We start from the raw sequence: 57,671 nt of genomic DNA, 5'->3' as shown, positions 1-57,671 counted from the left end.
GACGACTCGCACAACTTTGCAGATTCGCAACAATCCGTTACCTTATCGTAAGACGTCAGACATCCTTCGTCGGCGTTCCCCACCCAGAGAGGCAAGGCCGCCTCGTCACCCCGAACGGAACCCATATGAGAAAACCCCACCCCTCCGCCCTGAGGCGCCTCTCGGCTCTCCTGAGCTCGATGGCCCTCGCCGTCACCGGCATGATCGCCGCCGCGCCCCCGGCGCACGCCACTCCCACAGCCGACGGCCTGATGGACGTCACCATCACTCAGGTGAACGCTCCCGAGGACAGCCTCTACGCCATCGGCGACGTCATGACCTTCAACATCACCCTTACCAACACCAGCAGTGAGGCCCACTCCTTCGCCCCGGCCTCGACGAACCTGTCCGGCAACGTCACCAAGTGCCGCTGGCGCAACGTCCCCGCCGGGGTGACCAAGACCGACTGCGCTGGCCTGGCCACACACACGGTGACCGCCGAGGACCTCAAGGCCGGCGGCTTCACCCCGCAGATCGCCTATGAGGTCAAGGCAGTTGAGTACGCCGGCCAGGCCCTCAACACCCCGGAGACGATCAGCGGCGACACGAGCCCGATCAAGCCTGCCTCACTGCGGGTCGAGTCCTTCACGCCGTCGGCGAGCCAGGAGACCTACAAGCTGGGAGACACCGTCAGCTACACGGTGCGCGTGCGCTCGGTCGCCGATAAGACGATCAACGTCGCCGCCACCGACTCCTCCTTCGACGACCTGGACCGCCAGTGCCACTGGGACAATCTCAAGCCGGGCAAGGGCGCTGTCTACAACTGCAAGCCGCTCACCCACACGATCACGCAGGCCGACGTCGACGCCGGCCGGTGGACGCCGTCGATCACGCTGACTGCAACCGGCACCGACGGCGCCGCCCTCCAGACACTCACCGCCGCCGGTGATCCGATCAGCGTCGTCGGCCAGCACCCGCAGGCGGAGCCGGCCCCGGCGCCCGACGCCAGCACCGAGCTTCCCGCCTCGATGAGCCAGGCCCAGCACCTGGCCGCCAACACGGCGAGCGACAACTACCGCATCCCGGCGATCACCACCGCTCCCAACGGGGACCTGCTGGTCTCCTACGACGAGCGACCCAAGGACAACGGCAACAAGGGCGGGGACGCCCCCAACCCGAACCACATCGTCCAGCGCCGCTCCACCGACGGCGGCAAGACCTGGTCGGCGCCCACATACATCCACCAGGGCACGGAAACGGGCCAGAAGGTCGGCTACTCCGACCCGAGCTACGTCGTCGACAACCAGACGGGTACGATCTTCAACTTCCACGTCAAGTCCTTCGATCAGGGCTGGAGCGGCTCGAGGGCCGGCACCGACCCGGAGGACCGCAACGTCATCCAGGCCGAGGTCTCCTCCTCCACCGACAACGGCTGGACCTGGACGCACCGCACCATCACCGCGGACATCACGAAGGACAACCCCTGGGTCTCGCGCTTCGCGGCCTCGGGCCAGGGGATCCAGATCCGCCAGGGCGCCCACGCCGGACGCCTGGTGCAGCAGTACACGATCAAGACCTCCGCAGAAGCGGTACAGGCGGTCTCCGTCTACTCCGACGACCACGGACAGACCTGGCAGGCCGGTAAGCCGACCGGCACCGGGATGGATGAGAACAAGGTCGTCGAGCTCTCCGACGGCTCCCTCATGCTCAACTCGCGCGCCTCTGACGGCACGGGCTTCCGCAAGGTGGCCACCTCCACCGACGGCGGGCAGACCTGGAGCGAACCGGCCAGCGACAAGAACCTGCCCGACTCGGTGGACAACGCCCAGATCATTCGGGCCTTCCCGAACGCCGCTCCCGGCGACTCGCGCGCCAAGGTGCTGCTGCTGAGCCACTCGCCGAACCCGACGCCGTGGTCGCGCGACCGCGGCACCATCTCGATGTCCTGCGACGACGGCGCCTCCTGGGTGACCGGCAAAGTCTTCCACGAGCCCTTCGTCGGCTACACGACGATCGCAGTGCAGTCCGACGGCAGCATCGGGCTGCTCAGCGAGGACGCCAGCGAAGGCGCGAACTACGGCGGCATCTGGTACCGCAACTTCACCATGGCTTGGGTCGGCGACCAGTGCACGCAGGCCCCGAGCCCGTCGCCGAGCCCCTCACTGTCTGCCGAGCCGACCACAGCCCCGAGTGCTGAGCCGACGTCTACGCCGAGCAGTGCGCCCACCGCGGGGCCGACCACCGAGCCCGCACCGGAACCGAGCAGCGCGCCGACTGCTCCTACCACCGAGCCCTCTGCAGGGCCGGAGCCGTCTGCCGAACCCTCGCAGGGGCCGACGGCGGAGCCTTCAACCGCGCCCTCCCAGCAGCCCAGCGCCACGCCGTCGGGACAGCCGAGTGGACACCCGAGCTCTGCTCCCGCGCCGAGCCGGACGCAGCAAGCTCCATCGACGGCGAGCTCGCGGGCGACCTCCCTGCCAACGCCGTCCAGTCAGCCATCGTCGAGCGCGAGCCCGGCGCCGAGCCAGACTCCGGGGACGACGTCTGCGCCCAGTACGCAGCCCGACGAGATCGACCGGCCGACTGACGGCGCCATGGCGCAGCCGACCAACGGGGCCAATGCTCCGGGCGCCTCGGCAACGGGGGCTACAACGAAGCCGGGGCATGGCCTGTCCCAGACGGGCGCCAACGCGCTGCTGGTCCTGGGCCTTGCGACCGCCGGGATCATGGGCGGCTACCTGATTCTGCGGGTGCGTCGCACGAAGAACTGAACACGCGATGAGCCGGCTCGATCCGGCTCTGAGCACTGACTGAGGGGTGGGATGCCGGCGCGTCCCACCCCTCAGTGCTGTCCTCCTCAGCGGCACGGCCCAACCGTGGACCGGGCTCGCCACCGATGCCGGATGCCGGCTGGCGGCTGCAGGCCGGCCCCGGGCCGGAGGCTGTTGTCCTTCAGCCGCAGGCCGCAGGGTAGAGAGATTCGCGTGAGTGACCTCTCTGCTCACATCCGGCGAGCTGGCATGGCACGGATCGAGCACAGGTGGACCCGGCGCTGCTGAAGGACCCCAGCGGCCCTCCGTTCTCACCAACGAGACGTCCGATAGTGTCCAAATCGGTGACAAAGGCCTGGAACAGAGCAGAACGGGCGAGAAGAAACCGCATGATTCCAACGTCTATTCGCCTGCGTCAGCGATACCGGGGCTCCTTTGTCACCGATTTGGACACTGAACCACTCGCATGACACAGGAGGACCAACAGTGAACCCCATGGATCAAGCCTCTCAGTCGTCACTGACGACGATCTCGATGGCATCAACGCTCGCCAGCGCATTCACGCGCCCGGCACAACATCGCCGCCCTGCTCTCCTCCAGTTAACGCCTAGCGTTATTAGCGACCTCCGTTATGCTCTGTTGTCGTGATCAGGTCCTTCGCGGACAAGGGGACCCAGCGAGTGTGGCACGAGGAGTACGTTCGCTCCCTCGACAAGTCGCTCTAGCGCGCTGTGCTACGCAAACTGGAGCTTCTATACGCAGCAGCCGATGTCGAAGACCTGCGCATCCCACCGGGCAACCGGCTCGAGCGACTGACTGGCGATCGACGCGGCCAGTACAGCATTCGGGTCAACGCCCAGTGGAGACTCTGCTTCACCTGGCATGAAGGAGGTGCGGATGATGTCGAGCTCGTCGACTACCACTGATGCGAACCGGATCGATCCAATCCACCCGGGTGAGATTCTCATGGAGGACTTCATCGAAGGGTTCGGGATCACCCAGAACAAGCTCGCTACGGCCATCGGCGTACCCCCGCGCCGCATCAACGAGATCGTGCACGGCAAACGCGGCATCACTGCGGACACCGCAGTAAGACTGGCAAAGTACTTCGGCACATCTGCAGAACTCTGGATGACCCTGCAGAGCCACTACGAACTCAGGCTTGAGCGCCGGGCGCTGCGCGAGCAGCTCGAGAACATCGTGCCGCTACACTCGGTGGCATAAACAACGCCAGCGACGTACGTGACCCTCTCATGTCCAGCGGGGTCACCTGGCACGAATCAAGCACAGGTGGACGCGGCGGCCCCCGGAGCCGACGAGCCGTTAGACGATGCCAACAGAGTTTAGTCCGATGGTGTCTTACAGCGACCCTGCAATGCGATCAGGTTCGAGCGCGAAACTCGGTGAGAGTCCGTTTGCTCGTCGGCATTCATGCTTCATCGACGGAACCTTCCCGAGCGCATCTTGGTGAGGCGTTCCGGTGGCGATGCGCCGGTTGTCTTGAATAAGTCCACCCATGCCTCGACAGGCAAGTCCTTCGGCAGCCTGGCAGCAGTCACGCCGTGGAGACTCAGCCATGCCTGTGCAGCCCGCGCTGAGCCCAGTGCGGTGTTACGTGCAAGGATCTGAGCAAGCCCACACCCAGGACCCGTATAGACGCGGTAAACCAGTGCGTGGAACTGACGTCGCTGCTCCGAGGGCAGCAGCGGGTGCTTACGGCGGTAGATGGAGAGGATTCCACCGTCGACTCCCGGACGTGGGGTGAACGCGCGGGATGGAACGCGGGCATGCAGTGTGAACTCGAACCAGGGCGCCCATTGCGCCGTCATCATCGTTGCTCCGCCAACGCCAGCTCTTCGCCGTGCGACCTCCCATTGTACGAGCAAGATTGCATTTGTCCATGCGGGGGCATGCAGCATGCGTCGAAGCATGGCTGTGGTCTGGTGGAACGGTAAGTTGCCGACGAGCACATAGGGATACGTCGGAAGCCGATAGATCAGGAAGTCGTCGGAAACGACGTCCACGTGCGACGGAAGTCGTTCGGACAAGCGTCGGGCAAGTCGCGCGTCGATTTCAATCGCGGTGACTGGTCGTCCAAGACGAGCCAGTGGGGTGGTGAGTGCTCCGTCGCCGGGGCCGATCTCTATGATCGGCCCCTCTGTGGCAACCGCCAGCCGTGTGATCGCGGCGATGATGGATTGGTCAGTCAGGAAGTTCTGGCCGTACTCGTGACGGCCATGTCGATAGGTAGACACTGTTTGCTCCGTGGTTGTTGCGGAGCCGGGTACGCCAAAAGAGCCGCCCAGCCGTGATTACCGGGGCGGGAGCAACAACGTGGAGTACGCTCGCCGCCGTCAGCGGGAGCGCAGACGCAGTGAGGCAGTGCCAAGAACCAACATGCCAACCAGTCTAGCCGATCACACTGTGCATCGTTCCGGGTTTTGCCCGAGGTGGTGATGCGGGGGTGCTCCTGGGTGGTGTGTCGAACGGCTGTGGGTAGTTTTGTGGTCGACTGTGGGTCGTAGAGGTGCTGTTGCGGGTCGAGGCGTGCAGGGGCGGGATGCGGCGGTGGGCCAGGGTGAGGACGGCTTGGCCCAAGGCGCTTTGCCTTGGGTTACGTTTGTGCTGGTAGTAGGCCTGGTTGACGGGGTCGGAGCGCAGGGAGGTGAAGGCAGAGGGGAACATGGCGCGCTTGAGCCTCTTGTTGCCGCCGCGGGAGACGCACCTCACCGCGGATCGATGAGCCCGATCTTCTGGTTACTGGTGCCAGTGCGGCGTAGAACGCCGGCTGGGCTCTGGTAACTGGAGGTCTTGCCCAGGGGGCTGGCCAGCAAGGACGGCGGCGGCCGGGACCCCGATAGCGGGCGCGCGTGGTCAGGGACCTGGCGCATGAGGGTGGACTGCCCGCCAGGGTCTCGACCTGGGTGGCGACAGCGTCTCGCTGGGAGTGCAGGGCGATGAGCTGGCGGACCAGCGGTCAGGCGCGCTTTCCGGCGAGGTGGCCGACATCGCTGGCGAACGCCTCGACACAAGGACTCGCTCGCCTTCGAGAGATTCTCAACCAAAGAACGTGCACCTTGAAAACGAACAACGCGAACACCCGAGCCATTCTACAAACGCCTGCAAGAACACCTCATTGCACTCTTGATGATTTCTTTTCAGCAACATTGATGACGTTCTGATAACACCCTTGAGATTGCTGACAAATACACCACAGAAGTTGTTCCCGATTTCCTCTTCGCGATACTCTTCACCAGTTACTCACGGTCATCCCCAGACCGCCGATCCCTAGTGAAGAGGATGTATACATGCAGGTTCCTGCCGATCTCAGGCGCGTCGCGCCACGGGGGCAGTCGCCGGCCACCTGGCTCGCCCTCCTGACACTGCTGCTGAGCACGATCGTTCCCTTGCAGGCCCAGGCCGCCGTCAACACCGACGTCGCACTATCCGATCTCGCTCTGATCAAGTCGGATCGAGACGGCAACGACGCCCCAGGAGAGGCCCTCACGACGCAGGACGTGGCCAAACTGTCCTACACGTGGGACGCCACTAAGACCACCGTGACCCCGGGAGACTCCTTCTCCATCGACCTCGGCGCCCATTTCAAGAACCTGGAGAACCCAAAAACCGTCCCCCTCAACATTCCCTTCAACGGCATTTCCACCGAGGTGGGCGCATGCAGGCTGACGGAGAGAACCATGGAGTGCACCTTCAACGAAAAAGTTGAAGAGCTCAAAGCGGCGGGATTCAAGGAATTCAAGGGCTCGGGTCAGGCACTGCTCCTCATTACACAGCCCACCACGGCCGCGTCAGTGGATATGACTGTCAACGGCAACCAGAAAGTGAGCGTCCGTCTGCCCGGTAGCGGCGGTATCAAGGGTCCCGCTGCGCGGGGATACACGGCCCTCAAGTTCAGCAAGGTCTCCTCGGTCATCACGTCGGCCTCCTCAGCCATGACGTGGGAGGTCAACTTCGGCTCGGATTACATCAAGGAGCAGCTGGCCAAGGGAGGCACCCCCATCACTTCGGACGGTCAGACTCGGGGGACCATCACCATCACGGACACGCTCGGCTCGGGCATGATCTTCAACAACGACAAGAGCAGGTGGTACCTCGGACTGCGCAACAGCGCCGCCGAGCCCAGCATCTCCGGGGTGTCGCTGACTAACGCGGCGGGCAAGGACCTGAGCGCGAAGTACGGAGACTTCGACCTGGACGTGGACATCCAGGGGCAGGTCGCCACGATCAAGGTGACGGGCCCCTTCGCCCCTGAGTCCAACTACCGGATCTCCTACCCGGTGACGTTCACCTCCCAGAACGGCAAGGCCATCGCCGGCGTGCGGTACACCAATGCCGCCTCGCTCGACCACTCCGACGCCCGCGGCGAGTTCACGCGCAGCTACACCGATTCCTTCAAGGTGACCGTGGACATGGCCCCCGGTTTCGGCGGTTTCGAGGTCTCCAAGACCCTGGACGGCGCGGCCCTGGACGCCGTCGACGTCGCGAACACGACCCTGCCGGTCAAGGTCGACTACGTCCTGCCCGGCCCTGCCAGCGGCTACACCGGCTGGCAGGCCCCCGGTACGCTCAACGCCGATGGTCTCTCCGGTACGGCCGTCCTCAACATCAGTATCGGCAAGACCAGCACATTCCAGGGCACTTTCCCCAAAGGTACCGTCGTCACCCTGTCCGAGGACACCGGCCAGGCATCTCCCGCTCCTTCGGGGTATGCCTGGGGCAAGCCGGTCTTCGCGGTCGGCAGGACAGAGACCAACACTCTGACCATCGGCGACCGGGTGTCGACCAAGGTGACCCTCAACAACACGGCCGACGTCGCCAAGGCGCCCGGCACCTTCCAGGTCACGAAGACCGTCGTCGGCCCTGAGGCCGCTGCGGGCGCTCGCGACAAGGACTTCGCCTTCACCTACACCTGCTCCGACGGCCAGTCCGGACAGGTGAGCGCCAAGGGCGACGGGGCGGCCGCCCAGGCAGGCGCGACCTTCCCGCAGGGCACCACGTGCACGGTGAAGGAGGACGCCGAGTCCGCCCGTCTCGACGGCTACACGCTCACCGCTCCCGCGGAGCAGACCGTCACGGTCAAGGACCCCGCCGAACCGATCGCGACGGCGGCCTTCACGAACTCCTACACCCGCGACACGGGCGCCTTCTCCATCGCCAAGTCGGTCCAAGGAGGCCCGCAGGGGGCAGCCAACGGCTCATACTCCTTCACCTACACCTGCGACGGCGGCGTGCAGGGAACCCTGACAGTCCCCGGAGACGGGACGGCCGTGAGCTCCCCGCAAATCCCGACCGGAGTCTCCTGCGCGCTGGCGGAGGACACCGCCGCGGCCGCCAAGAGCGGGTACTCGGTGACCTCGAGCCTGTCGCAGGACACGGTGACCATCACCAAGGACCAGACCGTGGCCGTCACCGCCGCCAACACCTACACCCGTGACACAGGCACCTTCTCGGTCACCAAGAGTGCCAAGGGCGACTACGCCCCGCAGGCGGGCGAGGCCGTCAAGGTCGGCTACACCTGCAACGACCCCGAGGCCACTCAGGGCACGCTCGATGTCCCGATGGACGGCACCGCCGTGGGTGGCCCAACCCTTCCCACGGGGACGGTGTGCACCCTGAGCGAGGACGCTGCCTCGGCCCAGCGTGAGGGCTACGCGGTCTCCACCGCCTACTCCGCAACGACGGCGACGATCGTGAAGGACCAGGTTGCGGAGGTGTCGGTGACGAACACCTACACGCGGCAGACCGGGGGCTTCTCGGTGTCCAAGACGGTGGAGGGCGACGGCGCGCAGCTAGCGCCGGCGGAGTTCACCTTCGAGTACACCTGCACCGACAAGGTCACCGGCAAGGCCGGCTCCCCCAGGCAGGTGATGGTCAAGGCCGGTGAGACAGCGCATGTGGGCGACGTGCCGACCGGTTCGTGCACACTCACGGAGAAGGACGCCTCCGCCAAGGGCACGAGCCTGTCGACCACCCTGGCCGTGGGCGGCGAGCCCGTGCGGGACGGCAAGGCGACCTTCGATGTGCTCGGCGGGGACGCCGCCGCCGTCAGCGTCTCGGCCGTCAACACCTACACCCTGGACCGCGGCACTTTCACCGTGTCGAAGAAGGTGGAGGGCGATAGCGCCGAGACTCACAAGAACGCGGCCTTCACCTTCGAGTACAGCTGCTCCTCCGACGTCGAGGGCGAGGTGAGCGGCGAGCTGACGGCTCGCGGCGACGGCGCTACCGCCTCCGGCCCGGCGCTGCCCGTTGGGGCGACGTGCTCGGTGTCGGAGAAGACGTCGTCGGCCCAAGTCAACGGCTACGACGTGAAGACTCCTGAAGCGCAGAGCGCGACGATCACGGAGAAGGACGCCGCCCTGTCCTTCACCAACACCTACACGCGCCAGACCGGTTCCTTCTCAGTGCTCAAGACGGTGACGGGTGCGCAGGCCGGCGACAAACAGTTCGCCTTCTCCTACACCTGCACCGACGGGACCGAGGGCACGCTCAAGGCCAAGGCCGACGGCGAAGCGGTCACCGGGCCACGGGTGCCCACGGGGACGCAGTGCACCGTGACCGAGAACAGCCAGTCGGCTGCAATCGACGGCTACACCCTGGCGGCTCCGCAGGCCCAGACGGTGACGGTCTCGGAGAAGGACCAGGTGGCGAGCACCTCCTTCGTCAACGCCTACACCGAGGTGTCAAACACGCCCTCGCCGTCGGCGAGCCCTGAGACTTCTGCGTCCGGTGAGCCGACGCCGAGCGACCCGGCACAGGAGGACTCCGGATCGTCTCTGGCCCGGACCGGGGCGTATGTGGGGATCCCGCTCGCTCTGGCACTGGCTGCGATCGCAGGAGGTGTGCTTCTGGCCTACCGCCGCAGGGCCTGAGCCGAGGCGCTGACAGCCGGCGGCGCAACGCTGCTGAGTGTCGAGTGGGGATCCCTACCCGATTGGGTAGGGATCCCCATTGCGTCGTGAGTTGTGCCCGCCGACGCCATCCAGTCTGTAGCCTGAAGTCGACAGACTCCCGTCACCGTCCCAACCCTTGGAACAGAGGTACCCTCCGTGCGCAGTCCCCTCTTCGAACAAGCCAACCGCGAGCAGGAAACCGGCCAACGCTGGACCGTCCAGTCCTCCAAGATGCTTCGCGTCGCCCTGGGCCCGGAGGTACTCGCCGCTCAGGGGGCGATGGTCGCGTACCAGGGGAACATCGATTTCTCCTACCAGGGATCAAAGAGCCTGGGCGGCATGGTCAAGAAGGCCGTCACCGGTGAGGGCGGCAACCTCATGCGCGTCACCGGGCAGGGAGAGGTGTTCTTCGCCCGCAGCGCGCACAACGTGTTCCTGCTCCAGCTCGAGGGTGATGCCATCACGGTGAACACCCACTCCCTCCTAGCCTTCGACGCCCACCTCAGCTACGACATCCGGATGCTGGGCAACGCCGGGATCCTCGCCGGCGGACTGTTCAACCTCATGGTGCAGGGGCAGGGCGTGGTGGCGGTGTCCTCCGACGGGCCGCCGCTGCTCCTGGACTGCTCGCAGCAGCCGACTTTCGTGGACCCGCAGGCCGCGATCTGCTGGTCGGCGAACCTTCAGCCGCAGATCAAGAGCACCTTCAAGGTGAGCTCCCTCATCGGCCGGGGCTCGGGCGAGTCCTTCCAGCTGGCCTTCCACGGGCCGGGCTTCGTCGTGGTCCAGCCCAGCGAGGGCCAGCCGATCGTCGCGGCGTCCTGAGCGGGCGGCCGCCGGGCACCACCAGACTGTCTTGTCAGTGGTGCCCGGGCTCCCGGAAGATCACGCCGGCGTTGGTGAGTAACGTGCGCACGCGCGTAATGGTGTATCCGGTCTGCGCGCAGAGGTCGCGGATGCTGGCGCCATTGTCGTACTCTGCGCGCAGCCTGCTGCCGATGACGGCCTGATCCTTGGCGCTGAGCCGTCCATGCGGCTGAACCGCGGGGACGAGCAGCGGTCCACCGGCGTACCCCTTGTGAGTGCGCCCCCGAGGAACGACGTCCTCCGCGGACTCATCCCCCCACGTGACCCACTCCTCACGTGAGTGACGGGCGAACATTTCCAGGAACGGTCCCGGAGAGCACTGCTCGATGAGATCGTATTGTTCATCCGGCTTGCGCGAGTGCTCTCGTTTGCGCGTTTCAATCATGTTCACCTGGCTTCTCGCCGGCGCAAGCGTCCTCATGGAGCCTCGAACACCGAAAAGAATGAGCTCGGTGACATTTCGGAAGTAGAATCCCACACCCCTGCCGTCCGGACCGCCGTCTTTGCGGCGCTTGGCCCAGACGATGTTGGAGACATATCGGAACCCCCAGGCCTCCATGACTTGCAATCCCTCGGGCAGAAGGGCGTTGGGAACCCAGAGATACAGGTGCGCATTATCTGACACCACCTCCGACACGGGAAGGCTCTTGATCTCCTCCAGGCTCATGGTCGAGTAGCGGTCGAGACGACGATGCTCAGGGGCCACCTTGCCGGTACGGTTCTGAAAACGCCACGGAGGATCAGCCAGAACAGTTTTAAATCCTCCATCAACGCGCGGAAGTGGGGCAATATCAAGATTCTCGCGCAGTGGCGCAACTTTCGGTGTCACACGCACAGTTTAGCACAAGTAGATCTCACGTGAGATCTACTTGTGGCTGTCACCACTCTCGTCGGGAAGGGGCAAAGTTTCCCCGTCCGAGAATCTGAAATCTCGAAGGACATCGGCGGGAAGCCCTCGTACTCGCTCCGGTTCGATGCCGATGCAGAGCAGAGGGCATTCTCCACCGCCACCCATGTCGATCATGGGAACGAGCTTATCCCAGTGAGTGGTCGCCTTGCCGTACTTGGTGTTGGGGTATTCGCCATGAGCTCCGAGGTATTCGAGAACCTCCTGGAGCCGCGGCCCCCGGGTGATAATGATGCCGACAGCTATGACGCCTTCACGATGCAGCGCCTGAAAATTGTTGAGATCGCGATGGAAGAATGGATCCTTATTATTCCACTCCATCTCGTCGGCTATGCCCGGGTAGGTGCCGTCGTCGCCCATGGTGAAGACATCGATCTCATGGTTCCGAACTCGGTACACCGGTTCGCCATCAACGAGTTTTTCGATGGTGACGTTGTGCTTGCTCCAGCCGCGCCTTGTGAGACCGGCGTCGTGTCGAGCAGTGTGCCGCGCGCGGGAACCGCCGCCCTGCTTAATATCCTCGGCGTAATCTATGAAGAACTCATCGAGGTTGCCCGTAACGTCTGCGAACTTCCTGGGGAAGGCGTATTTGAGGATGAGATCGGCATATCTAGTCACACCATAGCGGTATCCGGATGGCAGTTCCACCCGGGGTTTCCGAACCGTCCCCGGGAGCTCGGCCTTAGACGCGCTCACACCATTCTCCCATCAGACGCCACTGCCAGCAGTCAGACGTTGAACCTGAACTCGACCACGTCCCCATCGGCCATGACGTAGTCCTTTCCCTCCATGCGCACTCGGCCGTGGGCGCGGGCTTCGGCAACGCTGCCGTAGCGGACCAGGTCGTCATAACTCACGATCTCCGCCTTGATGAAGCCCCGTTCGAAGTCGGTGTGGATCACGCCCGCGGCCTGGGGCGCCGTCGCGCCCTTGCGGATCGTCCACGCCCGGGACTCCTTCTCCCCCGCCGTCAGGTAGGTCTGCAGGCCCAGGGTGTCGAAACCGACCCGGGCCAGCTTGTCCAGGCCGGACTCCTCCTGCCCGTTCTCGTGCAGCATCTCCGCCGCCTCCGCCGGCTCGAGCTCCACGAGCTCGGCCTCGAACTGGGCATCCAGGAAGATCGCCTCCGCCGGCGCCACCAGCTCGCGCAGTTCGGCCTGACGGGCCTCGTCATTCATTCCGGCGTCGTCCATGTTGAACACGTAGATGAAGGGCTTGGTGGTCATGAGCTGGAAGGTCCTGAGCACCTCCGCATCAATGCCCGCGGCAGCCGCCCCGGCGGACAAGAGCGTCCCGGTCTCCAGAACCTTGAGGGCCGCCTGCGCCGTCTCCAGCACCACCGGCTCCGTCTTCTTGCCCCGCACCTCCTTCTCCAGGCGCGGAATCGCCTTCTCCAGGGTCTGCATGTCCGCCAGCACCAGCTCGGTGGCGATCGTCTCGATGTCCCCAGCCGGCTCCACCTTGCCGTCCACGTGAACCACGTCCGGGTCCTCGAAGGCGCGCGTCACCATGCAGATCGCGTCCGCCTCGCGGATATTGGCCAGGAACTGGTTACCCAGTCCCTCGCCCTCGCTGGCGCCGCGCACGATCCCGGCGATATCCACGAAGGACACCGTCGCCGGGACCACCCTGGCGGAGTGGAACAGCTCGGCGAGCTTGTCCAGGCGAGCATCCGGCAGCGGTACAACCCCCACATTCGGCTCGATCGTCGCGAACGGGTAGTTGGCGGCCAGGACGGTCGCGCGGGTCAGGGCGTTGAACAGGGTGGACTTGCCGACGTTGGGCAGTCCGACGATTCCGATGGTAAGTGCCACGCAGGAGAGTTTAGACGGCCCCGACGACACGGTGCGTCCCAACAACGCCCATCACGGCCCCGCCCACCTGCCGACGACGTCGACCGCAGTCGACTGCGCCGGCCGCCCCGGCCGCCCCGGTGACGAGCGCCTCTCACCTGCCGACGTTATCGCTCACCCGGATCGAGGCCCGCAGATCGTGCCACGAAGTGTAGAAGCCCCCACCGGCGTTGACCCCGATCCCCACCGTCACCGCGATCAAGACCGCCGCGAGCGCAACCACCGCGAATCGCCCCGCGATCGCGCCGCCCAGGCGCACCGCCGACGGCTTCTCACCGCCACGCCGTCGGCCCCAGCGGGGAGACCAGACCAGGGCGGTACCGACCACGGCCAGCGAAGCGCCCACGGCCACGATGATGGTGCCCAGGCCGTTGATCTCGAACGGAGCGGCGCGCATCGGCGAGGCCGATCCCACCGTGCGCTGGTCCTTGGGGGTGGCCACGATGGGCGTGACGCCGGCGGCGGTCGCCTTGGCCCATGTATCGCCCTCGGGCGCCGGCAGTCCGGCCGCGGCGAAGACCTCAGGGTCCGAGCCCCACCAGGTCAGCAGCGTCGGGAACCGGTCGGTCCACAGGTACCAGGAGTGCCCGCCCTGGGGCGGGGTGTCGATCGACACCGAGTCGGGTTTCTGAGCCACGTCCTCCATGAGCCAGGCCGTGCGGGCGGCGCTGTAGGGGTCGTCCTGAGTGCCCATGACATAAAGGCGCAGGCCGTCGGGGGTGCGCTGCTCCAGCAGGGTGGATAGCGCGTTCTGCGCCTGGAGCTGCTGGCCGCCGTGTGCCAGGGCCCCCTCGGCGGGGCGATCGTAGGAGGATAGGACGCCGACCGCGCCGAATCGCTGCGGGACGTCGAAAGCAGTGCGCGCCGCGCAGTAGGCCCCGGCCGAGACCCCCATGAGCATCCACCCCGACCGCTGAGTGGAGACGTTGGGGAAGGTGGCCCGGACCATGCGGGGGATCTCCTCAGCGGTCCAGGTCTCCACGGCCGGGCGGCCGGCAATGTCGACGCAGTCGTGCTGGGTTCCGTCCACGTTGACCGAGGGGATGACGATGATCGACGGCGGGATGCGCCCGGCGTCGATGGCGGCCTGGAGCGCTTTGGGGGAGGACAGGCCCGTCACCAGGGACTCCGGGTCACCGACCCAGCCGTGGATGCCCTCGATGACGTTGTAGGTGCGTCCGTCGTCGGGCCGGTACCCGGAGGGCAGGACCACGCGCACCGGCAGGGAGATGCCGCTGACCGGGCCGGTCCAGTTGCTCTTCTGCGAGCCGTCGCCTACGTCCTGGAAGGAGGCCTTCCAGGCCGAGGCCGGGACGGCGTCGTAGACGGAGGCGTCCGGCAGCGGCGTGACGCGCGAGGCGCCCTGGGTGCGCGGGGCGGCGGCCTCGATGACGTCGCCGAGCGTGCGCACGTAGTGCATGGGCAGGTTGATGAGCAGACCGCCGAGCACGACGACGAGCAGCACCGGAGTGCCCACCATGACGGTGCGCGCCGTATAACGGCCGACGGTGCGCAGCACGTGGCGGACCGTAGGGCTGACGGAGACGGGCTTCTCCGCGGCCTCCGGCACGTCGGGTGCCTCGGAGGGCTTGTCTCCCGTAGCGGCCGGAAGCGTCCACGGTAGGAGGACCGCGGCGACGACCGCCGTCAGCACGGCCAGGACCCCGACGGTCCAGATTGTGCTGGAACTGGTCAGCTCAATACCACGCAAGAGGTTCACGTCCATAAAGGATGGCACTGCCTGCGCAGCTGCCCATCCTCCCGAGGTAGCAAAGGGTCCGTGCCCTTGATCTCTTCGCGTCCTTCGGGCGGAGTTGACAGGTGCGAGGAGGGACCGTCGGCCCAGGTCCGGGCGGTCGATTGGGAGTTGGTCGGCCGGCGATGTCGGCGCTGGCCCTGCAGGATCCGCCCCGACCGGACCGCCGGCCTCAGACGCCTGCTGACGCGCCCCCTTCAAGGAACCGGAATAGATGTCACACCCCTGGGGCATGATCAGTTCATGAGCTCCTCACCCGTCCTCCTTCCCATTCTGCTGCTCCTCATCGGCCTGGTGATCGGCGTGGTCATCGGCTACATCGGCGCAATCGCCCGGCGCACCACCGCGCACCGGGCTGATGGCGAGCAGGTGGCGGAGCTGCGGGCCCAAGCCGCCCAGTGGCAGGCCCGGGCCGAGGAGCTGTCTTCACGCACCCAGGTGGCCGAGGAACGCGCCGAGCGTGACGGCTCGGTGCTGCGGGCCCTGGCGCCGGTGCGCAGCCAGCTCGAACAGGTGGGGAACCGGGTCGAGTCCCTGGAGAAGCAGCGCGCCGAGCAGCACGCGGCCCTGGCCGAGCAGCTGCGGGCCACCGCGCTGCGCGAGCAGGACCTGGCCCGATCCACTGCCTCTCTGGAGGGCGCCCTGCGCTCGCGCTCGGCGCGCGGCATGTGGGGCGAGGCGGAGCTGGCCCGAGTCTTGGAGGCCTCCGGGATGATGCGGCACGTGGACTTCTCCGAGCAGCGCACCATTGGGGCGCTGATCCAGAGGCGGGGCGGTCCGGGAACAGCGACCGACTCCGGTGACGGCGCCGCCGACCGGTCCCGGCCCGACGTCGTCGTCCATCTGCCCGGGGACGGGTACCTGGCGGTGGACGCCAAGGCCCCCATGGACTCCTACCTGGCGGCCATCGATGTCCGTGGCGCCTCCCCGGAGGACGAGGATCGGCGCGGCGAGCTCCTGGCCGCTCACGCCAAGGCGCTGCGCGGGCACGTCGATCAGCTCGCCGCGCGCCGCTACAACCGGGCACTGGGGGACTCCCCCGAGCTCGTGGTGCTCTTCGTCCCGGCGGAGGCCGTGCTGTCGGCCGCACTGGAGGCCGACTCCGCACTCCTGGAGCACTCGCTGGGGCGCGGAGTCGCCCTGGCCTCACCGGTGACGCTGCTCGCCCTGCTGCGCACCTGCGCCACGGCCTGGGCACGCACCGCCATCAACGACGACGCCCGCGAGCTGCTCGAGCTCGGCCGTACGCTCTATGAGCGGCTGGGGACCGTCGCGGGCCACCTCGATGCCCTGGGCGGGGCGCTGCGGCGCAGCGTCACCGCCTACAACAAGGCGGTCGGCTCCATGGAGAACCGGCTGCTGGTGACCGCCCGGTCCCTGGAGACCCTCGGCGAGCAGGTCGACTCCCCCGCGCTCATCAGCGCCGACGCCGCCCAGGTGCGCACCTTCACCGCCCCCGAGCTCGCCGCTGACGGGCAGCCCAGACCCACGACGGTGTAACGCATGCCATGTTCCCGGCCCGTGACGATTGACGTTTCCATGGCGTCCATCAGGGAGCGTTGTCTCCCGTCTCATGACAGGCTGACACGTTGCCAGAACGTTTCAACGTCCGGTTGGAGAACATCTCCACCTCATCGGACCTTCTCGGAGGAAGACACCATGCTGTCATTCATCGGAATGATCATCACCGGCGCCATCATCGGCGCCCTGGCCAGGCTCGTCATGCGAGGAGTTCAAGACATCTCGATGCTGTGGACCATTGTGCTGGGCGCAGTGGGCGCATTCGTCGGAAGAACAGTAGCCGGCTTCTTCGGCATCGCGGAAACACCCGGCATCGACTGGATCCGCTGGGTCGCGTCCATCATCGCCGCCGTCATCGCGATCTCCATTTACCTGGGCATCACCGGCCGCAAGTAGCCCCTCAGCGCCCTGAAGCGGGTCCCGCGGAGGCACTCACCGCCTCCACGGAACCCGCTTCACCTTTTTGTGACGCAAGCCATGGAATGGGGCCGTGAGGATTCCCTGGCCGGCGGCGTCCTTCTTTCAGCGCGGCAATCATGACGGACAGCAAAACCCGTCAGTCACGTCGGCCAGTCACACGAACCGGCCACGGCAGTCACCGAGGCGCCTTGACGGACCAGTTGCTGGACCGCGCACCACGACATTCCGTCGCCATCCATCTCACGGATCAACGAAAGAGGCTCCAATGAGCAACAACGCCATCCCCCAGACCGGCCAGCAGCGCGAGCGCAACGAGCAGGCCGAGGAGGACAAGACCCCTCGCGGCCCCCTCCAGACCTCGCACGGCGTGACCACTATCGACGAGAACGTCGTCGCCAAGATCGCCGGCATGGCCGCCCGTGAGGTGCCCGGCGTCTACGACATGGGCAACGCCGTGCGCCGCGCCTTCAGTGCGGTGACCGACCGCATCCCCAACGCCCAGACCAACGTCGCCGGCGGCATCAGCGTCCAGAAGGGTGAGACCCAGGCCGCCATCGAGGTCACCGTGGTGGTCGAGTACGGCGTCTCCATCGTCGAGGTCTCCAACGCCATCCGCCGCAACATCATCGAGCAGATCGAGGGCACCACCGGCCTGGAGGTCGTCGAGGTCAACATCAACGTCACCGACGTCCACCTGCCCGACGACGACTCCGACAACTCCGAGGCCGCCGACCTCAAGTGACCCATCCCGACGCCTTGATCTGAGGAGCTCTCATGAAGACAACGTACCTGGCCCTCCTGGTGGGCCTGTTCCTTGGAACCATTCTCGCCTTCGGCTCCTTCGCCGACTTCGTCCTGGTAGCCCTGTGCGGCCTGGCCGGATTGGCGGTGGGCCTCTACCTGGAGGGCCGGGTCGATGTCCAAAGTATCCTGGATCGGCGAAAGAAGTGACGATGGCGACCGCGACCCAGCCCGCCATCACGCAGCCGGGACCCGCCCGGGACGAGGAATCCTCCTGGGAACAGCGCGGCACCACCACCATTCCGGCCCGAGTCGTCGCCCAGATCGCAGCCCAGGCCGCCTATGAGACCGGCAATGTCGGATCCAACGCCGGAGGGCTCCTGGGAATCGGCGCCCGCCGCAACTTCGCCTCCCAGCCCGAGGCCCAGTGCGAGCTCTACGGGCAGGTCGCCGTCCTCCACCTGGACCTCGGCCTGGTCTTTCCCGCACCACTGTCCTCCACCATCGAAGATCTGCGCGCGCACGTGCGCGGTCGCGTCGAGCACCTCACCGGGCTGAGCGTCGGCAAGATCACCATTGAGATCTCCTGGCTCAATCCGAGCAGCCACGTCAGGAAGAGCCTGAAATGAGAACACCCGTCCCGAAACTCATTCGTCGCCCGTCCCGCAGCGTACCCAGTGTCGTCCTGGCACTGCTGCTGCTCACGGCCGGAGGCCTGGGGGCTTGGCTGACGGGGCACCGGATCGTGACCGGCACCTGGCCGGACCGCACCATCACCACGCTCGACGCCGTCGGATCCACCGCCCTCGGCTCCGCCGCGGTGCTCACCGCCGCCGGGATCGCCGCCGTGTGCGGCCTGGCCATGATCCTCGCGGCACTGTGGCCGGGGCTCCCCGAGCGCGTCGAGATCCTCCCCGACACCGTTCCCGGCCAGACCGCGGTGAGGCGCCGCGACCTGGCCAACCTGGTGAGGACCCAGGTCGAGCAGATCAGCGGCGTCCACTCCGTCACCGTCACCACCCATCGCTCACGGGTCGACGTCGTCGTCCTCAGCGTCCTGGACGACCTCGACCCGGTGCGAGAAGCCGCTTGTAAGAAGGCCGGCGAGGCCCTGCAGACGCTCCAGCCCGTGGGAATCACACGCAGCCGAGTGCGGATCAGGCGCACGAGCTGAAGGAGATACGATCATGCGTTCAGTTTCTGGTGTCCTCAACAGGACGGTCCTGGCCGGCTGCGGACTTCTCATCGCGGCAGCAGCGTCCTGGCTACTGGCTTCCGGCCTCGGTGCCGGTCGGTCCTGGCCTAACGCCGCCACGCTCCTGGCCGCTGCGCAGGACCGAGTGGACAGCATCATCGTGCCCCAGGCGCACTGGCTCCTGCCGACGGCCGCGCTGGTGTCGGTGCTCGCTGTCATCGCCGGGCTGGTCCTGCTCGCCATGCAGGTCCCCCGCAAGGCGGCCGCCTCACCCCTGAGGCTCAACGACTCCGAGGGAGTCCTACTGGCCACCGTCGCCCCCGACGTCCTGTCACAGGCCCTGTCCGAGCGGGCTGAGGACGTCCCCGGGGTGGAGCAGTGTGCCGTGTGGGTCACCGGTTCCCCGAGCAGTCTGTGGGTCCAGGCGGACACCATCGTTTCTCAGGACTGCGAGGTCGAATGGGCCGTGGCCGAGCTCAGGCACCGGCTCGAGGATGACGTGACCACGTCCCTGGGCTCAGGCCCCAGGCAGGTGGACGTCCTGGTGCGACTGGAGCGCTCCTCGAACTCGCGCAACGTCTCGCAGACCGTCACAGGGCGACACTCGCCCAAGATCACCGGGAACGGCGATGACGCATGAGACACAGGACGAGGCAGTGCCGGCACCTCGCCCGCATCCACGCCATGCCGCACAACCGAGTACCTCGTCCGCTGCACCCCATGACAAGGACCGCTACCTAGTCCTGCGCGCCCAGGACGGGGACATCAACGCCTTCGAGCAGCTCATCGAGCGCTATCAGGGGCGTCTGTTCCGCACCGCCTATATGATCGTGCGGAACCGTCACGACAGTGAGGACATCGTCCAGGAGACCCTCATCCAGGCCTGGCGCAGTCTTCACCTGGTCAGGGAACCTGCTGCCTTTCGGGGTTGGCTCATGCGGATCTGCACCAACAAGGCCACCAGCATGGCGCGTAAGCGTCAGCGCCGAGCCACCGACCCCTACGACGCCGAGAGCCTCGAGACCGCGAGCGCCATGGCGGAGACGACGTCGAGCAGCACCACTGACCCGGCCGAGTCCAGCGAGGTCAACGCCCAGATCGAGGCACTGGCCGACCTGCTGGCCTCCGTGCGGCCCGAGCTGCGCATCGTCTGGGTGCTCCGAGAGGTCGACGACATGTCCTACGAGGAGATCGCCCAGGCCCTGAACCTCACCGAGTCCACCGTCCGCGGGAGGCTGGCACGTGCCCGCTCTCTTGTCATGCGCCAGATGAAGGAGTGGGCATGAGCACCGTCAACCAGCTCTCACACAGCGTCCGACGCTCGACGGCGTCAGCCAGGTCTTTCACCCGGTCCCATGAGCAGGATGACGCGGACACGCGGGAGTACCTGCGTCTGATCGCCTCCCTGCACGAGGAGTGGGACCAGCTGGAGTCTCAGGCGAACGTCTCTGTCATGCCGCAGCGCCACCTGATGGACGCCATCATCGCTGAGACTCGTCATGGCGCCCAGGTGGAGATGCCCGCGACCGATCTGGGGCCCTACAGCATGTCCGAGTTCTCGCTGCGGGCACTCATCCGACGCACCGTGGACTGTGTGCCCGGCGCACGCGCCCTGCGTTCCTCCTTCGAGCACGCGCCCTCAGGTGAGAACCACCGCGGCCTGGGGGTTCCGGAGACAATCTCCTGCCGGATCTCCGCCCACATCAGCGTGGGCAGCCTGCCACAGCTCGCCCAGCGGGTCCGCGACACCGTCCGAGCAGCCTGCCATGAGAACCTAGGGGTGTCCCCGACCGTCAACGTCCACATCGAGGATCTCCACGATGACGACTAGCCTCTCCGCGGCCGAGCTGGCCCACCTGGTCACTGCTGTCCCCGGCGTCCGAGGAATCGAGCCGGGGATAGGCAGCACGTTGAGAGCGATCGGCAGCCACATCCGGCAGCAGGATCCTCATCAGGCCCGCTTCGGCGTGGTCGTCGAGGCGGGCTCGCGCAGGGCCGTCATCGAGATCGGCATCGACGGCTCCAGACCCGTCAAGGACATCGTGCGCGACGTCCAGGAGACCATCATCCGCTCCCTGTCACAGGCGGGCGAGTGCGACAACGCCTCAGAGTCACGTGAGGACTCCGGCTCCTCCGGCGTCGGGGACCGGGACACGCCTCAGGTCACGGTGCGGGTCCAGTCCCTGCTGTAGGTGCCCGCCATGTTGTTTCATGACTTCTGAGAGTTTCGGATGTCATGGCATCTCAAGGCACTGGTGCGGTGCGGGCGGATCGGGCCCGATCGTCGTTGCTCGCTGTGCTGGCAGGAGCCGGCTCAGTTGCTCGCAGTCGCTCTGATGGTGCCTGGCGTGTACTGCGCGAGGGTGGGGTGCTACTGGAGGAAGGTCGGGGGCACTCCACGTAGGTCGGGCTTTCGTGCAGTACGCACAACCCCCGGTCAGCGGATCCCCACCCTCGTGGAGTAGGCCGACCCGAGGTGGGGTGGGCCAGGGGCGGCGCTTACCAGTGCCACCGGGACCCAGGACAGGTGCCGGACAGGGGCCAGGCAGGACACATGAGGCCAGGGGCGCCCGCCTCCGCCACGAATACCCCGCGGATTTAATGCCGCCAGCAGCTCGATATCCGCTCCATGGACACCGGCGACTCGCCAGGCCTCTTCCATCGGCCCACCGTCACCTCCAGGACAACTACAGACTCACCCCCGAGTTCCCGCCCAAACGAGCACCTCTGACGTGAGGAGACAAGACAGCTGTAGGTACCCCACCCACAGCAGTTCCACCCTCGTGCAGGTTCCAGCACGAGTCGACGTCGGGGCACCGGTCAGATGATCGGTGCCCCGACGTCGGTCACAGGTTCAGGACATGAGCCCAGCAGACACGAGACTCAAAGGGAGTCAGTGCCGCTCGTGAACGACGACGCCGGAGACGTCGGCGTCCTCCAGGCGCACCACATGCGAGCCGGAGATCAGCCGGTGCCCCAACCAGATGGCCCCGAAGACCGGCAGACCGATGTAGGAGGAGAGCACTTCCAGCAGTTGGCCCTTGAAGATGGCCTCGTAGTTCTGGCCCAGAATTACCAGGGCGCACAGGCTGAAGGCCAGCACCGGTCCCAGGGGGAACCAGGGCGCCCGGTAGGGCAGGTCGGCCGGGTCGTTGCCCTGAAGCACGTAGGCGCGCCGGAAGCGGAAGTGGCACACGGCGATCCCCAGCCACACGATGAACCCGCACAGGGCCGAGACGTTGAGCAGCCACGTGTAGGCGGTGTCCTGGCCCACTACGGCGGTGAGGAAACCGGCCGCGCCCACCAGCGCCGTCGCCCCCAGTGCCCGCACCGGAACCCCGTGACGGTTGACGTAGGCGAACCAGGCGGGGGCCTGCCCCTGGAGCGCCATCGAGTGCAGCATGCGGGTTGAGGCGTACAGACCCGAGTTTCCGGCGCTGAGCACCGCGGTGAGGATGACGGCGTTCATCAGGGCCGCTGCGATCCCGATGCCCGCCCGCTCGAAGACCAGGGTGAAGGGCGAGTAGGAGATGTCGGAGGTGTCCGAGCGCAGGAGGTTGGGGTCGGTGTAGGGAACCAGGAAGCCGATGACCGCGATCGCCCCGATGTAGAAGATCATGATCCGCCAGAACACCGTGTGGATCGCCTTGGGAACGTCGCGGCGCGGGTTGCGGGCCTCGCCGGCCGCCACGCCCACCAGCTCGGTGCCCTGGAAGGAGAACCCAGCCACCATGAACACCGACACGATTGCCAACATCCCGCCGTGGAAGGGGGCGTCCCCGGTGGTCCAGTTGCCGAAGCCCGCGGGCCTGCCGCCGATGATGCCGGCGATCATCGCCACGCCCGCGATCAGGAAGACGATGACCGTGACCACCTTGATGGCCGACAGCCAGAACTCCCCCTCTCCGAAGGCGCGGGCGGACAGGGCGTTGAGCGTCGTCAGAAGTGTCAGGAACAGCGCCGCCCAGATCCACGGGGGAACCCCCGGCAGCCAATAGGCCATGACGATCCCGGCCGCCACCAGCTCGGCCGCCACGGTGATCGCCCAGTTGAACCAGTAGTTCCAGCCCATGGCGAAGCCGAAGGAGGGACTGACGAACCGGGTGGCGTAGGTCTGGAAGGAGCCGGCCACCGGCATGTGCGCCGTCATCTCCCCCAGGGACTGCATGAGCAGGAGCACCATGAGGCCGATCGCCGCGTAGGCCACCAGGGCACCGCCCGGCCCAGCCGTGGAGACCGTGGCACCCGAGGCCACGAACAGGCCCGTACCGATGGCGCCGCCAATGGCGATCATCTGCATGTGCCGGTTGGTCAGGCTGCGCTGCAGTCCGCTGCCCTGCTCCAGGGCCTCATTGGAGACCTGGCCGGAGGCTCCGGCGATCAGTGCGCTGGCGGCGTCACCAGCGGTATCGGCGGGGCAGGCGCCGTCGGACCCGTCGGACTGGCGCCCCGGTCCGGCCAGAGGGCGAGCGCCGGCGGCCGACTCGTCATGCTCGTCGTGGGAGTGTGTCACGTAACCGAGGGTAATCGCACAGCGCGCAATCCGGCGTTCACGTCGGACTCGTCCCGCACGCCCCGGGGTGTGCCGGCGGTCTCACGGCCTCCGCCATCCTCCAGCATCCCGGAAAGGGTGCGGGACCGCCGACCTCAGCAGGTGTGACCGGCGGCGGGCTCGCGGCGCTTGTGGTCGGCCGTGGCGCCCTGGGCGGCCATGAGGTCGGCACGCAGGTTCTTGGGCAGGGAGAAGGAGATCTTCTCCGTGGTAGTGCGTACCTCCTCGACGTCGTCGAAGCCGAACTCGGCCAGGCGCTCGATCACCTCGCGCACGAGGATCTCCGGCACCGAGGCACCCGAGGTCAGGCCGATCGTCTCAACGCCGTCGAGCCAGGCCGGGTCGATCTCGCTGGCGAAGTCCACCCTGTGGGAGGCACCGGCCCCGGCTTCCAGGGCCACCTCCTTGAGGCGCACCGAGTTCGAGGAGTTGCCCGAGCCGACCACGATCATGAGGTCGACCTGCGGGGCGATCTGCTTGACCGCGCCCTGCCGGTTCTGGGTGGCGTAGCAGATGTCCTCGCCGGGCGGGTCGATCATCTCCGGGAAGCGCTCGCGCAGCAGGCGCACCGTCTCCAGGGTCTCGTCCACGCTCAGGGTGGTCTGGCTGATCCACACGACCTTGGAGGGGTCGCGCACCTCGACCCGGTCCACCTCGTGGGGGCCGTTGACGACCTGGATGTGCTCGGGGGCCTCGCCCTGGGTGCCCTCGACCTCCTCGTGGCCGGTGTGGCCCACGAGGATGATGTCGTAGTCCTTGGCCGCGAAGCGCACCGCCTGTTTGTGTACCTTGGTCACCAGCGGGCAGGTCGCGTCGATCGTGGCCAGCTGGCGCTCGGCGGCCTCAGCGTGGACGGCCGGGGAGACGCCGTGGGCGGAGAAGACGACGCGGGCGCCCACCGGCACCTCGTCGGTCTCGGAGACGAAGATGGCGCCGCGCTTCGAGAGGGCGTCCACGACGAACTTGTTGTGGACGATCTCCTTGCGCACGTAGATCGGCGCCCCGTAATGGGCCAGGGCCTGCTCGACGGCGTCGACGGCGCGGTCCACGCCGGCGCAGTAGCCGCGCGGGGCGGCCATGAGGATCCGCTTGCTGCCCTTCGCGGCGGAGGGCGAGGCCTCGGGGGCGGACGCGGGGCTGATGGTGGGCGCGGCGGCGTCGTTGTGCTCACTGGCGAGCTCGATGGTCGTCACGGAAACCACTGTGCCACAGTGGGACCCAGGTCCCCAGTGGCGGACGTGGCACAGTGGTGCATGTGACAGGCCAGAGCCCCGCCCAGCCCAGCCCGCAGCCCTTGCCCGCCGGCGGCCCGGCCCCCGGCTCCGTCGTGGACGGGAGTCCCCGGGAGCCGGCGCCGCGCGCGAACCTCACCACCGCGGAGAACCCGTGGCCGCTGCGGCTGCTGTCGTCCAAGATCGACCAGTACGTCGCCCGCATGAGCCAGGTGTGGGTGGAGGGCCAGATCATCCAGCTCAACCGCCGGCCCGGCGCGGGCATGGCCTTCCTCACCCTGCGGGACACCGATGCCGACGTCTCCATGTCGGTGGCGATCTACTCGCGCGTCCTGGACGCCGTCCTGGTCCGCACGGGTGCCGAGCTGAGCGAGGGCGCCCGCGTCGTCATCCGAGCCAAGCCCACCTTCTGGACCAAGCGGGGCTCCCTGCAGCTGCAGGCCGATGACATCCGGCCAGTCGGCGTCGGCGATCTGCTGGCCCGCATCGAGCAGTTGCGCCGTATCCTGGCCGCCGAGGGCCTGTTCGACGCCGAGCGCAAGCGGCCCCTGCCCTTCCTGCCGCGCAAGGTGGGGCTCGTGTGCGGCCGCCAGGCCAAGGCCAAGGACGACGTCCTGGTCAACGCCCGCCTGCGCTGGCCCGGCCTGCCCTTCGAGGTGCGGGAGGTCGCCGTCCAGGGGATGCGCGCCGTCGGCGAGGTCACCCGGGCGATCCAGGAGCTGGACGCCGATGCGCAGATCGACGTCATCGTCGTGGCCCGCGGGGGCGGTGCTGTTGAGGACCTGCTGCCCTTCTCCGACGAGGGGCTCGTGCGCGCCGCGGCCGCCTGCCGCACGCCGCTGGTCTCCGCGATCGGCCACGAGACCGACTGCCCCCTGCTGGATCTGGTGGCCGACTACCGGGCCTCCACCCCTACCGACGCGGCCCGTCGGATCGTCCCCGACCTCGCCCAGGAGACGGTGGGCCTGGACTCGGCCCGCGAGCGCCTGCGCACGGTACTCGCCTCGCGCCTGGACGCCGAGCAGGCGGCCCTGGACCAGCTGCGGGCCCGGCCGGTGATGGCCGACCCCACCTCGATCGTGCGCGACCGGGTCCTCGAACTGGGCCAGGCCCGCGACCGGATGCGCCGGGCTGTTGGCCACCGTCTGTCGCTGGCGGCCGCCGACCTGCGCGCCGATCACGCCCGCCTGACCGCTCTGTCGCCGCAGGGGGTCCTGGACCGCGGGTATACGATCCTGCGTTCCCCCGGCGGGAAGGTCATCACCAGCGCGGAGGACGTCAAGAAGGGCGACCTCATCGAGGGCGTGCTGGCCCAGGGCCGACTTGTGGCCCAAGTCGTCGGTGCCACCAGGCCGCGTCCGGCCAACATTGACTGAATAGCGACTGAGCACCGGGCGGGCGCCGATCCGCCACCAACCGCGGCCCGGAAAGGTCAGGCGGCCGCACCCGGCGGCAACCTCGCGGACGCGCCTGGCGGCTCGCGGACGGCACCTTGAGGGGCAGTCGTCGAGGCCTACGGTGCGTCCACGTGCTTCGGGCGACTGGTCACCCCGAGGACGACGACGGCGACGGGGATCGCTGCCACGGCGAAGACGGTCGATGCCCCAGCCACCGCCCGATGGAATCCGGTCAGGAAGTCGCCTGAGGCGATCAGGCTGCCAAGGACGGCCACACCGACGACGCTTCCGGTCTGCCGGGCCGCGTTGATGACGCTGCCGGCGACTCCGGTGTAGCCCACCGGCGCGGAGGCGACGGCGGCCGAGGTCGCGGCCGGCATGGTCAGTGCCGTGCCGAAACCACCTAGGAAGGTCAGGGCCGCCACCAGCGGGTACGGCGTCGAGGCCGTGGCAAGAGCAAGCCCCGCGAATCCGGCGGCGCCGGTGAGCAGGCCCGTCAGCATCGTGGGGAACGCCCCGATCCTGGCGGTCATCCTGCCTCCCAGCGGGGAGGCGATGACGGCACTGCACGCCTGCGGCGCCAGGGCCAGACCGGCGAGCCAGGGTGAGTAGCCCAGGTAGCGCTGGAGGAACAGGGCCAGGACGAAGAGCTGGCCGAAAAAGCCGGTGTTGAGCGCAAACCCGACCGCAGCGGCCACTGCGAAACGCGGTCGGGAGAACACCACAGTCGGCAGCATCGGTCGGCTCGCGATGCGTTCAACCACGATGAAGACCACCAATAGGATCAGGCCGGCAAGGGTCGAGACAACCGCGACCAGACTCCACCCGTGCTCACCTGCAGCGATGACCCCGTAGGTGGCTGCTGCGAGCCCGATGACGGAGAGGATCTGTCCGGGCAGGTCGCCTCCATGCCGTCGCGGCGACCGTGCCGCCGGCTCGGGCAGGCAGCGGGCAGTGAGCCACATGCCGACCGCAACGAGGGGCAGGTTCACCCAGAACACGAGCCGCCAGCCGGCCCAGGTCACGAGCAGTCCCCCGGCCACCGGGCCGACGGCCGCAGCGACTCCGCCAGCCCCTCCCCACAGACCGATGGCTCGAGCCCGGTCGGCGGGGAGATCATGGATGAGGGAGAGCATTGCCAGGGAGGCAGGGACGATCGCGGCGGCGCCGACACCCTGAAGTGCACGGAAGGCGATGAGTGCTCCGCCGGCAGGAGCCAGGGCGCAGGCCGTCGAGAGCAGGCCGAAGACCACCAGACCGAGCAGGTGGACGCTCCTCGCTCCCATCCGGTCGCAAGCCGCCCCTGCCGACAGCTGCAGGGCGGCGAAGGTGAGGGCGTAGGCGTCGACGACCCACTGCAGGGAAGCGACCGGGGCGCCCAGGTCCGCGCCGATCCAGGCCAGCGCCACGTTGACGACCGTTGTGTCAAGCATGACGACGAAGAACCCGAGCAGCGCCGCGATGAGGGCGCCGCGCCGCCGGTATCCGCTCATAAGTGGTCTCCTTGTCCCTCTGGGTCCCTCTGGCCCTGTCTGCCGGCTGATGCCGGCCACCGGCAGGCTAGAGCCGTAATCGTTCGGCGCGAATCGAACCGGGGCGGGCGCATACTGGCCGCATGTCACGGCTTCCTGACCGTTTCTTCCCCGAAGCGGTTCCCGACATCGCCGGCACCGCTGCGGCGCTGGCCGACCCGTCGCGGGCCGCCATGTGCGCGGCGCTCATGGACGGCCGCGCCTGGACAGTGGGCGAACTCGGCTCGTACGCCGGGATCGCGCGGTCGACGGCCAGCGAGCATGTCGACGTACTGGCAGCGAGCGACCTCGTCACGAGGGTCCGCCAGGGGCGGCATTGCTACGTCACGCTCTCAGGGCCTGGGGCGGCTCGGGTCATCGAGGCCCTGGGGGTGATGTCAGCATCGGTACTGCCCACGGCGCACAGCCTCAACGCATGGACCGCCAACAAGCGGCTGCTGGCAGCCCGTACCTGCTACCGCCACTTGGCGGGGCGGCTCGGCGTGAGTCTGGCCGAGCACCTCCAGGAGCGCGGCCACCTGGATTCCTCCTGGCGGCTGACCGATTCCGGAGAGGACCTCCTGACTACCTGGGGGCTGGAGAAGCCGCTTCGTTCCCACGGAGAGGCATGCATGGACTCCACTGAGCGAAGGTTCCACCTCGGCGGACCGCTGGGAACCGCACTGACGCAAGCGCTGTTCGATCGCGCCTGGATCGCACGCATCGGGCGGAGCCGGGCCGTCAAGGTCACGGAAGCCGGCCGCGAAGCACTGGCGCAGGCAGGTTTGGAGGGAATGCTGACACACCTCGATGAGACGACTTCCAACGGCGCAACGGGGTAAAAGTGGGGGCTGACGCATCGGTGCTCTTCGACCGGAACCAGCAGGAGTCAGGAGAGACTCAGGTCGGGATTTTGTCCATATGGGACGACTTTGGAGCCTCCACAACCAGTCGACACCGCACCAAAACGCTCTGGCCAGCACAGATGCAAACGCCACGGAGACGCAGCACCGTCAAAGTCGTCCCTCTTGGACACTTTTGCGCCGAGGGCACCCCTCAGACCGTCCATCCCGCTCTGCTTGTAGCCCGGCCCGTGCGAGAATCGGGGCGTGAGCTCCGAGATGAACCCCGGCACCTACTCCGACCGCCAGGACGGGTACTCGACCCAGAACAGCCCCTCCTCAGGGTCCTCGTCTTCGGCATTGTCCGCCTCCTCCGGTGACGGAACCGCTGGCGCCAACGAGGACGTCGCCTCGCTCAGCTACGAGCGGGCCCGCGAGGAGCTGGTGGCCGTCGTGCAGCGCCTCGAGGCGGGCTCCGTCCCCCTGGAGGACTCCCTGGCACTGTGGGAGCGCGGTGAGGCCCTGGCCCAGCGCTGCCAGACCTGGCTCGATGAGGCCCGCGCCCGCCTAGCCGCGGTCGCTCAGGACGACTCCGAGGACTGACAGGGCATGCCCCGCCCCGGATCAGCCGCTCCGGGCCGCGCTCGTGCCCGCCTCCGCGACGAAGAGTTCGGGCCCCGGCAGGCTGCTAATGGAGCCACGGCATCGCACGATGTCATCGACGTCCACCCGCCCCAGATCAGCCGTCTTTGATCTCATTCGTATCCAAATCTGTCACAAAGGGGCGCGCGAGCCCCACGAGCCAGAATGAGAACCGCGGAATCATGCGGCTTGTTCTCCGCTGCGAGTACTTCACCGCCGCCTTTGTGGCAGATTTGGACATCAATCGGACGAGATGCGCCTTCAGGGCGGTCGGATCGGTAGTCTGTGAGCATTCGCCTTCCGTCCCCGCTCGTCGATCAGCCTGCCGGCCAACCACGGGAAGGTTCGCGCTGCCGCGTCCCTACCCATCCGGTCCACCGCCCCTGCCATCTCGCTCCGTCTCACTTCAGCCCACAGCCACCGGACCCCGGTCCCGTACAAAGGAGTCACCCATGACCGCACCCGGCCGCCAAGGATCCGCCCTCGTCATCGGCGAGGCGCTGGTCGACGTTGTCATCCACCCCGGGCAGGAGCCCGTGGACATCCCCGGCGGCTCGCCCGCCAATGTCGCCCTGGGCCTGGCGCGCCTGGGCCGCGACGCCGAGTTGCACTGCTGGATCGGTACCGATGAGCGCGGCAAGGCCGTGCGCGCCCACCTGGAGGCATCCGGGGTCCGCCTGGCTCCGGGCGCCGACGGCGCCGAGCGCACCTCCACGGCGCAGGCCACTATCGGTGAGGACCGCGCCGCGACTTACCTCTTCGATCTGGACTGGAACCCGCCGCGCCCTGTCCTGGGCGATGGGGAGGCGCCGTTGCTAGTGCACACCGGTTCGATCGCCGCGATCCTCGCCCCCGGCGCGGCCACCGTGGAGCAGGTGCTGCGCGAGACCCGCGCCACCTCCACCATCGCCTACGACCCCAACGCCCGCCCCCAGCTCATGGGTGAGCCCGAGGACGCCCGCCAGATCGTCGAGCGCCTGGTGGGCCTGTCCGACCTGGTCAAGTGCTCGGACGAGGACATCGCCTGGCTCTACGGCGAGGACGCGGACCTGGAGACGGTGCTGCGCTCCTGGCTGGAGGCGGGCGCAGCCGTCGTGGTCGTCACGCGCGGCAAAGACGGGGCGCTGGCCCTGTCCGCCTCCGGGGTGCGCCTGGAGGTGCCCGCCGACCCGAGCGTCATCGTGGCAGACACGGTCGGCGCCGGGGACTCCTTCATGGGGGGCCTGGAGGACGCCCTGTGGAGCGAGGACCTCGTGGGCGCGGACCGGCGCGAGGCGCTGCGCGCGGTGGACGCCGAAACCCTGGAGCGGATCGTGCGCCATGCCGCGGCCATCGCCGATATCACGGTCTCCCGGGCGGGGGCCAACCCGCCCACCCGCGACGAGCTGGCCTGAGCCGGCGGTCCTGCTGGCCGCCGTGGTCATCTCAGGATCGCGGCGGCCAGCAGGACCACGGGCACGAATCCGGCGGTCGTCAGCAGGACCGCATCGCGCGCCAGGTCCTTGGCCACCCCGTAGCGCGAGGCGTACATGAAGACATTCTGGGCGGTAGGCAGGGCGGCGGTGACCACGGGCACGAGCAGCTGTGATCCGCCGAGTCCCGCAGCCATCCCGACGGCGACGGCAAGTGCTGGCATCACCGCCAGCTTCCAGGCCACGGCTGCCCACAGGCCACTGCGCCGACTCACGCCCCGTACGGGCTCGTCCGGTCCGCTGTTCCGCAGGGGCCTGGGCGCCCCGGCCAGGCTCATGCCCAGTGCCAGCATCATGAGCGGCACCGCAACGCGCCCGAGCATCTCCAGACCCTGGGCCGGGTAGCCCCCGCACCAGTGCTCCAGCCTTACCCCACCCAGGTTCGCCGCGGTCCCGGCCACGACGCCCCACAGCAGCGGGTTGCGCAGCGGGACGGTCAGGGTCGCCAGGCGAGACGGGTTGCCGCGACGGGTGACGGCGTCGAGCACGGTGAAGGTGACGGGGGTCAGTACGAGGAGCTGGAGCAGGAGGATCGGGGCGATGGTGGCCGCATCCCCCAGGACGAGGACTGCCACCGGGATCCCCAGGTTCGCAGCGTTGACGTAACCGGAGGCGAGCGCGCCGATCGTGGCCTCGGCGATGGTGCGGCGCAGCGCGAGGCGGTGCAGGCACCAGGCGGAGATGATCGCCGCGAGCTCGGCGGCCACGGCCACAGCGGTGGCCCGGGAGACGACCGCCGTCAGGTCGGCGCGGCTCAGGGTGGTCACGAGCAGCGCCGGGGTGGCGGCAAAGAAGCAGACGCGGGTGAGGACCCCGTCGGCGTCGGCCGGGACGGCCCGGGTCCGCACCAGCAGCCAGCCGACGGCGATGACCGCGCCGAAGACAGCCAGTCCCGCCACGACGTCAGCCATCACCGTCCCCTTTCACCGGCAGTTTCGACGGCGATGATAGGACGCGGAACGACGAGTTCGTAGGGTGGACCGCGCATTCGTACCCTCTACCCCTCGAACGCGCCCTTCAAGGTACGACCGCATGAGGGCGAGGGGCGGCGACGCAGCTAGGTGTACGCCGCGCTGGCGAAGCGCGCGGGCGAGCCTCAGCTAACCGACCGGTTCGAGGTCCACCCAGGTGCCGACGTGGTCGGAAATGATGAAGGATGCGGTCCCCCAGTCCACGGCGCGCAGCAGCGGGCCTCCGGCTGCGGCGGAGTCCTCGGCACCCGCCGCGGCCACGGCCGCCTCGTCGGGCAGTGGCAGGCCGTCGGGGCCGGTGGGCCACATGTCGGTCAGGACATGATCGATGCGCCGCTTGGGGCCGGCCGCCGGGAAGGTGAGGCCCTCCCCCAGGGCCCGTCCCAGTCCCAGGGCCGCGACCTGCTCGGCGCTGAGGTTGTAGTCGCCCACGAGCAGGTGCGGCCCGGGCAGCCCGGCGAGCGCCCCCCAGGCGGCGGCAAGCTGGCGGGCCGCCATGGACTCGCGGGTCGCCAGGTGCGTAGAGGCGACCGACAGCCGCCGGATTGGTCCACCGGCATCCTCCGGAAGCTCGAGGGTGGCGGCCACCATGACGCGGTTGGAGGCGGTGGACACGTGGTAGGAGCGCGGGTCCCAGGTCCGCCCGCCGCGCTTCTCAACGCTGGAGGCCCCGCGTCCCAGGCGCTTGATGTGCCAGCCGGCAACCGGGAAGCGGGAGATGAGGGCATTGCCGTAGCCGATCGGTCCGGCCCCAACGGCGGCGCGCAGGATCCCCAGGACGTCGTGGGTCGGTGAGCTGAGCGCGCTGCGCAGGGGCCGGCGGCGCAGGCCGACCACCGGTCCGGCGTAGCTGGCGGCGAAGCGGCAGGTGGGCATGCCCAGCTCCTCGGCCAGGAAGGCAGCCTGGGCCAAGCGCCCGGAGCGGGCCTGTCCCAGGTCCACCTCCTGGAGGGCGACGATGTCGGGCGCCAGCTCGGCGATCTGCTCGGCCGCGGCCCGCATGACCGCGCGGGCGGTAGCGGGGTCGGAGATGTCGGCGCCAGCCAGCGAGCCGGTGGCGGCGCTGCCATCCCCGGCTCCGGCGCCAGGAAGTCCGTGCTGGAGATTGAGACTCAGGACCCGAATCATGCTCATTCCTCCTCGAAGGTGAGGCTCACGGAGTTCATGCAGTAGCGCTGGCCGGTGGGGGTCTGTGGGGCATCGTCGAAGACGTGGCCCAGGTGGCTGGAGCAGGTGGCGCAGCGGACCTCGGTGCGCACCATGCCATGGGAAGTATCGGTGCTCAGGGTGACGGCCTCGAGGCTGGAGGGGTCATAGAAGGAGGGCCAGCCGCAGCGGGAGTCGAACTTGGCGGTGGAGCGGAACAGCTCGGCGCCGCAGCCGCGGCAGCGGTAGACGCCCTCGCGGTGCTCGTCGAGCAGAGCCCCGGTGAAGGGCCGCTCGGTTCCGGCCTCGCGCAGCACGTGGTACTCCATGGGGCTCAGGGCGGCGCGCCACTGGGCGTCGGTGCGCGCCGCAGCCTCCAGGTCGACGGCCGGGGCGGAGGTCGCGGCGGACGGTTCGCCGCTCATGTCGGTAGTCATGGTGCCATCGTCACCCGCCCGACGGCACCGGGCGCACTGAGTTCACGCAGCGAAAACGCACCCATCCGGAAGGGGCACCGGCAACGTTACAGACACCAGGACCTGTTGCGAACGTGGGATGCTGCGGTTGTGCGCCCGCGCATTCGCACCTTAAGGCTTGAGCTCGGCCCTTCCGGAGTCAACGTGAACCGTAGGGTACGCACGCGAGCCGCTGACGGCAGACGAGGACCGCGCCTCCACCACGATCATGCGCAACAGGCTCAAGAAGCCCTAGCGGCCCCGATCTGCTGCCGACGAGCGCGGGGAACTCCCGGCTTATCCGCCGCGGCCTCTCGATCAGAGCCGGCCACCCGGCTCACCTGGGGCCCAGCCCCCCTCGTCTGGCGCGATGGAGCAGGGAACGGCCCATGGCGCGCCCCAGCCTCACAGCGCGCCGGGCCCCCAGGCCGTGGGCGGTGGTCTCCCCCTCGACCTCGGTGGTCGTGCCGGAGGAGTCGTCGGCCGCCGTCTCGGTGGTGTCGTCCACCTCGGCCTTCTGCTTGGCGACGATCTCCTCGGCTGCCCGGGCCACCTGCTCGGCACTGAGGTCCTGGGTGACCTCAACCTGCTCGACCTCCACCCGCGTGCGCGGCAGGGCGTAGGGGGCCTCCCGCTGCAGCCAGGTGACCAGCTCCTCGCGCACGTAGGACTTGAGGTCGCCGACGGCGCCGGGGGTGGCCCCGGTGAGGACCACGCGCACGGTGACGTGATCGCCGACGGCGTCGGAGACATCGAGGGTGGCCTGCCTCCCGTCCCAGACGGTGGAGGCGGCCACGAGCCGGGCCAGCTCCGCACGCAGCGCGGCGATGGGAACGCGCCAGTCCAGGTCGAGGGTGAAGGTACCGGTGCTCTGGCTTCCCCCGCGCGTCCAGTTGGCGAAGGGGTTCTCGGTGAAGTGGGTCGAGGGCAGGATGAGGCGCCGCTCGTCCCAGGTGCGCATGACCACGTAGGTCAGGGTGATCTCCTCGATGGTTCCCTGCTCGTCGTCGACGACGACGATGTCGTCCACGCGGATGGCGTCGGTGGTAGCCAGCTGGAGACCGGCGAAGACATTGCCCAGCATGGAGCGGGCGGCCATACCGGCGATGACGGAGGCCAGACCGGCCGAGGCGAGCAGCGAGCCCATGGCGAACTGGACAGTGGGGAAGGTCATGATGGCCGAGACGAGCCCGGCGATGATGATGATCGCCTCAGCCACACGCCGAATGATCTGGCTCTGGGTGGTCACCCGGTTGGCGCGCCCCTGGTTCTCGCTGGCCTGCACCCCTTTGACGACGGTGGACTCGATGGCCTTGGCGAAGGCGACAACGAGCCAGGTCACCGCGAAGATGAGGGCGATGGTGACCCCGCGCTCGATGATGGCCATCGTCGTGGAGTCGTCCTTGGTCTGTCGCAGTCCGGTCAGGGCGATCTGCGTACCCAGGAAGGCTCCGGTCATCGTTCCGACGGCGTAGGCGGGGCGGCGCCCAAAGTCCACGATCTCGCGGTACAGGAGGCGGCGCTTACCCATGAAGCTCAGGATCGCCACGGCCACGAAGGCGATCGCGATGCCGATGATGGCGCCGACGCCGGCCTGCCAGCCGATGGTGACAAGGTCGCTGGTGGTCTTGGTGACCACCTTGACGGTCTCGTCGACGTTTACGGACGGAATGCCCGTGGGACCGGGAGTGGGGGTGGGAGTGGGAGTGGCCGAGGGATCCGTGCTGGGGGTCAGGGGAGGGGCGGTGGCTACGAAGAGCATGGGGCAAGCCTAGGCAGCGGGGCTGTGCCCGGGCTGTGACGAACGGCCGCGGACGAAGGCATCACACCTCACCCAACCTCCACTAGACGTACTACGCGTGACGTAGTACGTTAGATACACACAAGGGACCGGAAACCATCCCGCGCCCCACCCATTACACGTCAAGGAAGGAGGGTTCACGTGATCAGTGCGGACGCCATTCGCGGCTACATCGACCTCATCGTCCTGTCCCTGCTCAAACGGCAGCCGTCCTACGCCTACGACCTCGCCAAGACCATCACCGAGGTCTCCGACGGCGAGTACACCATCAAGCAGACCACCCTCTACACGGCCCTCAAGCGCCTGGAGTCAGCTGGACTGGCAGCCTCCTACGCGGGGGTTTCCGACTCCGGCAAGTCCCGCACCTACTACCGCCTCACCTCCGAGGGCACCGCACACCTGGCGGCCAAGGTGTCCGAGTGGGAGGACACCAAGACCCTTATCGACCGCTTCGCGAAAGGAGCCCACTGATGGACACCATCGAGACCTTCCTCGACGCCATGTTCGCCCCCTACCCGACCACGCCGCGCCTGACCGAGGCCCGTGGAGAGCTGCGCGCCATGATGGAGGACGCCTACAACGACGCCATCGCTCACGGCAAGACCCACAACGAGGCGGTCGGGCAGGTCATCACCGACTTCGGCAACCTTGAGGAGCTGGCCCCGGTCCTGGGCATCGCCGCGGATATCCGGACCGACGCCGACCCTCAGGCCGCTCCCGCCGCCGGCACCCCGACCGAGCTCAGCCGGCCCGCCTACCCGGCGGTGACACTGCCCGAGGCTCAGGCCCTGGCCCAGGCCAAGCGGAGCACCGCCTCGACCCTTGCCCATGCGGTCAGCCTCTTCGTCTGCGCCCCGGCCCTGCTCATCGTCCTCACAAACCTGGCCGACGCCGGGCGGATAGCCATCAGCGACAACACGGCCGCCTTCATCGGTATAGCCTTCGCCCTGCTGCTCGTGGGCCTGGGTGTGGGCATGCTGGTGCAGCGCCGGTCGGCCTTCTCCTCCGTCCATCACCTCATCGAGGGCAGATTCACCCCGGACCCGGTGGTCACCGCCTGGGCGGCCCGCGAACGCCTCAACCAGGAGACGGTGCGCACCCGCCGGCTGACGATCGCGGTCTTCCTGTGGATCGTCTCCGCGCTGCCGATCCTGGCCACCAGCATGCTCACCCCCGATCAGGGACCCCAGTCGGAGCTCTCCGGTATCGGCGTCGCGATCTCACTGGTCATCATCGCGACGGGCCTGAACATCTACCTGCCCGCCGCGTGGGCGTCCTCCACCTACACGGCCCTGACGCACCCCGGCGGCTCCGGCGAGAACGCCTGGCAGTCCAGCGACCAGGAGAAGGACGATCCCCTCATCGGCCTGATCTCCAGCATCTACTGGCCGGCCACGGTCATCATCTATCTGCTGTGGAGCTTCGTTTTCGAGGCCTGGGGTATCTCCTGGATCATCTGGCCGGTCGCCGCCATCGCGTTCGGGATCATCGTCAGCGGCCGCACCTACTGGCGCAATCGCACGACGGATACCTCCGGCACCTGAGAACCCGAGCTCGCGACCTTCCTCGGCCCCGGCCGCTCCCCTGCTCCGGGGCCCGGTCGGGGCCGAGGCGCTCACTCCTCGGCGAGGGCGGACAGATCGCCCTCATCCTGACCCAGCGCCCGGGCCCGCAGCACCCGGCGCAGGATCTTGCCCGAACGGGTCTTGGGCAGCGACTCGGGGAAATCGAAGGACTCCGGCTTGGCGATCGGCGACAGGGACGCCGCCACGTGCTGGCGCAGCTCGGCCTCGAGCTCACGCGAGGGCTCGACCCCGACGGCCAGGACGACAGCGACGTGGACGGAGTGCCCCTTGACCTCGTGGGGCAGGGCCGCTTGAGGACGAGCTTCTCCTCGACGCCGTCGGGGACCTCCCGACCTTCCTCGTCGACGACGGCTGCCTCCTGGCCGAACACCGGCCGGCCCGCCGAGCCGGGCTTCTGGGGCATGGAGGGTACCGTCGTGATCTGGAACATGCCGGTCTCGGTCTGCCACCAGGTGTCGATGATCGGGCAGCGGTCGGCGTCATGGACGTCGAAGCAGTCATGGAGGGTGGCGTAAGTGCCCACCTGGTAGCCGCCGTGGGAGTGCAGGATCGCCTTGGGTTTGCCGGTGGACCCGGAGGTGTAGAGGATGAACAGGGGGTCCTCGGCGTCGACCTGCACGGTCTCGCAGCGGCCCTTGGCGATCGGGAGCTTGCACAGCTCGTGGTACCAGTGGTCGCGGATGGGGTCCATGACCGCCTCGGTGGCGGTGTTGCGCACAACGATGACGTTCTGGATGGTGGGCGAGAAGCGCACCGCGTCGTCGACGATCTTCTTCATGGGGAAGACCTTGCCGTTGATCCACGAGCCGTCGGCGGTGATAACGACCTTGGACTCCGAGTCATCGATGCGCGCGCTCAGGGCGTCGGAAGAGTAGCCGGCGAAGACCACCGAGTGGATGGCCCCGAGCTTGGCGCAGGCGAGCATGGCGAAGAAGACCTCGGGGATACGGGGCAGGTAGATCGTCACGACGTCGCCCTTGCCCACACCCATGGCCTTGAGGACGTTGGCCATCCTCTCAACCTCCCGGCCCAGTAGCCCTCCAGGTCCGCGGCGGCCCGCTCCTCCAGAGCGCGCAGACAGAGCGAAGGCCCGGAACCTTGTGGGTTCCGGGCCTCTCGCAGTGGCTCCGACCGGCGTCGATCCGGTGACCTTTCGATTTTCAGTCGAACGCTCTACCAACTGAGCTACAGAGCCTTGGGATGGAAGCGGCCCGACCATTTCTGATCGGACCGACCTTTCCGCGACCTCGACGGGACTTGAACCCGCGACCTCCGCCGTGACAGGGCGGCGCGCTAACCAACTGCGCCACGAGGCCAGTGTGAATTCACTGTGTTATTCACTTATGCGAATCCGTACCCCCAACGGGATTCGAACCCGTGCTACCGCCGTGAAAGGGCGGGGTCCTAGGCCGCTAGACGATGGGGGCCAGGGGCCTTCGACGTCGTCGCGCCTCGAACCGGGATGAACACTAAGGGGACAGTCTTCCGCAGCGCAAATCCCGGCGACGTGACCCTCCTCACCGCCCATTTTCCGGCGAGTTTGCAGCCCTCGGGGCGGGTCGTGGGAAACCCGCACCGTCTGGCAGGCTGGTCCCGTGAGCCAGGCGCATCAGCAGGACGGGAACCGGGGCGGGGACAGGCCGGTCGACGACGGAGCGGACAGTTCGGACGACGCCGCGGTCCCGGCGCCCCCTGGGCCGCCCCTCGCGGAACAGGCCTCGGAACGGATGTCGGCCCAGGAGTTCGAGGACGTCGTCGGCGACGCCCTGGACCGGATCCCGGCCGACCTGGCCGAGGCGATGGACAACGTCGTCGTCCTCGTCCAGGACGAGCCCGACCCGGAGATGCTCACCGCGGAGGACTACGACAAGGCCGGTCTGCCCACACTTCTGGGGCTGTACGACGGCGTCCCCCTCACCGAGCGCGACGAGGGCTGGTCCATGGTGCTGCCCGACCGCATCCTCATCTTCCGCGGACCTTTGGAGCGCTGGTGCACCAGCCGCGAGAAGCTGGTGGAGGAGATCATGGTGACCGTCATCCATGAGGTGGCCCACCACTTCGGCATCCCCGACGAGCGTCTCCACGAGCTGGGCTGGGAGTAGTGCCCGGGGCGGAACGGGGAGCAGAACCGGGAATAGACCACAGTCCCCATTACCTCGCGCACCCCCTGAACCTGCCCTAGTGTGCTGGCATGAACGACCGTCATCGGCCTGCCGCTCCGGGCGCAGGAGAGCCTCCCGCCCCCGCCGTCCCGAGCGAGTCCCCGCAGCACCACCCGAGTCGACGGCCAGTGCTCCTGGCGGCCCTGCTGGGCGCCGGATCCCTGGCGGGGTGCTCTCTCATCCCGGGTTCCGCATCGGCCGGGAGCGCATCCCCCACACAGACCGTCCCGACGCCTGAACCAGCCAACCCGCTTCCCGCCCCGGCCCCAAAATCGCGGGCGACGTCGTCATCCACCGCTTCGGCCTCCGCCGGCCCACTGGAGGGATGGAGCCTGGAGGAGAAAGTCGGTCAGCTCATCATGGTCGGGGTGGACGCGGCCTCTCCCGCCAAGGCCTCCACGGACGCGGTCACCAGCCACCACGTCGGCAACATCTTCATCGCCGGCCGTTCCACCGCCGGCAAGCAGGAGACCCAGAAGGTCATCAGCAGCTTCACCGGCAAGGTCGACTCCACCACCACCCACGACACCCGGATGCTCGTGGCCACCGATCAGGAGGGCGGCGACGTCCAGGTCATGTCCGGTTCGGGCTTCTCCGACATCCCCTCGGCGATGGACCAGTCGACCCAGCCGCGCGAGCAGCTGCTCGCTTCGGCGCGCACCTGGGGCAAGGAGCTGGCGGACGTCGGGGCGACAATGAACCTGGCCCCCGTCGTCGACCTGGTCGACGTCGCTACGCCATCGACCAACGAGCCCATCGGCCGCTGGGGCCGGGAGTACGGGCGCGACGCCGCCACGGTGACCGCCCAGGCGGGCGCCTTCGCCGAGGGGATGAAGGCCTCCGGCATTATTCCCGTCTACAAGCACTTCCCGGGCCTGGGACGGGTCACGGCCAATACCGATACCGCCTCGGGGGTCACCGACACGACGACCGCCCGCAGCGGCGACGCCGCCGTCGGCATCTTCGCCTCAGCCATCAGCGGCGGCGCGCAGGTCATCATGGTGTCCTCGGCCACCTACTCGCTCATCGATCCGGCGGCGCCGGCCGTCTTCTCCTCGGTTGTCGTCACCGACATGCTGCGCACCGAGATGGGCTTCACCGGGATGGTCATCACCGACGACGTCTCCGCGGCCGCCCAGGTGAAGGACGTGCCGGCGGGCGAGCGAGCGGTGCGCGCTATCAGAGCCGGCTGCGACATGGTACTGGCCTCGGCCGATCCGACACTGGCCGCCGACATGGCCAAGGCCCTCGTCTCCACCGCCCAGTCCGACCCGGCCTTCGCGGCCCGGGTGGACGAGTCGGTCACGCGAGTCCTGGCGCTGAAGAACAGCAACCAGTCCTGACCCACCCGTATCCCGGGCCCGCGTGGCCATCGGACCGTCCTCCGGTCCCGGCGGCCCCGCGGGCTGGGGGCGGCTCAACGGGTCTTGGTGGTGCCGGTCGAGGGCCCACTGGACTCCATGCGCTTGGCGTAGCAGTGGTCGGCGTCGTAGCCCTGGGTGTCGCACCAGGCATTGGCCTCCTCCGCGGTGCCGTAGAGCTCCCCGGACAGGACCACCCACCAGCTGCCGCCGGCGTCGAACACCGACCAGTCGTCGCTGAAAACCAGCGCGGCGTCCGGGTTGGTCTGACGCACCTTGAGGAAGTCCGCGAGGATCGAGCGGTTGGTCCAGGTCTTCCCATCGGCCACCAGTCCCGCCTTCTTCGAGGACAGCTGCGGCGTCCACTTGCCCAGGTACTTACTCATGATGAGCGGGCGATCGTGCTTGGACTGCCACTGCAGGGCCTCCTCGGCGGCCTTCTCATCCTGCTCGTCCTGGCTCGGGTCGGAGGCCGACGACGCCGATACCGTCGCCGGTGAGGCCGAGGATGACGGGGAGGCAGAGGATGATGAAGAAGCTTTCGACTTGTCCGGTGCGACGGAGGGCTGGGAGCCCCGGTCGAAGGACGGGGTCACCTTGAGGTCCTTGACGTCGATGTCCTTGGCGGTGCGGAAGTAGTGCTGCTCCCCGAAGCTCAGTGTCACGGTCCGCCCTCCTCCGGGGATGATGAGCGGCGAGGCGGAGAAGTCGAAGGTGCCCGAGGCCACGAGGTGGTCCACGTCCGAGCCTCCGGTCGGAGCCGTTGAGCTGTAGATCAGGATCCGGTTGGACGATCCGGCGAGGAAATCACCTTCAGCGCAGGAGGTCTTGACATCGGCCTTGACCTGCAGCTGGCCCTGGCCGTCCTCCACCGATGTGACGTTGAGAGTCGGCATGTCCGAGCAGGCCTTGATCTCCCCCGAGGGTAGCGCCGTCGCACTGGCGGTCTGGTCGGCCTTGGGCTTGCTCTGCTTGTCCTGGTCGGCACCGGTGGCGTCGTTGCGCGCGTTGCTGCCGGAATCGCGGTTCCCGCCGGCGAAGTGCTTCCAGGCCCACACCCCGCCACCACCGACAGCGAGGAGAAGGACGACCACCAGCGCCACCAGGATCGGACGGCGCGATCTTGACGGCTTGCTGGGCGGTGGCGCCTGGGACCCGGATATGTCCGGCAGTGCCCCCGGGGGCGGGGCGGAGGCCGGGCCCGCCGGCGCGCCGCCGGGCGCTGCGGGCTGTGTCGCAGCGTAATCGAAGACGGGGGGCGGGGCTGCAGGGGCCGCAGGAGTTGCAGGGGCTGTCATGGGAGCGGCCCCGGGAACGACTCCCGTCTCGGCTGAGGGGGCTGCCGCGCCGGGCACCTGGGCGACAGTCACGTCGAAGGCCTCGGTCTCGGCCGGGGCCGGCGCCACGAAGGGGGTGTCCCCGCTCGCTGCAACGGTCTGGGGGCCGTCGGCGGGTGTCTCGTCCGAAGGCTCAACCGTCCCGGCCGTATCGCCGTCGGCGGCAGCACCGGAGGCCGCACCGCCGTCATCTGCAGGTCCCTGGTCCTCGGCCGCTACCTCGTCCACCGCGGCCCCCGGAGCCTCCTCCTCGGGCTGTTCGCCGCTCTGGGCGTCTTCTTCGGTGGCCCCTGCGAGACCTGCCCCGGCCTCGGTCTCCTCCTTGTCCGGGGAGGTTTCGTCAGAAGGGGACTCGTCAGGGGAGATCTCAGCGGTCTGTGTCTCGGCCTCGCCGACCTGTGTCTCGGCCTCATCGTCCGCCTGGGGCTGCTCGCCCTCGGTACTCGGGGCGCCTCCCCCGGCGGCCCCGGCATCCTGCTGCTCCGCGGGGGAGGTACCGGATTCCGGATTCTCCTCGGGCACGACGGCGACATTCGCGTCGACGGCCGGTCCGGGCTCGTTGACCGGGACACCGGGCGCGACGGCGTCGGCAGGCAGGAATCCGCGCGCACGGAGGTTGGCGATGACCTCGACGTTCCCGGTGCTGGCCAGCCATGAGAGCAGGTCGGGATAGGCCGCCGGGTTGCGAGACAGCGCCGCCCACAGATCCGGCCGGCTCTGGGCGATCGCGGCCTGCAAGGACTGGTCGGGCGTCTGCGCGGCGAGTGCCTCATCGGCCTGGTGAGCCGCCATCATGAGCTGAACGGGATCCATGCAGAGTCCCTCCGGGAGAACGTTCGGGTTATCTCGATTGATCGGGCTCACACAGCCCTTCCTGGGCTCATCGCAAGGCGCCGATCAGCACAGATGGTAGTCGGGAATCCGCCAGACCGGTCAAGAAACGGAAACAGGCGGGGCGAAGTTCGTGCCTCGATCACCGGCTCGGCGCGCCGGGTGGGACCCGGGGGCACCGCGCGGAGGCCAACCAGCGAAAACATCGCGCCCACCCCCACCTCCATGTCCCCTCTCAGGGACCTCCCCTACCACAGGTCAGGGTTGACTAGCCGAGAGGTCAGGGGGACAGTCCTCCGCCAGGAGGAGCACACCGGCCTGCGCCGCTGCCACACTCGAAGCATGAGTAGCTCAGTTCCCGCACCAGCAGCCCCATCCGTCCTCACTCCTCACCGCCCCGTCGACAACCCAGTAGTCTCCGCCCGCAGTCTTACCAAGGTCTACGGCCGCGGCTCGGGCGCGGTCAAAGCCCTCGACGCGGTTAACGTCGACATCGCCCGGGCCCGCTTCACCGCCATCATGGGCCCCTCCGGATCAGGCAAGTCCACGCTCATGCACTGCCTGGCGGGCCTGGACTCGGTGACCTCCGGGGAGATCATGCTCGACGGCGACATGGTCTCCTCCATGAGTCAGCGCCGCCTGACCCGCCTGCGCCGCGAGCGCATCGGCTTCATCTTCCAGTCCTTCAATCTGGTCCCCACGCTCTCGGCGGCAGAGAACATCACCCTGCCCCTGGATATCGCCCGCAAGAAGGTCAACCGGCAGCGCTTCGACCAGGTGATCGACGCCGTCGGCCTCCGGGAGCGCCTGTCCCACCGGCCCGCCGAGCTCTCCGGCGGCCAGGTCCAGCGCGTGGCCTGCGCCCGGGCGCTCGTGGGCGAGCCTGCGGTTGTCTTCGCCGACGAGCCCACCGGCAACCTGGACTCCCACTCCACCGAGCAGGTCCTGGAGATCCTGCGTCGCAGCGTCGACGATCTGAAGCAGTCGGTGGTCATGGTGACCCACGAGCCGGAGGCGGCCGCCTGGGCGGACACCGTCATCTTCCTGCGCGACGGGCACGTCGTCGCCCAGCTGAACGACCCCAACCGCGACCGGGTCCTGGACGCCCTGCGCGAGCTGAGCGAGGCCGAGTCCGCGCCCGCAGCCGGCGCCCGGGACACCGACGCCTCCAAGGGGGCGTGAGCCGTGAACCGAGTCGCCTGGCGCTCCGTACGCGCCCATGCCAAGCAGTTCTTCCTGACCACCTTCGCCGTCATGCTCGGGGTAGCGTTCCTATCGGGCACACTGGCCCTGCGCGCCTCCATGTCGGAGACCTTCTCCAAGCTGACCTCCTCCACCATCACCTCGGACCTGTACGTCCAGGGACCCAAGATCGCCACCGACGACGGCAAGGGTGGTGGCTCCAGCTCCTCCTCTCTGCAGACCCAGCCCATTGACGGCTCCCTGGCCGAGCAGATCAAGCGGGTCGACGGCGTCGAAGCCGCCAACCCTGGCGCCCAGATGACCGGGGTCCTCGTGGGCGCCAACGACACCCCGGTCTCCAGCATGGGAGCGCCCACGCTCTTCCTACCGCTGTATGACGAGGAGCCGGGCCTGACCTGGGCCCAGGGCCACAGGCCCCAGGGTGAGGGCGAGATCGCCCTGGAGTCCGGGGCCCTGAAGAACTCCGGCCTCAAGGTCGGGGACAAGACGCACATCGTCATCCAGGGCCAGCCCACCGAGGTCACCGTGGTCGGTGAGTTCCATTTCGAGTCCTCCATGGCCAGTGCGACGGTCATTGGAATGGACCCGGATTGGCTCCTGCCCATCGCCGCCCCGGACGGGAGGGTCTCAGGCATCTCAATCGACCTGGCCGACGGAGCCTCGGTGGACACGGTCAAGTCCGAGATCACCAAGGTCGTTCCCGACGGTACCCAGGTGAAGACTCGCGCCGAGCTCATCAAGGAGCAAAACAAGACCATCGAGTCCCAGCTGGGCTTCATTCAGACCTTCCTCATGGTCTTCGTCGTCATCGCCATGTTCGTGGGCTCCTTCATCATCATGAACTCCTTCGCGATGAGTGTGCGCCAGCGGGTCAAGGAGTTCGCCCTTTTGCGGGCCGTGGGCGCATCGCCCGGATCGGTGTTCGGCATCGTGTTCCTCCAGGCGGTCGTCATCGGCGTCGTGGGCTCCACCCTGGGCGTGGCCGCGGGGGCCGGGCTCCTGGCCGGGCTGGCCAAGCTGCTAGACGCCATGGGCATGCCGCTGCTGGAGGGCACCGGCCTGACCGGGCCGATCATCGCGATCTCCCTGACGGTGGGGCTGGCCGTCACCATCGTCGGCGCCCTGCTGCCGGCGCGCGAGGCCGCCCTGACCCACCCGGTCGAGGCCATGCGCGGCGTGTCGGGTTCCCGGGAGAAGTCGCTGGTGCTGCGCACGATCCTGGGCGGGCTGCTGCTGGCGGCCGGAGCGGCCGCAATCGCCGCCGCTTGGGTGAACGCGGACCTGGAGCAGCGCCGCCTCATCATGGGACTGGGCGCGGGCGGTGTGATCCTGGGACTGCTCATCGTCTCCCCGACCCTGGCGCGCCCGATGGTCGCCACCCTGGGACTGCCATTCCGCGTGCTGCGGCCGTCCGGACGCCTGGCAGTGCGCAACATCGTCCACAACCCGCGCCGCACGGCCAATACCTCCGGCGCCCTCATGGTGGGCATGGCCCTGGTGTGCGCCGGCGCCACGCTGGCCGCCTCCTTCAGCACCTCGACCGCTGACGAGGTCGACAAGTCCCTCAAGGCCGACTTCCTGGTCCAGCCGGCCACGATGAGCAGCCTGAACGCCCGGCTCTCGAATGGGAAGGTCAAGGAGATCGCGGCGATCGACGGTGTCAAGGAGACCTCCTCATACAGCATCTACACGGACGCGGTCACCACGCCGGACGACAAGCAGGATCCCACCGCGGCCGCCTTCGTCATTGACCCGGTCACATTCGCAAGGGCCTATGACGTCAAGCTCAGCTCCGGGTCGATGGAGGACTTGGACGCCACCCATGTGGCCGTCAAGAAGGATGCGGGACTCAAGGTGGGAGATAAAGTCACCATCACTGGTCCCAATGGCGCCGTCGAGGCGACGGTGGGCGCCGTCATCAATCCGCGAGGCTTCAACGCGAACTACTTCTACTCCCCCGAACTGGCGGCGTCGGTGGGCTCCTGGGGCTCGCCGGGCGCCAGCACGGACCCTGCCCACGTCCTGGACTCGCCCATGGGCATGTTCCTGACCCTCGACGACGGCGCCAGTCTCGACACGGTGCGGGGCGAGGCCCGCAGCATCGTGGCCGACACCTACCAGTACGCGGTACGCGACGCCAGCGAGATTTCCAGCCAGATCGGCCAGCAGGTCAACCAGATGCTCTCCATCCTCTACGGCCTGCTGGGGCTGAGTATTGTCATCGCCATCCTGGGCATCGTCAACACTCTGGTGCTCTCGGTCTCCGAGCGCACCCGGGAGATCGGGCTCATGCGCGCCGTCGGATTGGGCAAGACCCAGTTGGCCGGGGAGATCATCACCGAGTCCGTCCTGACAGCTCTGTACGGCACCGTCCTGGGCGGGGTGACCGGGGTGGTCCTGGCCGCAGCCCTCAAGAAGATCCTGGAGGATCAGGGGCTCACGTCTCTGAGCATCCCCTGGGGGCAGATGGTGGGCATGCTCGTGCTCTCCGTGGTGGTCGGCGTCATCGCGGCCCTATGGCCAGCGCTGCGCGCCTCGAGGCTCCCCGTTCTGGACGCCATCGCCACCGAGTAGTCAGCAGGCGGACGGGCGGCGACCGATCACCGAACAGACGACACCGCCGGAGGGCAAGTAGGAGATACGTCAGTACCGCGCGACCATTCGGTAGGGCACAGTACGAGCTGTACGAATTGTTCCGCCCGCCACCACCCCCATACCTGCCGGCGCCTCGCGACGGCAGCCGGCGGTTCCGAATCATCCAGCCGGCACTGGAATAACGAACGGACCCGCCGACTCCGGTGCCCCGGCCCGACTCCCCGCCATCCCGGGAGCGGACCGGGGCACCGGCGCGCTCCCGGGATCCGCCCGAGAGACACCCGGCCGCACTCGCCGGATATTCCCGCACCCGCTATCTTCCTCGTCACCGCTCCTCCCCCTGCCGCACCCGTGCTCGCTCCGGTAGCCTCGTGCGATCATGCCCAAACCGTTCTCCCGGTCGATCCCGGCCACCCCGACCACCCTGTCGATGTCCCCCGACGCCCCGCTGCCCCAGCCCCCGTCCATCGGGGCCGGGGCTCTTCTGCGGTGGCTGCTGCGCCGCGCCACCGTCCCGGTGGCCCTGGCCACCCTGGCGGCCTGCACTTCCAACATCATCCAGGCGACCGTGCCCGCCTTCCTGGGCCAGGCCCTCGACGCCGGGATCGAGAACGGTCTCAACGCCCGCGTCTGGGGTATCGGCGCCCTGCTGCTGGTGCTGTTCGTCGTCTACGCCGTCGGGGACACGATGCTGTCCTACTTCGGGGTGGCGGCCTGGATGCGCACGGCCTTCGACGTCGACCGGCTCGTGGGGCGGCAAGTCTCCGCCACCGGCGCGGACCTGTCCCGGCAGGTCTCCACCGGCGAGGTCGCCACCATCATCGCCTCCGACGCCGAGTACCTGGGCAATCTCATCGAGTATCTGCCGGCCCTGCTGGGGGCCGCGGCCAGCTTCATCGTCGTGGCGGTCCTCATGCTCCGCACCTCAGTGAGTCTGGGGCTGGTGGTCATCCTGGGTATGCCGCTGGTGGCGGCGATCGTCACCCTGGTCATCCGCCCCCTGCAGAAGCGCCAGGCCGTTCAGCGCGAGGCCCAGTCCGCAGTCACCACGATCACCACCGACACGGTGGCGGGCCTGCGGATCCTGCGCGGCATCGGCGGGGAGGACGTCTTCGCCCGCCGCTACCGGGAGGCCTCCCAGGAGCTGCGGCGCCGCGGCGTGGAGGTGGCCTCCTCCCAGGCCACTCTCATGACCCTCCAGGTCCTACTGCCCGGCCTCTTCGCCGCCATCGTCGTGTGGATCGCGGCCCGCATGGCCGTCTCGGGGAGTCTGACCCCCGGCGGGCTCATCACCTTCTACGGCTACACCGCCTACCTGTCCTGGCCGCTGTGGGTCTTCACCAACTCCGTGCAGGACTACACCCGGGCCATCGTCGGCGCCCGGCGCCTGAGCCGCCTGCTCGAGGTTACACCCGCCGCCGGCAGCCTCGTGGAGCGCCTCGACCTGGACCCCGCCGCCGCCCGCCCCGTCAGCGGCAACCTGATGGACACCGAAAGCGGCCTGCGCCTGGAGGAGGGCCGCATGACAGCCCTGGTGTGCCCCGACCCGGAGGTCTCCGCCGAGCTGGCCACGCGCCTGGGCCGCTTCACCGACTCCGGGCCCACCGTGACCCTGGCGGGCAGGCCGCTGGCGACCATGCCCCTGGGCCAGGTGCGCGCCAGCATCGTCGTGTCCGGGGCGACCGCCCAGCTCTTCACCGGAACCCTGCGCGAGGCCCTCGACGTGCGCGGCGGCCCCGACCCGCAGCCGGCAGGCGTTACGGACCTCGTGCGCGCCGAGGCCGAGCGCACCACCGGGGCCGACGTCGACCAGCAGGTCCGCGCCCAGGAGCGCGAGGCCCCCGGCGACGACCGCCTGCTGGAGGCCATCGAGATCGCTGATGCGGGCGACGTCCTGACCTCGCTCAGCGAGGGCCTGGCCGGGATGATCACCGAGAAGGGGCGGTCCCTGTCCGGCGGCCAGCGCCAGCGCGTGGCCCTGGCCCGCGCGCTGCTCACCGAGGCGCCCGCGCTCGTGCTCATCGAGCCGACCTCCGCGTTGGACTCCCACACCGAGGCCCGGGTGGCCGCCCGGGTGCACCGGGCCCGCGCCGGGCGCACGACCGTCGTCGTCACCGCCTCCCCGCTGGTGCTGGAGGCCTGCGACGAGGTCGTCTTCCTCGACTCCAGCGGCGCCGAGCTGCTGCGCTCCACGCACCGCGAGCTCATGGCGATGGCCCGCTCCGGCGACGCGCAGGCGGCCGACTACCGCGCTGTCGTCTCCCGGGCCCTGGGCGAGGATACGGAGGTGAGCTGCTGATGGCGCTTCCCGTCGCACCAGGGCCGGTCGCTCTGCGCAAGACCTTCGGGATCATGGCCTCCTACCGGTGGCGCTTCGCCGTCGTGCTGGCCCTCCAGATCGTCGCGGTCCTGTCCACGCTCGTGGCCCCGCAGCTGCTGGGGCGGCTGGTCGGGCGGGTCTCGGCCGGGCGGGCCGACGCCGGCTACGTGGACCGGATCGTGCTGACCATCATCGCGGTCACGCTCGTGGGCGCACTCATCAACCGCTTCGCCCAGAAGTACGCCCGGACCCTGGGCGAGTCGGTCTTCGCGGACCTGCGCGAGCGCATGATGAACCGGGTGGTGCACCTGCCGCTGAGCGCCGTGGAGTCCGCCGGCACCGGCGACCTCGTGGGGCGCACCACCACCGACGTCTCCCGCATCGAGTTCCTCGTGCGGGTGGGGATCCCGCAGATCCTTGTGTGCGTGGTGACGATCGTCTTCACGCTGCTGGCCGCCGCCTTCGCCGACCCCCTCCTAGCGCTCGGGCTGCTGGTCATCTTCCCGCCGGTGTGGTCGATGATGCGCTGGTACCTGCCGATCTCCATCCCCGCCTACCGGGCAGAGTCGGCCGCCCAGGCCCGCCTCAACGGCGCGGTCTCCGAGACGGTCGAGCACGCCCAGACCGTGGACGCGCTGGGCATCGGGGCGCGCCGCGAGCGGGCCATCGTGGCCTCCATCAAGGAGGCCTGGTCCCTGGAGCGCTACACGGCGATGCTGCGGGTGCGCCTGTTCATGGTGCTCGACGTCGCCTGGCGGGCGCCCGTCGTCGTCATCCTCCTGTGGGGCGGGTTCCTGGCCGCCCGCGGCTACGCGACCCTGGGGGCGATCACCACCGTCGCCCTTTACTCGATGGAGCTGCGCAAGCCGGTGGGCCAGCTCATGTTCTGGATCGACCAGGTCCAGATCGCCCAGGCCTCCCTGTCCCGCATCCTGGGGGTAGAGGAGGTGCCCGACGACCGGGCCCCCACCGGCGAGCAGCCCAAGGGCAAGAGGATCGTGCTCGACGACGTGCGCTTCTCCTACCGGGAGGGCGTCGAGGTGCTCCACGGGATCGACCTGGAGCTCGTGCCCGGGGAGCGGCTGGCCGTCGTCGGGCCCTCGGGCTCGGGGAAGTCGACGCTGGGGCGGATGCTGGCCGGTATCAACCCGCCCACCTCCGGGAGCGTGACCGTTGGCGGGGTGGCGCTGACGGACCTCGCCGAGTCCGAGCTGCGCCGCCACGTCGCCCTGGTGACCCAGGAGCACCACGTGTTCGTGGGTTCGGTGGCCGACAACGTGCGCCTGGGCCGCCCGCGGGCCTCCAACGACACGATCCGCGAGGCCATCGAGGCCATCGGGGCCGACGCCTGGGTGGACGAGCTGCCCGAGGGGATGGACACGATGATCGGCTCGGGACACCTGAACCTCACTCCGGCCCAGGCCCAGGAGGTTGCACTGGCCCGGCTGGTGCTGCTGGACCCGCACACGCTCATCCTGGATGAGGCCACCTCGCTGTTGGATCCGCGTGCCGCGCGCACCCTGGAGCGGACCCTGTCTACGGCGCTGGCCGGGCGCACCGTCATCGAGGTGGCCCACCGCCTCTACACGGCCGCCGACGCCGATCGGGTCGCCGTCGTCATGGACGGGCGCATCGTGGAGCTGGGCACCCACGACGAGCTCGTGGCGCTCGGCGGGGAGTACGCGAGCCTCTGGCAGGCCTGGAACCAGGAGTAGCGGCACCGCCGAGGCGGCCGATACAGATCGCCAGCGGCGAAAGCCGGGCCCCATATCCCAAACCTACAAACCCGCCCGGGCCAGCGTTGTTCCACGATGGCGCGGCCTGTGAGATTCTTGGGGTGGCGGGTCGTCTCACTGTCGCGATCCCGCCGCTAGCAGTCAGTCGATTGCACCCAACGCTGCATCTCACACGAGAAGGTCCGTTCATGTCCAACAACCAGCCACCGCCCCCGCCGTCGCAGGCGACGTCGTCGGCCTCCGCCACGCCTCCCCGGGGAGCCGGCAGCGCCCAGCCCACGCTGGGCGAGCTCATCGCCCGTATCTCGGAGAACATCTCGGCGCTGGTGCGCGGCGAGATCGACCTGGCCAAGGTCAAGGGACAGCGCATGGTCAAGGAGATGAAGCCGGCCGCAATGCTGCTCGGTGCCGCTGGGGTCCTGGCCCTGTTCGCCTTCGGACTGATACTCGGGTCGCTCACGGTGGGGCTGTCCCACGTTATGCCGCTATGGGCGGCCTTCCTCGTGGTGGCGCTGGTCCTCATCGCGATCGCCGTCCCGCTGGCCCTGGTGGGTCGCAAGCGGCTCGAGGCGGCCAAGGCCGAGGCCCCCGCGCCGCAGGAGGGACTGATGGAGTCGGTCAAGGTCGTCAAGGACGCCATCGCATCGGGCAGGGAGAGGGGGAACGCCCAGTGAGCGCCAACACTGCCCCCGACGCCACCCCGTCCGTCGCTGCACCGGCTCAGACCCCGGCACCGGCCGATGACGCGCTCATCTCCGATATGGAGGCCCGCCGCAAGGCGCTGGCCGTCGACATCGACGAGCTCGCCGCGCGTCTGGTGCCGGACAACCTGACCAAGATGGCCAAGCTCAAGGCCAGGGAGAAGGTCGAGGACCTGCGCAGCCAGGCCCTCGGGAAGGCCGAGGAGGCTGTCGGGCAGGTCAAGAGCCGCCTGACCTCGCTGGTCGGCGGTGGCACCGATGAGGCTGGCGGCGTGGACCCCTACGAGCCCGGAACGATGACCCTCGGTCAGCGCGTCGCCCGCCTGTTCGACGACGCTCGCGACGGCGACCCTGCATCGCTGGGGATCGTCACGGTCGCCGGCCTGGCCCTGGCGGGCCTGAGCGTGACGGCGACCGTCGCCGCGTTCAAGGCCTTCTCACGACCCCGGACGGTGCAGTCATGACCGGCGGCCCGCAGGCCGGCGGGGACTCCGGTGCGGCCGGCGGCGCCGGGAAGGCTGGGAAGACCGGGAGGGCCAGCTCCGAGGCATTGAGCCCCGAGCAGATCGAGGAGCGACTGCGCGCCCAGCGAGTGGCCCTGGCGGCGAGCGTCGATGAACTCGCGGCCAGGGCGGACCCGCGCACGCAGGCGCGGGAGGCCGGTGAGCACCTGCGCGAGCAGGCGACCGCCCGGGCCGACCGACTGCGAGAGCAGGCCGCGGCCGGCGCCGACCGGCTGCGCGAGGAGGCCCGCCGGCTGGCAGACCGGGCCGAGCAGACCTGGGAGCGCGCCAAGCAGGGCGACTCCGAGGCCACCTCCGCGGTTGCCAAGGCGGCCGCCGTCGCCGGAGGCGTGGTGACCGCCGGCATCGTTCTGGCCCGCTTCGCCCGCCGCTGAGACGGCTGGAGCGCGCGCCCAGCACCGCCCAGTCTGCGTACAGCGGCCTCATCACCGTCGCGGACGCACCATAAGGCCCGGCGACTCACCTTGGTGGCCCAGCCCGCGAGCCCTATGGTGCGTCCGCGCGACAGGCATGTGATGAGGACAGTGACGTCGCCGCGGTGGTCCGAGACCGAGCTCGTGAGAGCACACACCTATCATCGAACAACTATGTGCTGTGAGACACACCCGCGTTGTCTGGTCCAACAGGCAGAGAGCCTCTAATCTGCACCCACAACTCCCCGCCGTCCTCCGGGACTGGCGGGGTTTATTTTCTTTGCAGGAGGCTACTCGCGGCCCTCACAATGGCGGTCGTCGTTGACTACCAGAACGTCCATCTCACTACGGCAGACCTGTACATGCCAGGGCGTCCTCCCGAGGAAGCCCTCATCGCCCCTTACCGGTTCGCCACTCAGCTCGCCCGGGCCCGCAACGCGAAGAACGACGATGCACCGACGGGACCTCGGCGCAAAAGTGTCCGTCAGGGACAACTTTGACGGCATCGTCTTCGAGGGGCTTTCGCATCTTGGCTGGTCAGAGCGTTTTAGATCGGCGAGACCGGCCTGCGGCGGATTCAAAGTCGTCCCTGACGGACAAAACCGACCCGCCACCCCCATGGACGGTCGCCTCACGCGCCCCAGAAGCCACCGGCCCACAGGTCACAGATCGGTCACGCACCCGGATCAGTCTCGGCCTTCTGCTCCCTCGTTTAAGATCGTCTCCGTGACAACGGCGCCCCTTTCCGATTCAGATACGATCACGGATTCCGCCCCCTCCCTCAATGTCGCACCGGGCTCCGTGGTCCGGGTACGCGACGAGGACTGGCTCGTCACCCAGGTCTCCATGACATCTGACGGGACGCTGGTGACGGTCCAGGGGCTTTCCGAGCTGGTCCGGGACACCACGGCGCAGTTCTTCGCGGGCATAGACCACATCGTCCCGGTGGACCCGCGCCACACCCGTGTCATCGCCGACACCTCCACCCGACACCGGCTCTCGCGCCTGTGGCTGGAGGCGACGCTGCGCAAGACGGCGCTGCCAGCGAGCTCCACGGACCTGGCCGTCGTCGGCGATGTCCTGGCGGATCCCCTGGCCTACCAGCTGACGGCGGTGCGCCAGGCCCTGGACCCGGCGAACCTGCGCCCGCGCATCCTGCTGGCGGACACCGTGGGCCTGGGAAAAACCCTGGAGATTGGCATGATCCTGGCCGAGCTCGTGCGCCGCGGCCGGGGCGAGAGGATTCTCATCGTCACACCCCGCCACGTGCTCGAGCAGATGCAGCACGAGATGTGGTCGCGCTTCGCGCTGCCCTTCGTGCGTCTGGACTCGGTGGGGATCCAGCGGGTGCGTCGCTCGGTGCCGGCCTCGCGCAACCCGTTCTCGGTGTTCCACCGCGCGATCATCTCCATCGACACCCTGAAGTCGGACCGCTACCTCAACCACCTGCGCAAGCAGCGCTGGGACGCGGTCGTCATCGACGAGTCGCACAACGTCACCAACAAGGGCACGCTCAACAACCGACTCGCGGATATCCTGGCCCGCCAGACCGACGCTCTCATCCTGGCCTCGGCCACGCCCCACAACGGCGACCCGAAGTCCTTCGCCGAGCTCATCCGTCTGCTGGAGCCGACGGCGGTGCACGCCGACGGTTCCCTCGACGAGGAGGCGGTGCGCCGCCTCGTCATCCGCCGCCACCGCCACTCCGACGAGGTGCGCGACGTTGTGGGCGGCCGCTGGAAGGAGCGCCTGACGCCGGTCAACAAGCTGGTGGCGCCTTCCCCGGCTGAGGACGCGGTGGCGGGCGAGCTCTCGCGCACCTGGCTTCACGGCGACGACGGCGCCCTACCGCCGGGCGGCCAGGGGAAGGGCTCGCGCGGCGACTCCCTGTTCGCCTGGACCCTGGCCAAGTCCTTCCTGTCCTCACCGGCGGCCCTGATCCAGACGATCGACGAGCGCCTGTCCCGGCGCCGCAGCCGGGCGGCGACCGCACCCGGCCCAGAACCTTCAGAGCAGTCGCAGGCCCTGGCCCGCCTGCGCGAGCTGGCCGTGGAGGCCAACACGACGGCGTCGGGCAAGTACCAGGCGCTGCTGGCCGAGCTGCGCCGCATCGGCATCTCCCGCTCCTCGCCTGAGCGCGTCGTCGTCTTCGCCGAGCGCATCGCGACACTGACCTGGCTGGCCGAGCACCTGCGCGAGGACCTGAACCTGCCCGCGGAGGCGGTGCGAGTGATGCACGGGAGCCTGTCGGACGTCGAGCAGCAGGAGATCGTGGAGCAGTTCCGCCAGGCCCACACGCCTGTGCGCGTCCTGGTGACCGGCGACGTCGCCTCGGAGGGCGTCAACCTGCACGCCCAGTGCCATGAGCTCATCCACTACGACATCCCCTGGTCGCTCATCCGTATCGAGCAGCGCAACGGCCGCATCGACCGCTACGGCCAGAGCGTCTCCCCGCAGATCACGACCCTGCTGCTGGACCCGTCGGACCCGCGCTTCTCCGGCGACGTGCGAGTGCTCACGCGCCTGATGGAGAAGGAGGATCAGGCGCACCGGGCACTGGGCGACGCCGCCTCCCTCATGGGCCTGTACTCGGGAGAGAGGGAGGAAGCGGCGATCCGCGAGGCGCTGGCGGCCGGGGAGGATATTGACGAGGTCGTCCCCGACGCCGACGACGCACTCGCCCTGGACCCCATGGCTGCCCTGTTCGCAAGGCTCACGGGCACGGCCGAGGCCCGGGGCGGCGACGCCGAGCCCACCGGCCCCAACGGCTCCCCCGCCCCCGGTGATCCTGGCGATCCCGGCGATCCGCCCGGTCCTGGTGCCCCTGATAGTCCCAGCGGTCCTGCCCGGCTCGCGTCCCCGCTGCCGACGTCGACGCTGTACGAGACGCAGCTGGACTACCTGCGCCAGGCCCTCACCGAGCTCTACGAGCGCCCCGAGGAGGCCGAGCAGCGCCAGACCGGCGGCGGGGGCGTCTCATGGCGCGAGCACGGCACGCAGCACGTGGTGGAGATGGTGCCCCCGGCGGGGCTGCGCCATCGGCTGGCGGTGCTGCCGCAGTCCTACCTGCGGGAGCGCCGCGTCCGGGAGCATCTGCTGCTGGCGACGACGCAGGCAAAGGGCGCGAGCCTCCTCGCCGAGGCGCTGCGCGACTCCTCAGACTCCTCGTGGCCCGAGGCCCACTACCTGGGGCCGTTGCACCCGGTGCTGGAGTGGGCCGGCGACCGCGTCCTGGCCAGGCTGGGCCGCTCCTCAGTGTTCGCGGTGCGCGGCGAGGTGGACTCGCCGACCGTCCTGCTACTGGGGACGCTGACGAATCGTGCCGGTCGGACGGTGTCGATGGTGAGCGTCAGCGCCGACTTCCCCTTCCTGGACCTGGCGGCCGCGCGGGCGGAGCTGGCTGCGGGGCGGCCGCTTCAGGCGGTGGCGATCGGACAGGTGCACGCCTCCCCCGCGGCGATGTTCGAGGCGGCGGGCGTCTCCCGGGAGCTGACGAACTCCGGGGCAGTGACGGGTACCGGGCTGCTGGAGGCGCTCATCGCTCCGGCGGTGGATGCGGCCGAGATCCAGATGGCGCTGACCGTCCAAGCGGCGAGCCATCAGGCGTGCGAGCGCGTGCAGGCGTGGGCGGAGCACGCAAACGCCTGGGATGACGAGGCCGGCCTCCTCATCCAGAACCGCCACCTGCGCGAACAGCGGTCCACGGTGGCCCAGGAGCGCGAGCTCATGGACCAGCACCTGCCCGCGCACACGCTGGTGCGCCCGCTACTGGTCGTCGTACCACAGGACTTCGGAAGAGAAGGGGAGCACTGATGGCGGCATCGGACGCGCTGGTCGTGGGCGAGGACTGGATCAGCGAGCACTACTTCACCACGGACGCCGTCAAGGAGTCCTTCCTGGCGCGGGTGCTGGAGCGTCGTAAGGAGTGGGAGGCCCTGGAGAAGCCGGCAGATCCCAACGCCGCTCCGATGCCGACGCCCCGCTCCCGGTTCCGCTCCGAGCGCTCCCACCTGGAAGAGCTGCTGGCGGCCCTGCCCGCCGACGACGCGGACTCCCTGACCGGCGCCGCCCTGGAGGCGGCCGAACAGCTCGATGCGCTCATACGCGAGATCCTGGGCTTCTCCTCAGCGGAGTACCGCCTGACCGAGCGCGGCCCGGTGACCCTGGTGAGACCGGTCGGCGACGAGGGCCCGGCGCCGCTGGCGCTACTGCGCGCTCGCCCGGTGACGGCGGTGGAGGACCTGCTGGTCAAGGACGCCCCCACGCTCGCCGAGGCGTGGGAGCCGGTGGATTTGGCGGATGCCGGTGCCCCGGCGCTGGAGGGGGTCGAACCGGTCGAGTCCGTCTCCCGGGCCCTGTCGATGCTCCTGACCGATGAGCACGGCCCGGCCTTCGCCCTGGTGCTGGCCGGCCAGTGGGCGCTGGTGGCGGAGCGGGAACGCTGGCCGGAGGGCCGTTGGCTGGCGGTCAACGTGCAGCTCGTCGTCGAGCGCCATGAGGCCACGCGCGGCGGCGAGGTGGAGCGGGCCCTGACCTGCCTGGACGCCCGCTCCCTGGTGCCGACGGCGGAGGGCGAGACATGGTGGACGGCCACCCTGGAGGACTCGGCGGCCCACACGGCGGCGGTCTCGAAGGACCTGCGCGAGGGCGTGCGCTCGTCGATCGAGACCATCGCCAATGAGGTGGTGCGCCGTCGTGCCGCCCGGGGCTTGGAGCCGCTGGCCCAGGAGCGGGCGCAGGAGTTGGCCTCCCAGTCGTTGCGCTACATCTACCGGATCATCTTCCTGCTGTACGCGGAGGCGAGCCCGGAGCTGGAGATCCTGCCGGTGGGCACGACCGAGTACGACGCCGGCTACGGGCTAGATCGTCTGCGTGACCTGGCGCTCACGGAGCTGCATGAGGAGTCCTCCCGGGCGGGGACGCACATCTACGAGTCCCTGAACCGGCTGTTCCACCTGGTAGATGAGGGCCACAACGAGCATGTATCCACTCAGGACGAGGCCGAGTTCGATGGCCTGGTCTTCCGGTCGATGCGCGCCGACCTCTTCCTGCCTGAGACGATCGGCCTCATCGACGAGGTGGGCTTGGGCAACGCGGCTCTGCTGCAAGTGCTCAGGCGCCTGCTGCTGACCAAGGAGAATACTCGGAGCGAGCGAGGATTCGTCTCCTACGCGGAGCTGAGCATCAACCAGCTGGGCGCCGTCTACGAGGGTCTCATGAGCTACTCGGGGTCCTTCGCCGCCGAGCGCCTGTGGGAGGTGGCGCCGGGCGGTGATGCCTCGAAGGGCTCGTGGGTGGTGCCCGAGGACGTCATGAAGGGCCTGGACAGCAAGGACTTCGTGACGAGGGAGGATGAGGTGACGGGCGAGCCCCGTAACGTCACCTATGAGAAGGGCGAGTTCGTCTATCGGCTTTCCGGCCGGGACCGGCAGCGCTCGGCCTCCTTCTACACCCCGGAGGTGCTGACGCGCTTCACGGTGCAGCAGGCGCTGGCCGAGCTGCTGGACCAGGACGGCCGCGTCACGAGCGCGGAGGAGATCCTGCACCTGACGGTGTGTGAGCCGGCGCTGGGGTCGGGGGCCTTCGCGATTGAGGCGGTGCGCCAGTTGGCGGAGCAGTACCTCTCGCGGCGCGAGCGCGAGCTGAGCCGGCGCGTGGACCCCGAGGAGCGGCCCAAGGAGCTGGCGAAGGTGAAGGCGTATCTCGCCCTGCACCAGGTCTACGGGGTGGACCTCAATGCGACGGCGGTGGAGCTGGCGGAGGTGTCCCTGTGGCTGGACACGATGGTGGAGGGGCTGTTGGCCCCGTGGTTCGGGCTGCGGCTGCGCAGAGGCAACTCGCTGGTGGGGGCGCGCCGGGCGCTGTACCCCGAGTCCAAGTTGAAGAAGCGGGCCTGGTTAACGGCCGTCCCGGAGGCCGAGCCACTGAGCCAGGTGGCGGCCGTGCTCGACGACGCC

The 57,671-nt window shown here is 68.6% G+C and carries 48 protein-coding genes, 3 tRNA genes and 1 pseudogene (1 of these 52 running past the window's edge); 33 read left to right on the top strand and 19 right to left on the bottom strand.

Features of this window, described 5'->3' with window-relative positions; translation table 11 throughout:
- The first annotated feature begins 125 nt into the window (after positions 1-125).
- The 3 genes from FK256_RS02095 to FK256_RS02085 all read left to right on the top strand — a co-directional run bounded on the left by FK256_RS02095 (position 126) and on the right by FK256_RS02085 (position 3,974).
- Complete coding sequence (locus tag FK256_RS02095; protein ID WP_141423505.1) at positions 126-2,750, top strand: sialidase family protein; 2,625 nt, start codon at positions 126-128, stop codon at positions 2,748-2,750.
- A 731-nt stretch (positions 2,751-3,481) separates the two neighbouring features.
- Positions 3,482-3,676: a type II toxin-antitoxin system RelE/ParE family toxin gene (locus tag FK256_RS02090; RefSeq protein WP_231681111.1), complete on the top strand. Its 195-nt coding sequence runs from the start codon at positions 3,482-3,484 to the stop codon at positions 3,674-3,676.
- The gene (locus FK256_RS02085; RefSeq protein ID WP_141423633.1) at positions 3,651-3,974 is read left to right on the top strand and encodes a HigA family addiction module antitoxin; all 324 of its coding nucleotides are present in this window, start codon (positions 3,651-3,653) and stop codon (positions 3,972-3,974) included. The genes FK256_RS02090 and FK256_RS02085 overlap by 26 nt, the downstream gene beginning before the upstream one ends.
- Before the next feature lie 212 nt (positions 3,975-4,186).
- Here the strand turns inward: FK256_RS02085 and erm are convergent, their stop codons facing one another.
- Positions 4,187-5,005 (bottom strand): 23S ribosomal RNA methyltransferase Erm, encoded by an 819-nt coding sequence (erm, locus tag FK256_RS02080; protein WP_141423504.1) that lies wholly within the window; start codon positions 5,003-5,005, stop codon positions 4,187-4,189.
- 471 nt (positions 5,006-5,476) lie between these two features.
- A complete protein-coding gene (locus FK256_RS14855) occupies positions 5,477-5,641 on the bottom strand; it encodes a hypothetical protein (protein WP_170264142.1) in 165 nt (54 codons plus the stop codon).
- A 417-nt stretch (positions 5,642-6,058) separates the two neighbouring features.
- Between FK256_RS14855 and FK256_RS02075 the strand changes: the two genes are divergently transcribed.
- Positions 6,059-9,643, top strand: a complete 3,585-nt coding sequence (locus tag FK256_RS02075) for a DUF5979 domain-containing protein (RefSeq protein WP_141423503.1) — start codon at positions 6,059-6,061, stop codon at positions 9,641-9,643.
- Between the two features lie 177 nt (positions 9,644-9,820).
- Positions 9,821-10,489 (top strand): AIM24 family protein, encoded by a 669-nt coding sequence (locus tag FK256_RS02070; protein WP_021605450.1) that lies wholly within the window; start codon positions 9,821-9,823, stop codon positions 10,487-10,489.
- Between the two features lie 34 nt (positions 10,490-10,523).
- On the opposite strand, the gene FK256_RS02065 is transcribed toward FK256_RS02070, so the two are convergent.
- The 4 genes from FK256_RS02065 to FK256_RS02050 form a co-directional block, all read right to left on the bottom strand.
- Positions 10,524-11,360, bottom strand: coding sequence for an MT-A70 family methyltransferase (locus FK256_RS02065; protein WP_231381943.1), 837 nt, complete (start codon positions 11,358-11,360; stop codon positions 10,524-10,526).
- 36 nt (positions 11,361-11,396) lie between these two features.
- On the bottom strand, positions 11,397-12,134 hold the full coding sequence (locus tag FK256_RS02060) for a BglII/BstYI family type II restriction endonuclease (RefSeq protein ID WP_141423502.1): 738 nt from the start codon (positions 12,132-12,134) through the stop codon (positions 11,397-11,399).
- 32 nt (positions 12,135-12,166) lie between these two features.
- Positions 12,167-13,252, bottom strand: a complete 1,086-nt coding sequence (ychF, locus tag FK256_RS02055) for a redox-regulated ATPase YchF (protein ID WP_141423501.1) — start codon at positions 13,250-13,252, stop codon at positions 12,167-12,169.
- 133 nt (positions 13,253-13,385) lie between these two features.
- On the bottom strand, positions 13,386-15,017 hold the full coding sequence (locus FK256_RS02050) for an alpha/beta hydrolase (RefSeq protein WP_141423500.1): 1,632 nt from the start codon (positions 15,015-15,017) through the stop codon (positions 13,386-13,388).
- Between the two features lie 273 nt (positions 15,018-15,290).
- Between FK256_RS02050 and FK256_RS02045 the strand changes: the two genes are divergently transcribed.
- The 10 genes from FK256_RS02045 to FK256_RS02005 all read left to right on the top strand — a co-directional run bounded on the left by FK256_RS02045 (position 15,291) and on the right by FK256_RS02005 (position 21,116).
- Positions 15,291-16,547 (top strand): DNA recombination protein RmuC, encoded by a 1,257-nt coding sequence (locus FK256_RS02045; RefSeq protein ID WP_141423499.1) that lies wholly within the window; start codon positions 15,291-15,293, stop codon positions 16,545-16,547.
- A 159-nt stretch (positions 16,548-16,706) separates the two neighbouring features.
- Positions 16,707-16,964, top strand: coding sequence for a GlsB/YeaQ/YmgE family stress response membrane protein (locus tag FK256_RS02040; RefSeq protein ID WP_021605443.1), 258 nt, complete (start codon positions 16,707-16,709; stop codon positions 16,962-16,964).
- A gap of 289 nt (positions 16,965-17,253) precedes the next feature.
- Entirely contained in the window at positions 17,254-17,730 is a 477-nt protein-coding gene (locus FK256_RS02035) for an Asp23/Gls24 family envelope stress response protein (RefSeq protein ID WP_021605442.1), read from the top strand.
- A gap of 32 nt (positions 17,731-17,762) precedes the next feature.
- Positions 17,763-17,939 (top strand): hypothetical protein, encoded by a 177-nt coding sequence (locus FK256_RS14235; RefSeq protein ID WP_009395758.1) that lies wholly within the window; start codon positions 17,763-17,765, stop codon positions 17,937-17,939.
- Positions 17,940-17,941: 2 nt separating this feature from the next.
- Positions 17,942-18,358 (top strand): hypothetical protein, encoded by a 417-nt coding sequence (locus FK256_RS02030; RefSeq protein WP_009234223.1) that lies wholly within the window; start codon positions 17,942-17,944, stop codon positions 18,356-18,358.
- Positions 18,355-18,903 carry a DUF6286 domain-containing protein gene (locus FK256_RS02025; protein WP_141423498.1) on the top strand — a complete coding sequence of 183 codons (549 nt, stop codon included), beginning with the start codon at positions 18,355-18,357 and terminating at the stop codon, positions 18,901-18,903. Before FK256_RS02030 ends, FK256_RS02025 begins: the two co-directional genes overlap by 4 nt.
- Positions 18,904-18,916: 13 nt before the next feature.
- Positions 18,917-19,564, top strand: coding sequence for a hypothetical protein (locus tag FK256_RS02020; protein ID WP_021605440.1), 648 nt, complete (start codon positions 18,917-18,919; stop codon positions 19,562-19,564).
- Positions 19,554-20,210 (top strand): RNA polymerase sigma factor, encoded by a 657-nt coding sequence (locus FK256_RS02015; protein WP_021605439.1) that lies wholly within the window; start codon positions 19,554-19,556, stop codon positions 20,208-20,210. The genes FK256_RS02020 and FK256_RS02015 overlap by 11 nt, the downstream gene beginning before the upstream one ends.
- Positions 20,207-20,755, top strand: coding sequence for a hypothetical protein (locus tag FK256_RS02010; protein ID WP_021605438.1), 549 nt, complete (start codon positions 20,207-20,209; stop codon positions 20,753-20,755). The genes FK256_RS02015 and FK256_RS02010 overlap by 4 nt, the downstream gene beginning before the upstream one ends.
- A complete protein-coding gene (locus tag FK256_RS02005; RefSeq protein WP_141423497.1) occupies positions 20,745-21,116 on the top strand; it encodes a transcriptional regulator in 372 nt (123 codons plus the stop codon). The genes FK256_RS02010 and FK256_RS02005 overlap by 11 nt, the downstream gene beginning before the upstream one ends.
- A gap of 701 nt (positions 21,117-21,817) precedes the next feature.
- On the opposite strand, the gene FK256_RS02000 is transcribed toward FK256_RS02005, so the two are convergent.
- Together FK256_RS02000 and FK256_RS01995 are read right to left on the bottom strand one after the other, a co-directional pair.
- Entirely contained in the window at positions 21,818-23,437 is a 1,620-nt protein-coding gene (locus FK256_RS02000; protein ID WP_280525774.1) for an amino acid permease, read from the bottom strand.
- Positions 23,438-23,571: 134 nt separating this feature from the next.
- Positions 23,572-24,678, bottom strand: coding sequence for a 4-hydroxy-3-methylbut-2-enyl diphosphate reductase (locus FK256_RS01995; RefSeq protein WP_141423496.1), 1,107 nt, complete (start codon positions 24,676-24,678; stop codon positions 23,572-23,574).
- 44 nt (positions 24,679-24,722) lie between these two features.
- On the opposite strand from FK256_RS01995, the gene xseA reads away from it, so the two are divergent.
- Positions 24,723-26,084: an exodeoxyribonuclease VII large subunit gene (gene xseA, locus FK256_RS01990; RefSeq protein WP_141423495.1), complete on the top strand. Its 1,362-nt coding sequence runs from the start codon at positions 24,723-24,725 to the stop codon at positions 26,082-26,084.
- 137 nt (positions 26,085-26,221) lie between these two features.
- Here xseA and FK256_RS01985 read toward each other — a convergent pair whose 3' ends face one another.
- Positions 26,222-27,598 (bottom strand): MFS transporter, encoded by a 1,377-nt coding sequence (locus FK256_RS01985; protein ID WP_141423494.1) that lies wholly within the window; start codon positions 27,596-27,598, stop codon positions 26,222-26,224.
- Positions 27,599-27,720: 122 nt separating this feature from the next.
- Between FK256_RS01985 and FK256_RS01980 the strand changes: the two genes are divergently transcribed.
- From FK256_RS01980 to FK256_RS01970, 3 genes are all read left to right on the top strand, one after another.
- Positions 27,721-28,458 carry an ArsR/SmtB family transcription factor gene (locus FK256_RS01980; protein WP_141423493.1) on the top strand — a complete coding sequence of 246 codons (738 nt, stop codon included), beginning with the start codon at positions 27,721-27,723 and terminating at the stop codon, positions 28,456-28,458.
- 267 nt (positions 28,459-28,725) lie between these two features.
- On the top strand, positions 28,726-29,061 hold the full coding sequence (locus FK256_RS01975) for an exodeoxyribonuclease VII small subunit (RefSeq protein WP_425321569.1): 336 nt from the start codon (positions 28,726-28,728) through the stop codon (positions 29,059-29,061).
- A gap of 491 nt (positions 29,062-29,552) precedes the next feature.
- The gene (locus FK256_RS01970) at positions 29,553-30,494 is read left to right on the top strand and encodes a carbohydrate kinase family protein (protein ID WP_141423492.1); all 942 of its coding nucleotides are present in this window, start codon (positions 29,553-29,555) and stop codon (positions 30,492-30,494) included.
- Positions 30,495-30,520: 26 nt separating this feature from the next.
- Here the strand turns inward: FK256_RS01970 and FK256_RS01965 are convergent, their stop codons facing one another.
- From FK256_RS01965 to FK256_RS01950, 4 genes are all read right to left on the bottom strand, one after another.
- Entirely contained in the window at positions 30,521-31,483 is a 963-nt protein-coding gene (locus tag FK256_RS01965; protein WP_141423491.1) for an AEC family transporter, read from the bottom strand.
- Between the two features lie 189 nt (positions 31,484-31,672).
- Complete coding sequence (locus tag FK256_RS01960) at positions 31,673-32,671, bottom strand: endonuclease/exonuclease/phosphatase family protein (RefSeq protein ID WP_141423631.1); 999 nt, start codon at positions 32,669-32,671, stop codon at positions 31,673-31,675.
- Between the two features lie 2 nt (positions 32,672-32,673).
- Positions 32,674-33,126: a peptide-methionine (R)-S-oxide reductase MsrB gene (msrB, locus tag FK256_RS01955; RefSeq protein ID WP_141423490.1), complete on the bottom strand. Its 453-nt coding sequence runs from the start codon at positions 33,124-33,126 to the stop codon at positions 32,674-32,676.
- 355 nt (positions 33,127-33,481) lie between these two features.
- Positions 33,482-34,906 carry a mechanosensitive ion channel family protein gene (locus FK256_RS01950; RefSeq protein ID WP_141423489.1) on the bottom strand — a complete coding sequence of 475 codons (1,425 nt, stop codon included), beginning with the start codon at positions 34,904-34,906 and terminating at the stop codon, positions 33,482-33,484.
- A 180-nt stretch (positions 34,907-35,086) separates the two neighbouring features.
- On the opposite strand from FK256_RS01950, the gene FK256_RS01945 reads away from it, so the two are divergent.
- Both FK256_RS01945 and FK256_RS01940 read left to right on the top strand, forming a co-directional pair.
- Positions 35,087-35,416, top strand: coding sequence for a PadR family transcriptional regulator (locus FK256_RS01945; RefSeq protein WP_009234240.1), 330 nt, complete (start codon positions 35,087-35,089; stop codon positions 35,414-35,416).
- Positions 35,416-36,489 (top strand): permease prefix domain 1-containing protein, encoded by a 1,074-nt coding sequence (locus FK256_RS01940; protein WP_141423488.1) that lies wholly within the window; start codon positions 35,416-35,418, stop codon positions 36,487-36,489. The genes FK256_RS01945 and FK256_RS01940 overlap by 1 nt, the downstream gene beginning before the upstream one ends.
- A gap of 71 nt (positions 36,490-36,560) precedes the next feature.
- Here FK256_RS01940 and FK256_RS14520 read toward each other — a convergent pair whose 3' ends face one another.
- The 5 genes and pseudogenes from FK256_RS14520 to FK256_RS01920 all read right to left on the bottom strand — a co-directional run bounded on the left by FK256_RS14520 (position 36,561) and on the right by FK256_RS01920 (position 37,958).
- Positions 36,561-36,980, bottom strand: a complete 420-nt coding sequence (locus FK256_RS14520) for an AMP-binding enzyme (protein WP_244936111.1) — start codon at positions 36,978-36,980, stop codon at positions 36,561-36,563.
- A pseudogene (locus FK256_RS14515) lies at positions 36,869-37,522 on the bottom strand (AMP-binding protein); the annotation flags it as partial. The gene FK256_RS14520 and the pseudogene FK256_RS14515, both read right to left, overlap by 112 nt.
- 131 nt (positions 37,523-37,653) lie before the next feature.
- Positions 37,654-37,726, bottom strand: a tRNA-Phe gene (locus FK256_RS01930).
- 47 nt (positions 37,727-37,773) lie between these two features.
- Positions 37,774-37,847, bottom strand: a tRNA-Asp gene (locus FK256_RS01925).
- Between the two features lie 38 nt (positions 37,848-37,885).
- Positions 37,886-37,958: transfer RNA gene (locus tag FK256_RS01920), tRNA-Glu, on the bottom strand.
- A 300-nt stretch (positions 37,959-38,258) separates the two neighbouring features.
- On the opposite strand from FK256_RS01920, the gene FK256_RS01915 reads away from it, so the two are divergent.
- Positions 38,259-38,633 (top strand): metallopeptidase family protein, encoded by a 375-nt coding sequence (locus tag FK256_RS01915; RefSeq protein ID WP_141423630.1) that lies wholly within the window; start codon positions 38,259-38,261, stop codon positions 38,631-38,633.
- An 89-nt stretch (positions 38,634-38,722) separates the two neighbouring features.
- A complete protein-coding gene (locus FK256_RS01910) occupies positions 38,723-40,036 on the top strand; it encodes a glycoside hydrolase family 3 N-terminal domain-containing protein (protein WP_425321568.1) in 1,314 nt (437 codons plus the stop codon).
- A gap of 74 nt (positions 40,037-40,110) precedes the next feature.
- On the opposite strand, the gene FK256_RS01905 is transcribed toward FK256_RS01910, so the two are convergent.
- Complete coding sequence (locus FK256_RS01905; protein WP_141423487.1) at positions 40,111-42,204, bottom strand: variant leucine-rich repeat-containing protein; 2,094 nt, start codon at positions 42,202-42,204, stop codon at positions 40,111-40,113.
- Between the two features lie 360 nt (positions 42,205-42,564).
- On the opposite strand from FK256_RS01905, the gene FK256_RS01900 reads away from it, so the two are divergent.
- The 10 genes from FK256_RS01900 to FK256_RS01855 form a co-directional block, all read left to right on the top strand.
- Positions 42,565-43,404 carry an ABC transporter ATP-binding protein gene (locus FK256_RS01900; RefSeq protein ID WP_049939818.1) on the top strand — a complete coding sequence of 280 codons (840 nt, stop codon included), beginning with the start codon at positions 42,565-42,567 and terminating at the stop codon, positions 43,402-43,404.
- Between the two features lie 3 nt (positions 43,405-43,407).
- Positions 43,408-45,999: an ABC transporter permease gene (locus tag FK256_RS01895; protein ID WP_141423486.1), complete on the top strand. Its 2,592-nt coding sequence runs from the start codon at positions 43,408-43,410 to the stop codon at positions 45,997-45,999.
- A 451-nt stretch (positions 46,000-46,450) separates the two neighbouring features.
- A complete protein-coding gene (locus FK256_RS01890; protein ID WP_141423628.1) occupies positions 46,451-48,319 on the top strand; it encodes an ABC transporter ATP-binding protein in 1,869 nt (622 codons plus the stop codon).
- Positions 48,319-50,055, top strand: a complete 1,737-nt coding sequence (locus FK256_RS01885; RefSeq protein WP_141423485.1) for an ABC transporter ATP-binding protein — start codon at positions 48,319-48,321, stop codon at positions 50,053-50,055. The genes FK256_RS01890 and FK256_RS01885 overlap by 1 nt, the downstream gene beginning before the upstream one ends.
- 209 nt (positions 50,056-50,264) lie before the next feature.
- Positions 50,265-50,750, top strand: a complete 486-nt coding sequence (locus tag FK256_RS01880; RefSeq protein ID WP_141423484.1) for a phage holin family protein — start codon at positions 50,265-50,267, stop codon at positions 50,748-50,750.
- The gene (locus tag FK256_RS01875) at positions 50,747-51,241 is read left to right on the top strand and encodes a hypothetical protein (protein ID WP_141423483.1); all 495 of its coding nucleotides are present in this window, start codon (positions 50,747-50,749) and stop codon (positions 51,239-51,241) included. Before FK256_RS01880 ends, FK256_RS01875 begins: the two co-directional genes overlap by 4 nt.
- Positions 51,238-51,675, top strand: coding sequence for a DUF3618 domain-containing protein (locus tag FK256_RS01870; protein ID WP_141423482.1), 438 nt, complete (start codon positions 51,238-51,240; stop codon positions 51,673-51,675). The genes FK256_RS01875 and FK256_RS01870 overlap by 4 nt, the downstream gene beginning before the upstream one ends.
- Positions 51,676-52,022: 347 nt before the next feature.
- Positions 52,023-52,214, top strand: a complete 192-nt coding sequence (locus FK256_RS01865; RefSeq protein ID WP_211343505.1) for a hypothetical protein — start codon at positions 52,023-52,025, stop codon at positions 52,212-52,214.
- Positions 52,215-52,440: 226 nt separating this feature from the next.
- Positions 52,441-55,527 carry a helicase-related protein gene (locus FK256_RS01860; protein ID WP_280525773.1) on the top strand — a complete coding sequence of 1,029 codons (3,087 nt, stop codon included), beginning with the start codon at positions 52,441-52,443 and terminating at the stop codon, positions 55,525-55,527.
- Positions 55,527-57,671 carry the beginning of an Eco57I restriction-modification methylase domain-containing protein gene (locus FK256_RS01855; protein WP_141423480.1) on the top strand. Its footprint extends 2,628 nt past the window's final position, so the window shows 2,145 of its 4,773 coding nt (coding positions 1-2,145); the start codon lies at positions 55,527-55,529; its stop codon lies beyond the right edge, outside the window. Before FK256_RS01860 ends, FK256_RS01855 begins: the two co-directional genes overlap by 1 nt.

This window comes from Actinomyces johnsonii (assembly GCF_006546835.1).
Taxonomy (GTDB): Bacteria; Actinomycetota; Actinomycetes; order Actinomycetales; family Actinomycetaceae; genus Actinomyces; species Actinomyces johnsonii.
This window is presented reverse-complemented; position numbering and strand designations above follow the sequence as displayed.

Bases quoted from the DNA above. Each gene is read 5' to 3' on its own strand.
- FK256_RS02015 (WP_021605439.1), top strand. From the start codon at position 19,554: ATGACGCATGAGACACAGGACGAGGCAGTGCCGGCACCTCGCCCGCAT.
- FK256_RS01900 (WP_049939818.1), top strand. From the start codon at position 42,565: ATGAGTAGCTCAGTTCCCGCACCAGCAGCCCCATCCGTCCTCACTCCT.
- FK256_RS02085 (WP_141423633.1), top strand. From the start codon at position 3,651: ATGTCGAGCTCGTCGACTACCACTGATGCGAACCGGATCGATCCAATC.
- FK256_RS02025 (WP_141423498.1), top strand. From the start codon at position 18,355: ATGAGAACACCCGTCCCGAAACTCATTCGTCGCCCGTCCCGCAGCGTA.
- FK256_RS01870 (WP_141423482.1), top strand. From the start codon at position 51,238: ATGACCGGCGGCCCGCAGGCCGGCGGGGACTCCGGTGCGGCCGGCGGC.
- FK256_RS02050 (WP_141423500.1), bottom strand. From the start codon at position 15,017: ATGGACGTGAACCTCTTGCGTGGTATTGAGCTGACCAGTTCCAGCACA.
- FK256_RS01950 (WP_141423489.1), bottom strand. From the start codon at position 34,906: ATGCTCTTCGTAGCCACCGCCCCTCCCCTGACCCCCAGCACGGATCCC.
- FK256_RS01970 (WP_141423492.1), top strand. From the start codon at position 29,553: ATGACCGCACCCGGCCGCCAAGGATCCGCCCTCGTCATCGGCGAGGCG.
- FK256_RS01960 (WP_141423631.1), bottom strand. From the start codon at position 32,671: ATGATTCGGGTCCTGAGTCTCAATCTCCAGCACGGACTTCCTGGCGCC.
- FK256_RS02020 (WP_021605440.1), top strand. From the start codon at position 18,917: ATGCGTTCAGTTTCTGGTGTCCTCAACAGGACGGTCCTGGCCGGCTGC.
- FK256_RS01885 (WP_141423485.1), top strand. From the start codon at position 48,319: ATGGCGCTTCCCGTCGCACCAGGGCCGGTCGCTCTGCGCAAGACCTTC.
- FK256_RS01985 (WP_141423494.1), bottom strand. From the start codon at position 27,598: ATGAGCGGATACCGGCGGCGCGGCGCCCTCATCGCGGCGCTGCTCGGG.
- FK256_RS01905 (WP_141423487.1), bottom strand. From the start codon at position 42,204: ATGGATCCCGTTCAGCTCATGATGGCGGCTCACCAGGCCGATGAGGCA.
- FK256_RS14855 (WP_170264142.1), bottom strand. From the start codon at position 5,641: ATGCGCCAGGTCCCTGACCACGCGCGCCCGCTATCGGGGTCCCGGCCG.
- FK256_RS01890 (WP_141423628.1), top strand. From the start codon at position 46,451: ATGTCCCCCGACGCCCCGCTGCCCCAGCCCCCGTCCATCGGGGCCGGG.
- FK256_RS01915 (WP_141423630.1), top strand. From the start codon at position 38,259: ATGTCGGCCCAGGAGTTCGAGGACGTCGTCGGCGACGCCCTGGACCGG.
- FK256_RS01940 (WP_141423488.1), top strand. From the start codon at position 35,416: ATGGACACCATCGAGACCTTCCTCGACGCCATGTTCGCCCCCTACCCG.
- FK256_RS02030 (WP_009234223.1), top strand. From the start codon at position 17,942: ATGGCGACCGCGACCCAGCCCGCCATCACGCAGCCGGGACCCGCCCGG.
- FK256_RS14235 (WP_009395758.1), top strand. From the start codon at position 17,763: ATGAAGACAACGTACCTGGCCCTCCTGGTGGGCCTGTTCCTTGGAACC.
- FK256_RS01980 (WP_141423493.1), top strand. From the start codon at position 27,721: ATGTCACGGCTTCCTGACCGTTTCTTCCCCGAAGCGGTTCCCGACATC.
- FK256_RS02040 (WP_021605443.1), top strand. From the start codon at position 16,707: ATGCTGTCATTCATCGGAATGATCATCACCGGCGCCATCATCGGCGCC.
- FK256_RS02035 (WP_021605442.1), top strand. From the start codon at position 17,254: ATGAGCAACAACGCCATCCCCCAGACCGGCCAGCAGCGCGAGCGCAAC.
- FK256_RS02095 (WP_141423505.1), top strand. From the start codon at position 126: ATGAGAAAACCCCACCCCTCCGCCCTGAGGCGCCTCTCGGCTCTCCTG.
- FK256_RS01880 (WP_141423484.1), top strand. From the start codon at position 50,265: ATGTCCAACAACCAGCCACCGCCCCCGCCGTCGCAGGCGACGTCGTCG.
- FK256_RS02010 (WP_021605438.1), top strand. From the start codon at position 20,207: ATGAGCACCGTCAACCAGCTCTCACACAGCGTCCGACGCTCGACGGCG.
- FK256_RS01965 (WP_141423491.1), bottom strand. From the start codon at position 31,483: ATGGCTGACGTCGTGGCGGGACTGGCTGTCTTCGGCGCGGTCATCGCC.
- FK256_RS02045 (WP_141423499.1), top strand. From the start codon at position 15,291: ATGAGCTCCTCACCCGTCCTCCTTCCCATTCTGCTGCTCCTCATCGGC.
- FK256_RS01865 (WP_211343505.1), top strand. From the start codon at position 52,023: ATGGCGGTCGTCGTTGACTACCAGAACGTCCATCTCACTACGGCAGAC.
- FK256_RS02005 (WP_141423497.1), top strand. From the start codon at position 20,745: ATGACGACTAGCCTCTCCGCGGCCGAGCTGGCCCACCTGGTCACTGCT.
- FK256_RS02075 (WP_141423503.1), top strand. From the start codon at position 6,059: ATGCAGGTTCCTGCCGATCTCAGGCGCGTCGCGCCACGGGGGCAGTCG.
- msrB (WP_141423490.1), bottom strand. From the start codon at position 33,126: ATGACTACCGACATGAGCGGCGAACCGTCCGCCGCGACCTCCGCCCCG.
- FK256_RS01910 (WP_425321568.1), top strand. From the start codon at position 38,723: ATGAACGACCGTCATCGGCCTGCCGCTCCGGGCGCAGGAGAGCCTCCC.